Origin of the sequence: Acrocarpospora catenulata (assembly GCF_018476525.1) — a bacterium.
Lineage (GTDB): Bacteria > Actinomycetota > Actinomycetes > Streptosporangiales > Streptosporangiaceae > Acrocarpospora > Acrocarpospora catenulata.
Map to the genome: position 1 here is coordinate 1 of NZ_JAHCST010000053.1, position 55,395 is coordinate 55,395.

General features: G+C 70.1%; 56 protein-coding genes. 18 read left to right on the forward strand and 38 right to left on the reverse strand.

Features of this window, described 5'->3' with window-relative positions; genetic code table 11:
• Nucleotides 1–209: 209 nt before the first annotated feature.
• Genes KIP79_RS35425 through KIP79_RS35435 form a run of 3 tightly spaced genes read left to right on the forward strand, consistent with a single transcriptional unit; the run spans nt 210 to nt 3,447 of the window.
• Nucleotides 210–1,274, forward strand: a complete 1,065-nt coding sequence (locus tag KIP79_RS35425; RefSeq protein WP_214109347.1) for a substrate-binding domain-containing protein — start codon at nt 210–212, stop codon at nt 1,272–1,274.
• Complete coding sequence (locus KIP79_RS35430) at nt 1,271–2,443, forward strand: Gfo/Idh/MocA family protein (protein WP_308170055.1); 1,173 nt, start codon at nt 1,271–1,273, stop codon at nt 2,441–2,443. The genes KIP79_RS35425 and KIP79_RS35430 overlap by 4 nt, the downstream gene beginning before the upstream one ends.
• The gene (locus KIP79_RS35435) at nt 2,440–3,447 is read left to right on the forward strand and encodes a sugar phosphate isomerase/epimerase family protein (RefSeq protein ID WP_214109348.1); all 1,008 of its coding nucleotides are present in this window, start codon (nt 2,440–2,442) and stop codon (nt 3,445–3,447) included. The genes KIP79_RS35430 and KIP79_RS35435 overlap by 4 nt, the downstream gene beginning before the upstream one ends.
• A gap of 46 nt (nt 3,448–3,493) precedes the next feature.
• On the opposite strand, the gene KIP79_RS35440 is transcribed toward KIP79_RS35435, so the two are convergent.
• A complete protein-coding gene (locus KIP79_RS35440) occupies nt 3,494–4,090 on the reverse strand; it encodes a TetR/AcrR family transcriptional regulator (protein WP_214109349.1) in 597 nt (198 codons plus the stop codon).
• A gap of 135 nt (nt 4,091–4,225) precedes the next feature.
• Here KIP79_RS35440 and KIP79_RS35445 point away from each other — a divergent pair, with 135 nt between their 5' ends.
• From KIP79_RS35445 to KIP79_RS35455, 3 genes are read left to right on the forward strand one after another with little or no spacing between them, the layout of a single operon-like run.
• Nucleotides 4,226–5,419: an acyl-CoA dehydrogenase family protein gene (locus KIP79_RS35445; protein WP_214109350.1), complete on the forward strand. Its 1,194-nt coding sequence runs from the start codon at nt 4,226–4,228 to the stop codon at nt 5,417–5,419.
• Nucleotides 5,416–6,441 carry a phosphotransferase family protein gene (locus tag KIP79_RS35450; protein WP_214109351.1) on the forward strand — a complete coding sequence of 342 codons (1,026 nt, stop codon included), beginning with the start codon at nt 5,416–5,418 and terminating at the stop codon, nt 6,439–6,441. Before KIP79_RS35445 ends, KIP79_RS35450 begins: the two co-directional genes overlap by 4 nt.
• A 13-nt stretch (nt 6,442–6,454) precedes the next feature.
• Nucleotides 6,455–7,222: an SDR family NAD(P)-dependent oxidoreductase gene (locus KIP79_RS35455; protein WP_308170056.1), complete on the forward strand. Its 768-nt coding sequence runs from the start codon at nt 6,455–6,457 to the stop codon at nt 7,220–7,222.
• Nucleotides 7,223–7,249: 27 nt separating this feature from the next.
• Here the strand turns inward: KIP79_RS35455 and secD are convergent, their stop codons facing one another.
• Entirely contained in the window at nt 7,250–9,496 is a 2,247-nt protein-coding gene (gene secD, locus KIP79_RS35460) for a protein translocase subunit SecD (RefSeq protein ID WP_214109352.1), read from the reverse strand.
• Between the two features lie 37 nt (nt 9,497–9,533).
• On the reverse strand, nt 9,534–9,872 hold the full coding sequence (locus KIP79_RS35465; RefSeq protein ID WP_214109353.1) for a hypothetical protein: 339 nt from the start codon (nt 9,870–9,872) through the stop codon (nt 9,534–9,536).
• Between the two features lie 113 nt (nt 9,873–9,985).
• Between KIP79_RS35465 and KIP79_RS35470 the strand changes: the two genes are divergently transcribed.
• Together KIP79_RS35470 and KIP79_RS35475 are read left to right on the forward strand one after the other, a co-directional pair.
• On the forward strand, nt 9,986–10,354 hold the full coding sequence (locus tag KIP79_RS35470) for a hypothetical protein (RefSeq protein WP_214109354.1): 369 nt from the start codon (nt 9,986–9,988) through the stop codon (nt 10,352–10,354).
• A 193-nt stretch (nt 10,355–10,547) separates the two neighbouring features.
• Nucleotides 10,548–10,889 (forward strand): TraR/DksA family transcriptional regulator, encoded by a 342-nt coding sequence (locus KIP79_RS35475; protein WP_214109355.1) that lies wholly within the window; start codon nt 10,548–10,550, stop codon nt 10,887–10,889.
• Between the two features lie 56 nt (nt 10,890–10,945).
• On the opposite strand, the gene KIP79_RS35480 is transcribed toward KIP79_RS35475, so the two are convergent.
• From KIP79_RS35480 to KIP79_RS35500, 5 genes are all read right to left on the reverse strand, one after another.
• On the reverse strand, nt 10,946–11,164 hold the full coding sequence (locus KIP79_RS35480) for a hypothetical protein (RefSeq protein ID WP_214109356.1): 219 nt from the start codon (nt 11,162–11,164) through the stop codon (nt 10,946–10,948).
• 74 nt (nt 11,165–11,238) lie between these two features.
• Complete coding sequence (locus KIP79_RS35485) at nt 11,239–12,687, reverse strand: tyrosine-type recombinase/integrase (protein ID WP_214109357.1); 1,449 nt, start codon at nt 12,685–12,687, stop codon at nt 11,239–11,241.
• Complete coding sequence (locus tag KIP79_RS35490; protein ID WP_214109358.1) at nt 12,687–13,553, reverse strand: tyrosine-type recombinase/integrase; 867 nt, start codon at nt 13,551–13,553, stop codon at nt 12,687–12,689. The genes KIP79_RS35485 and KIP79_RS35490 overlap by 1 nt, the downstream gene beginning before the upstream one ends.
• A gap of 91 nt (nt 13,554–13,644) precedes the next feature.
• Complete coding sequence (locus KIP79_RS49800) at nt 13,645–15,450, reverse strand: Tn3 family transposase (protein ID WP_214109359.1); 1,806 nt, start codon at nt 15,448–15,450, stop codon at nt 13,645–13,647.
• Nucleotides 15,336–16,271: a DUF4158 domain-containing protein gene (locus tag KIP79_RS35500; RefSeq protein WP_250214369.1), complete on the reverse strand. Its 936-nt coding sequence runs from the start codon at nt 16,269–16,271 to the stop codon at nt 15,336–15,338. Before KIP79_RS35500 ends, KIP79_RS49800 begins: the two co-directional genes overlap by 115 nt.
• Before the next feature lie 161 nt (nt 16,272–16,432).
• Between KIP79_RS35500 and KIP79_RS47740 the strand changes: the two genes are divergently transcribed.
• Nucleotides 16,433–16,651 carry a hypothetical protein gene (locus KIP79_RS47740; protein WP_250214375.1) on the forward strand — a complete coding sequence of 73 codons (219 nt, stop codon included), beginning with the start codon at nt 16,433–16,435 and terminating at the stop codon, nt 16,649–16,651.
• A gap of 449 nt (nt 16,652–17,100) precedes the next feature.
• Here the strand turns inward: KIP79_RS47740 and KIP79_RS50260 are convergent, their stop codons facing one another.
• The 8 genes from KIP79_RS50260 to KIP79_RS35550 form a co-directional block, all read right to left on the reverse strand.
• Nucleotides 17,101–17,322 carry a TetR-type transcription factor C-terminal domain-containing protein gene (locus KIP79_RS50260; protein WP_372453738.1) on the reverse strand — a complete coding sequence of 74 codons (222 nt, stop codon included), beginning with the start codon at nt 17,320–17,322 and terminating at the stop codon, nt 17,101–17,103.
• A complete protein-coding gene (locus KIP79_RS35520) occupies nt 17,235–17,693 on the reverse strand; it encodes a TetR family transcriptional regulator (RefSeq protein WP_214109363.1) in 459 nt (152 codons plus the stop codon). The genes KIP79_RS50260 and KIP79_RS35520 overlap by 88 nt, the downstream gene beginning before the upstream one ends.
• A gap of 166 nt (nt 17,694–17,859) precedes the next feature.
• Nucleotides 17,860–18,315 (reverse strand): MaoC family dehydratase, encoded by a 456-nt coding sequence (locus tag KIP79_RS35525; RefSeq protein WP_214109364.1) that lies wholly within the window; start codon nt 18,313–18,315, stop codon nt 17,860–17,862.
• An 18-nt stretch (nt 18,316–18,333) separates the two neighbouring features.
• Nucleotides 18,334–19,902 carry a class I adenylate-forming enzyme family protein gene (locus KIP79_RS35530; protein ID WP_214109365.1) on the reverse strand — a complete coding sequence of 523 codons (1,569 nt, stop codon included), beginning with the start codon at nt 19,900–19,902 and terminating at the stop codon, nt 18,334–18,336.
• Between the two features lie 17 nt (nt 19,903–19,919).
• A complete protein-coding gene (locus KIP79_RS35535) occupies nt 19,920–21,032 on the reverse strand; it encodes an acyl-CoA dehydrogenase family protein (protein WP_214109366.1) in 1,113 nt (370 codons plus the stop codon).
• A gap of 43 nt (nt 21,033–21,075) precedes the next feature.
• Nucleotides 21,076–21,825 carry an SDR family NAD(P)-dependent oxidoreductase gene (locus KIP79_RS35540; RefSeq protein ID WP_214109367.1) on the reverse strand — a complete coding sequence of 250 codons (750 nt, stop codon included), beginning with the start codon at nt 21,823–21,825 and terminating at the stop codon, nt 21,076–21,078.
• The gene (locus tag KIP79_RS35545; protein WP_214109368.1) at nt 21,813–23,459 is read right to left on the reverse strand and encodes an AMP-binding protein; all 1,647 of its coding nucleotides are present in this window, start codon (nt 23,457–23,459) and stop codon (nt 21,813–21,815) included. Before KIP79_RS35545 ends, KIP79_RS35540 begins: the two co-directional genes overlap by 13 nt.
• Nucleotides 23,460–23,538: 79 nt before the next feature.
• Nucleotides 23,539–24,327 carry an enoyl-CoA hydratase/isomerase family protein gene (locus KIP79_RS35550; RefSeq protein WP_214109369.1) on the reverse strand — a complete coding sequence of 263 codons (789 nt, stop codon included), beginning with the start codon at nt 24,325–24,327 and terminating at the stop codon, nt 23,539–23,541.
• An 80-nt stretch (nt 24,328–24,407) separates the two neighbouring features.
• Here KIP79_RS35550 and KIP79_RS35555 point away from each other — a divergent pair, with 80 nt between their 5' ends.
• Nucleotides 24,408–25,409 carry an LLM class flavin-dependent oxidoreductase gene (locus KIP79_RS35555; RefSeq protein ID WP_214109370.1) on the forward strand — a complete coding sequence of 334 codons (1,002 nt, stop codon included), beginning with the start codon at nt 24,408–24,410 and terminating at the stop codon, nt 25,407–25,409.
• On the opposite strand, the gene KIP79_RS35560 is transcribed toward KIP79_RS35555, so the two are convergent.
• The 10 genes from KIP79_RS35560 to KIP79_RS35605 all read right to left on the reverse strand — a co-directional run bounded on the left by KIP79_RS35560 (nt 25,381) and on the right by KIP79_RS35605 (nt 34,902).
• Nucleotides 25,381–26,580, reverse strand: coding sequence for a CaiB/BaiF CoA transferase family protein (locus KIP79_RS35560; RefSeq protein WP_214109371.1), 1,200 nt, complete (start codon nt 26,578–26,580; stop codon nt 25,381–25,383). The genes KIP79_RS35555 and KIP79_RS35560 overlap by 29 nt on opposite strands.
• A 23-nt stretch (nt 26,581–26,603) precedes the next feature.
• Entirely contained in the window at nt 26,604–27,710 is a 1,107-nt protein-coding gene (locus tag KIP79_RS35565; RefSeq protein WP_214109372.1) for an acyl-CoA dehydrogenase family protein, read from the reverse strand.
• A gap of 5 nt (nt 27,711–27,715) precedes the next feature.
• On the reverse strand, nt 27,716–28,156 hold the full coding sequence (locus KIP79_RS35570; RefSeq protein WP_214109373.1) for a FadR/GntR family transcriptional regulator: 441 nt from the start codon (nt 28,154–28,156) through the stop codon (nt 27,716–27,718).
• Nucleotides 28,157–28,202: 46 nt separating this feature from the next.
• Entirely contained in the window at nt 28,203–28,373 is a 171-nt protein-coding gene (locus tag KIP79_RS35575) for a FadR/GntR family transcriptional regulator (RefSeq protein WP_214109374.1), read from the reverse strand.
• Nucleotides 28,374–28,518: 145 nt separating this feature from the next.
• On the reverse strand, nt 28,519–29,376 hold the full coding sequence (locus tag KIP79_RS35580; protein WP_214109375.1) for an amidohydrolase family protein: 858 nt from the start codon (nt 29,374–29,376) through the stop codon (nt 28,519–28,521).
• A gap of 20 nt (nt 29,377–29,396) precedes the next feature.
• Complete coding sequence (locus tag KIP79_RS35585) at nt 29,397–30,536, reverse strand: acyl-CoA dehydrogenase family protein (protein ID WP_214109376.1); 1,140 nt, start codon at nt 30,534–30,536, stop codon at nt 29,397–29,399.
• A 2-nt stretch (nt 30,537–30,538) separates the two neighbouring features.
• The gene (locus tag KIP79_RS35590) at nt 30,539–31,288 is read right to left on the reverse strand and encodes an SDR family NAD(P)-dependent oxidoreductase (RefSeq protein WP_214109377.1); all 750 of its coding nucleotides are present in this window, start codon (nt 31,286–31,288) and stop codon (nt 30,539–30,541) included.
• Nucleotides 31,281–32,441: a thiolase C-terminal domain-containing protein gene (locus KIP79_RS35595; protein WP_214109378.1), complete on the reverse strand. Its 1,161-nt coding sequence runs from the start codon at nt 32,439–32,441 to the stop codon at nt 31,281–31,283. Before KIP79_RS35595 ends, KIP79_RS35590 begins: the two co-directional genes overlap by 8 nt.
• A complete protein-coding gene (locus KIP79_RS35600) occupies nt 32,438–33,634 on the reverse strand; it encodes a Zn-ribbon domain-containing OB-fold protein (RefSeq protein ID WP_214109379.1) in 1,197 nt (398 codons plus the stop codon). The genes KIP79_RS35595 and KIP79_RS35600 overlap by 4 nt, the downstream gene beginning before the upstream one ends.
• Nucleotides 33,631–34,902: an acyl-CoA dehydrogenase family protein gene (locus KIP79_RS35605; RefSeq protein WP_308170057.1), complete on the reverse strand. Its 1,272-nt coding sequence runs from the start codon at nt 34,900–34,902 to the stop codon at nt 33,631–33,633. Before KIP79_RS35605 ends, KIP79_RS35600 begins: the two co-directional genes overlap by 4 nt.
• Here KIP79_RS35605 and KIP79_RS35610 point away from each other — a divergent pair.
• Both KIP79_RS35610 and KIP79_RS35615 read left to right on the forward strand, forming a co-directional pair.
• Nucleotides 34,901–35,980, forward strand: coding sequence for an alcohol dehydrogenase catalytic domain-containing protein (locus tag KIP79_RS35610; protein ID WP_214109381.1), 1,080 nt, complete (start codon nt 34,901–34,903; stop codon nt 35,978–35,980). The genes KIP79_RS35605 and KIP79_RS35610 overlap by 2 nt on opposite strands.
• On the forward strand, nt 35,973–37,142 hold the full coding sequence (locus KIP79_RS35615; RefSeq protein ID WP_214109382.1) for an acetyl-CoA hydrolase/transferase C-terminal domain-containing protein: 1,170 nt from the start codon (nt 35,973–35,975) through the stop codon (nt 37,140–37,142). The genes KIP79_RS35610 and KIP79_RS35615 overlap by 8 nt, the downstream gene beginning before the upstream one ends.
• Before the next feature lie 10 nt (nt 37,143–37,152).
• Here KIP79_RS35615 and KIP79_RS35620 read toward each other — a convergent pair whose 3' ends face one another.
• The 5 genes from KIP79_RS35620 to KIP79_RS49805 are packed head-to-tail and all read right to left on the reverse strand — an operon-like array spanning nt 37,153 to nt 43,817.
• Entirely contained in the window at nt 37,153–38,049 is an 897-nt protein-coding gene (locus tag KIP79_RS35620; protein WP_308170058.1) for an NAD(P)-dependent oxidoreductase, read from the reverse strand.
• Nucleotides 38,046–40,049: an oxidoreductase gene (locus KIP79_RS35625; protein WP_214109384.1), complete on the reverse strand. Its 2,004-nt coding sequence runs from the start codon at nt 40,047–40,049 to the stop codon at nt 38,046–38,048. Before KIP79_RS35625 ends, KIP79_RS35620 begins: the two co-directional genes overlap by 4 nt.
• Complete coding sequence (locus KIP79_RS35630; RefSeq protein ID WP_214109385.1) at nt 40,046–40,936, reverse strand: alpha/beta fold hydrolase; 891 nt, start codon at nt 40,934–40,936, stop codon at nt 40,046–40,048. The genes KIP79_RS35625 and KIP79_RS35630 overlap by 4 nt, the downstream gene beginning before the upstream one ends.
• A complete protein-coding gene (locus KIP79_RS35635; RefSeq protein ID WP_214109386.1) occupies nt 40,933–41,826 on the reverse strand; it encodes a hypothetical protein in 894 nt (297 codons plus the stop codon). The genes KIP79_RS35630 and KIP79_RS35635 overlap by 4 nt, the downstream gene beginning before the upstream one ends.
• A complete protein-coding gene (locus KIP79_RS49805) occupies nt 41,823–43,817 on the reverse strand; it encodes an oxidoreductase (RefSeq protein WP_308170059.1) in 1,995 nt (664 codons plus the stop codon). The genes KIP79_RS35635 and KIP79_RS49805 overlap by 4 nt, the downstream gene beginning before the upstream one ends.
• A 60-nt stretch (nt 43,818–43,877) precedes the next feature.
• On the opposite strand from KIP79_RS49805, the gene KIP79_RS35645 reads away from it, so the two are divergent.
• The gene (locus KIP79_RS35645) at nt 43,878–44,216 is read left to right on the forward strand and encodes a cupin domain-containing protein (RefSeq protein WP_214109388.1); all 339 of its coding nucleotides are present in this window, start codon (nt 43,878–43,880) and stop codon (nt 44,214–44,216) included.
• Nucleotides 44,217–44,228: 12 nt separating this feature from the next.
• On the opposite strand, the gene KIP79_RS35650 is transcribed toward KIP79_RS35645, so the two are convergent.
• The 6 genes from KIP79_RS35650 to KIP79_RS35675 form a co-directional block, all read right to left on the reverse strand.
• Nucleotides 44,229–45,812, reverse strand: a complete 1,584-nt coding sequence (locus tag KIP79_RS35650; protein ID WP_214109389.1) for an AMP-binding protein — start codon at nt 45,810–45,812, stop codon at nt 44,229–44,231.
• Nucleotides 45,813–45,831: 19 nt separating this feature from the next.
• Nucleotides 45,832–46,566, reverse strand: coding sequence for an ABC transporter ATP-binding protein (locus tag KIP79_RS35655; RefSeq protein ID WP_214109390.1), 735 nt, complete (start codon nt 46,564–46,566; stop codon nt 45,832–45,834).
• On the reverse strand, nt 46,553–47,332 hold the full coding sequence (locus tag KIP79_RS35660) for an ABC transporter ATP-binding protein (RefSeq protein ID WP_214109391.1): 780 nt from the start codon (nt 47,330–47,332) through the stop codon (nt 46,553–46,555). The genes KIP79_RS35655 and KIP79_RS35660 overlap by 14 nt, the downstream gene beginning before the upstream one ends.
• Nucleotides 47,329–48,210: a branched-chain amino acid ABC transporter permease gene (locus KIP79_RS35665; RefSeq protein ID WP_214109392.1), complete on the reverse strand. Its 882-nt coding sequence runs from the start codon at nt 48,208–48,210 to the stop codon at nt 47,329–47,331. Before KIP79_RS35665 ends, KIP79_RS35660 begins: the two co-directional genes overlap by 4 nt.
• A 5-nt stretch (nt 48,211–48,215) precedes the next feature.
• A complete protein-coding gene (locus KIP79_RS35670) occupies nt 48,216–49,109 on the reverse strand; it encodes a branched-chain amino acid ABC transporter permease (RefSeq protein ID WP_214109393.1) in 894 nt (297 codons plus the stop codon).
• A gap of 64 nt (nt 49,110–49,173) precedes the next feature.
• Nucleotides 49,174–50,319 carry an ABC transporter substrate-binding protein gene (locus KIP79_RS35675; protein WP_214109394.1) on the reverse strand — a complete coding sequence of 382 codons (1,146 nt, stop codon included), beginning with the start codon at nt 50,317–50,319 and terminating at the stop codon, nt 49,174–49,176.
• 169 nt (nt 50,320–50,488) lie between these two features.
• Between KIP79_RS35675 and KIP79_RS35680 the strand changes: the two genes are divergently transcribed.
• From KIP79_RS35680 to KIP79_RS35700, 5 genes are all read left to right on the forward strand, one after another.
• Nucleotides 50,489–52,030 carry an AMP-binding protein gene (locus KIP79_RS35680; RefSeq protein WP_214109395.1) on the forward strand — a complete coding sequence of 514 codons (1,542 nt, stop codon included), beginning with the start codon at nt 50,489–50,491 and terminating at the stop codon, nt 52,028–52,030.
• A 31-nt stretch (nt 52,031–52,061) separates the two neighbouring features.
• A complete protein-coding gene (locus tag KIP79_RS35685) occupies nt 52,062–52,640 on the forward strand; it encodes a carboxymuconolactone decarboxylase family protein (protein WP_214109396.1) in 579 nt (192 codons plus the stop codon).
• Between the two features lie 181 nt (nt 52,641–52,821).
• Nucleotides 52,822–53,814, forward strand: coding sequence for an FAD-dependent oxidoreductase (locus KIP79_RS35690; RefSeq protein WP_214109397.1), 993 nt, complete (start codon nt 52,822–52,824; stop codon nt 53,812–53,814).
• A 25-nt stretch (nt 53,815–53,839) separates the two neighbouring features.
• Nucleotides 53,840–54,004 (forward strand): YciI family protein, encoded by a 165-nt coding sequence (locus tag KIP79_RS35695; protein WP_214109398.1) that lies wholly within the window; start codon nt 53,840–53,842, stop codon nt 54,002–54,004.
• A gap of 130 nt (nt 54,005–54,134) precedes the next feature.
• Nucleotides 54,135–55,178, forward strand: coding sequence for an alcohol dehydrogenase catalytic domain-containing protein (locus KIP79_RS35700; RefSeq protein ID WP_214109399.1), 1,044 nt, complete (start codon nt 54,135–54,137; stop codon nt 55,176–55,178).
• An 85-nt stretch (nt 55,179–55,263) separates the two neighbouring features.
• On the opposite strand, the gene KIP79_RS48755 is transcribed toward KIP79_RS35700, so the two are convergent.
• A complete protein-coding gene (locus tag KIP79_RS48755; protein WP_256447603.1) occupies nt 55,264–55,386 on the reverse strand; it encodes a hypothetical protein in 123 nt (40 codons plus the stop codon).
• Between the last annotated feature and the right edge of the window lie 9 nt (nt 55,387–55,395).

Consider the following 55,395-nt stretch of genomic DNA (forward strand, 5'->3'; position numbering starts at 1 on the left):
GCGGCACGATCATCGGCTCCATCCTGGGCCTGCTGATCTTCACGGTGATCACCAACCTGTTCATCCTGAACGGCCTGAACACCAGCGACCAGCTGATCGCCAAGGGCCTGATCATCGTCGCCGCCGTGCTCCTGCAGCGGCGCAGCCTGCAAACCGCCACCTAGGGCCGCGGAGACGAACTCCGCGATTTGTATCCAAGGGAGAACCATATGAACAAGAACATCGGTCGGCGCGGCTTCCTGGTCAGCGGCGCCGTCGTCGGTGCGGGCGCCCTGGTGACCGCCTGCACGAGCAACGAGCCGGCTCCCGCCGCGAGCACGGCCCCCAGTGCGGCTCCGGCCGCGGCCGCCACCGGTGGTAACGACGCGCCGGGCGAGAAGGTCGTGATCGGCTTCTCCGCTCCCGCCGCCGACCACGGCTGGATCGCGGCCATCGCCAAGAACGCCGAGGCCGCCGCCAAGCAGTACAGCGATGTGGAGTTCAAGCCGGTCGAGCCGACCAACGACATCAACCAGCAGATCTCCGCGGTCGAGTCGCTGATCCAGCAGAAGGTCAACGTCATCGTGATGCTGCCCAACGACGGCCAGCAGCTCAACCAGGTGGCCCGCCAGGCCAGCGACGCCGGCATCCCGGTGGTCAACCTGGACCGCATCTTCCCCGACAAGCTGTCCTACCGGACCTGGATCGGCGGCGACAACTACGGCATGGGCGTGGCCGCCGGCCACTACATCGGCAAGAAGCTGAAGGACAAGGGTGTCAGCAACCCGGTCATCCTGGAGATCCAGGGCATCGCCACGCTGCCGCTGACCCAGGACCGCAGCAAGGGCTTCGAGGACGCGCTGAAGTCCTACGGGTTCAGTGTGACCGCCAAGCAGGACGCCCAGTTCACCGTGGAGTCCGGCACCGAGGTGGCCAGCAACCTGCTGCAGGCGCACAAGAAGATCGACGCGATCTGGAACCACGACGACGACCAGGGCATCGGTGTGCTGGCCGCCATCAAGGAGGCCGGCCGCAACGAGTTCTTCATGGTCGGCGGCGCGGGCTCGGCCAACGCGATGCGTGACATCCAGGCCGGTTCCAATGTGCTGGAGGCGACGGTCACCTACAGCCCGACGATGGCCTCCTCGGCGATCAAGCTGGCCCGGCTGATCGCGCAGGGCAAGGGGATGAGCGATCTGCTGGAGAAGCAGGTGCCGCAGTCGATCACGCTGGCCTCGGAGACCATCACCAAGGAGAACGTGGACCAGTACCTGCCGCTGGGCTTCGAGTCGTGAGGCCTGTCGTCGGCGTCGGCATGGTCGGCTACGCGTTCATGGGCCGGGCCCACTCCCAGGCCTGGCGGAGCGTGGACGCGTTCTTCGACCTGCCGCTCAGACCCGCGATGGTCGCGGTGGCCGGCCGCTCCCCCGAGGCGACCGCGCAGGCCGCGGAGAAGCTCGGCTGGGCCCACGCGGAAACCGACTGGCGGCGTCTCCTGGACCGCTCCGACGTGCAGATCATCGACCTCTGCACGCCGGGTGACAGTCACGCGGAGATCGCCATCGCGGCGCTGGCGGCGGGCAAGCACGTCATCTGTGAGAAGCCCCTGGCCAACACGGTGGAAGAGGCCGAAGCCATGGCCACTGCCGCCCGTGCCGCCGCCGAGCGGGGCGTGCGGGCGATGGTGGCCTTCAACTACCGTCGCGTGCCGGCCGTCGCACTGGCCCGCCAGTGGGTCGCCGAGGGCAGGATCGGCGAGGTCCGGCACGTACGGGCGCAGTACCTGCAGGACTGGATCGTCGATCCGGAGTTCCCGCTGGTCTGGCGCCTGCAGAAGGACAAGGCCGGGTCCGGCGCGCTGGGCGACATCGGCGCGCACATCATCGACACCGCCCAGTTCATCACCGGTGAGCGGTTGGTCGGGGTGTCGGCGCTGACCGAGACCTTCATCAAGGAGCGGCCCCTGGCGGAGAGCTCGGCCGGGCTCTCCGCCGGTGGCGGTGCCGGCAGGGGCACCGTCACCGTGGACGACGCCGCGCTGTTCATCGGCAGGATGAGCGGCGGCGGCCTGGCCTCCTTCGAGGCCACCCGCTTCGCGAGCGGACGGAAGAACGCGCTGCGCATCGAGGTCAACGGCTCGCTGGGCAGCCTGGCCTTCGACTTCGAGTCGCTGAACGAGCTGTGGTTCCACGACCACACCCTCGACAGCGCGGAGGCCGGGTTCCGGCGGGTGCTGGTCACCGAGGGCGCGCACCCCTACGCCGGCGCCTGGTGGCCGCCCGGCCACGGGCTCGGCTACGAGCACAGCTTCACGCACGAGGTGAAGGACTTCATCGAGGCGATCGCCGCCGGCACCGCCCCCGAGCCGTCTTTCGACGACGGCCTGCGGGTGCAGCGGGTGCTGGCCGCGGTCGAGCAGAGCGCGGCTGACAACAGCCGCTTCACGACTGTGGAGGGTTCATGACGCGACCGATCACTCTGTTCACCGGCCAGTGGGCCGATCTGCCCTTCGAGGAGGTGTGCCGGCTCGCTTCCGAATGGGGCTACGACGGCCTGGAAATCGCCTGCTGGGGTGACCATTTCGAGGTCGACAAAGCCCTCGCCGACGACTCCTACGTCCCCCGCAAACTGGAGACCCTGGAGAAGCACAACCTGAAGGTGTGGACCATCTCCAACCACCTGGTCGGCCAGGCCGTCTGCGACAACCCCATCGACGAACGCCACAAAGGCATCCTCCCCGCCCGCATCTGGGGCGACGGCGAACCCGAAGGCGTCCGGCAGCGGGCCGCCGAGGAGATCAAGGACACCGCGCGCGCGGCGGCCAAACTCGGCGTCTCCACCGTAGTCGGCTTCACCGGCTCCTCCATCTGGCACACCGTCGCGATGTTCCCGCCCGCCCCCGCTTCCATGATCGAGGCCGGGTACCAGGACTTCGCCGACCGCTGGCACCCCATCCTGGACGTGTTCGAAGAAGCCGGCGTGCGCTTCGCCCACGAGGTACACCCCAGCGAGATCGCCTACGACTACTACACCACCGTGAAAACGCTGGAGGCCATCGGCCACCGCGCCTCCTTCGGCCTGAACTGGGACCCCTCCCACATGGTCTGGCAAGGCCTGGACCCCGCCAACTTCATCCTGGACTTCGCCGACCGCATCTACCACGTCGACTGCAAGGACGCCACCGTCCGCCGCCCCGACGGCCGCCGCGGCCGCCTGTCCTCCCACCTGCCCTGGGCCGACCTGCGCCGCGGCTGGGACTTCGTCTCCACCGGCCACGGCGACGTCCCCTGGGAAGACTGCTTCCGCGCCCTCAACGCCATCGGCTACGACGGCCCCATCTCCATCGAATGGGAAGACGCCGGCATGGACCGCCTCGAAGGCGCCCCCGAAGCACTCGGCTACATCACCCGCCTCAACCGCATCACCCCACCCACGGCCGCCTTCGACGCCGCCTTCTCCTCCGACTGATCCAGCACCTGCCACGCGGCGGTCGCCACCTCGGCGGCCGCCGCTGTCAGTAGCCGGCGATCCCGTCGGCGCCGGCGATTCTGAGCGCGAACTCGCCGTACTGCCAGACCACCCCGTCCTCCGTCGATTCGCCGTCGTCCCGGAACCAGGCGGACACCCCCATGCCGAGGTCGAGGATGGCGTAGGAGGCCAGGCGGGGCGAGGCCACGTGGAAGCGGCCCGCGGTGATGCCGGCCTTTACCAGATCGCGGAAGCCGGCCTCGTACTCGGCGCGCAGGGCCAGCACCCGCTCGCGGTGCGGCTGGACGAGACTGCGGATCTCGCGATTGCCGACGAACGCCTCCAGGCGATGCCGCGCGTGGTAGCGCACGTGCGCCTCGGCGGCCCGGCGCAGGCGCTCGGCGGGGTCGGTCGTCGTCGCGACGGCCCCCCGGTGCAGCGCGACCAGATCGGTCATGGTGCCGGTCATGATCTCCGCTAGTAGTTCCTGCTTGGACGCGAAGTGCTTGTACAGGCTGGGACCGCGCATGCCGACCGCGGCCCCGATGTCGGCCATCGTGGTCGCCTCGTACCCACTCCGGGCGAACAGCTCAAGCGCCGCGGCGCGAATGTCCTCCCGCCTCGACGAGGGGGAACGGCTCATGCCCCTCCTCTGATCCGGACAGCTAATGGGCGGTAGCCATTTACCTGTTGGCGTCATGGTAGTGCACGACATTGCTTGTGGGGACGCCTTCCATCTATCGTCTTTGGCTAATGGTCATTAGCCAAGGAGCGCGCAATGCCGATTGATCTCGCCCCGGACAGCGCGACCGCGGAGCTCGCGCGGCGCACAGCGGCGTTCGTCAGGGAGGTGGTGATTCCGGTCGAGGAAGAGCACCGGGGGGTCGTTCCCGCCGAGGAGGTCAGGACGCGGCTGCAGCAGGCGGCGAAGGACGCCGGCGTCTTCGCCCCCCACGTGGCGACCGAGTACGGCGGCCTCGGACTGGACATGCGCGGTCGCGCCACCGTGTTCGAGGAGGCGGGCTACTCGCTCCTTGGCCCGCTGGCGCTGAACATCGCGGCGCCCGACGAGGGCAACATGCACATGCTGGAGGCGATCGCCACCGCCGAGCAGAAGGAACGCTACCTCCGGCCGCTGGCGAGCGGCGCGACCCGGTCGTGCTTCGCGATGACCGAGCCCGCCCCCGGCGCCGGCTCCGATCCGGCCATGCTGACCACCCGGGCGGAACGGGTTCCGGGGGGCTGGCGCATCGACGGCCGCAAATGGTTCATCACCGGCGCGGACGGCGCGGGATTCGCGATCTGCATGGCCAGGACCTCGGGCGAACCCGGCGACGGCGGCGGCGCGACGATGTTCCTGGTGGACGCCGGCAACCCGGGCATGCAGCTGATCCGGCACATCGACACGCTGGACGAGAGCCTCTACGGCGGCCATGTCGAGCTGCTCTTCGACAACTGCGTGGTCGGCGAGGACGCGATCCTCGGCGAGGTGGACCAGGGTTTCCGCTACGCCCAGGTCCGGCTCGGGCCCGCCCGGATGACGCACTGCATGCGCTGGCTGGGCATCGCCCGCCGCGCCCAGGACATCGCGGTCGAACGTGCCGCGGAGCGGCGGCTGTTCGGCTCGCGGCTCGGCGAACTCGGCATGGTCCAGCAGATGATCGCCGACAACGAGATCGACATCGCCGCCTCCCGCGGGCTCATCCTCCAGGCGTGCTGGGAACTCGACCAGGGCCGCGGCGCCGCCCAGGCCACCGCGATCGCCAAGACCTTCTGCGCCGAGGCCATCTGGCGGGTGGTCGACCGCTCGCTGCAGATCTGCGGATCGCTCGGCATCTCCGGGGACATCCTGCTCAGCCGGTTCCTGCGCGAGGTCCGGCCTTTCCGCATCTACGACGGCCCGTCCGAAACGCACCGCTGGGCCATCGCCCGCCGCGTCCTGCGCCGCCACGATTCGGGTGCGGCCCGATGAGCGCCGACGCGGTAAGTGGGCTCGACCTGCCTGCGCTCGAACGGTTCTGCCACGAGCACGTGCCGGGATTCCGGGGCGGGCTCACCGCCGAACTCGTCCAGGGCGGGCGGTCCAATCTGACCTACCTGCTCTCCGACGGGAACACCCGGTGGATCCTGCGCCGTCCCCCGCTGGGGCTGCTGACCCCGTCCGCCCACGACATGTACCGGGAGTACCGGGTCGTGTCCGCGCTCGGCGACAGCGGTGTGCCGGTGGCCCGCGCGGTCGCCTTCGGCCAGGACGACGTGCTCGGCGTGCCGTTCTCCGTGGTCGAGTACGTCGACGGCACGGTGATCCGTACCCTCGAACAGCTCCATGCCCTGCCCGACGCGGAGATCACCGGTTGCGGGTTCGCCCTCGTCGACGTGCTGGCCCGCCTGCACTCGATCGATCCCGGCGCCGTGGGGCTCGACGGTTTCGGGCGGCCGGAGGGGTACCTGGCCCGGCAGGTACGACTCTGGAAAGACCAGTGGGAACGCGTGCGGACGCGTCAGCTCGACGACATCGACCGGTTGCACGCGCACCTCGCCGAGGTGTGCCCGCCCGAGAGCGGCGCCTCGATCGTGCACGGGGACTACCGCATCGACAACGCCATCCTCGACCCCGCGGACCCGGCGACCGTACGGGCCATCGTGGACTGGGAGATGTCCACCCTGGGTGATCCGCTGGCCGATCTCGGCCTGCACCTGGTCTACGCCAACCCGGCCTTCGCCCCCGTCCTGGCCGGCTACGCGGCCTCCACCAGCCCGCGGCTCCCGGCCACGGCGGACCTCGCCCAGCGCTACGCCGAGCGCACCGGCGGCGACCTCGGCAACCTGCCCTTCTACCTCGCCCTCGGCTACTTCAAGATCACCGTCATCGCCGAGGGTATCCACGCCCGCTTCCGGCAAGGTCTGACTCGCGGGACCGGATTCGACACCGTCGGCGCGGCCGTCGCGCCGCTCGCCGCCGAGGGCCTGCGCGCGCTGCGCACGTCCGGATGAACTGGAGGACATTGTGACCAACGTGCTGGATCTCTTCCGATTGGACGGCAAGGTCGCCGTCGTCACCGGGGCGAGTTCGGGGCTGGGCGCCGGGTTCGCCGCGGCGCTGGCCCAGGCCGGTGCCGATGTGGTGCTCGCCGCCCGCCGCACCGACCAGCTGGGCGAGGTCGCGGAATCGGTGCGCGGCCTCGGCCGTGGCGTGCTCACGGTCGCCACCGACGTACAGGACCCCGAGCAGTGCGACGAGCTGGCCCGGGCCGCGGTGGCGGAGTTCGGCCGGATCGACGTCCTGGTCAACAACGCCGGGATCGGCACCGCGGTCCCGGCCGTCAGGGAACGCCCCGAGGAGTTCCGCCGCGTCATCGACGTCAACCTCAACGGCGCCTACTGGGCGGCCCAGGCGTGCGGCCGACTGATGGAGCCAGGCTCCAGCATCGTCAACATCGCCAGCGTGCTGGGCCTCATCATGTCCTACGCGCCCCAGGCCGCCTACGCCGCCAGCAAGGCGGGCCTCATCGGGCTGACCCGCGACCTCGCGCAGCAGTGGTCGGGGCGCCGGGGAATCCGGGTGAACGCCATCGCGCCGGGCTACTTCGCCAGCGAGATGACCGCCACCATCCCCGAAGACCAGCTCATGACGTTCGTCCAGCAGACCAGTCCGATGGGCAGGCTCGGCCTGCAACACGAACTGGACGCCGCGGTGGTTTTCCTCGCCAGCCCCGCCTCTTCCTACATCACCGGCGCCACCCTCGCCGTCGACGGCGGCATGTCGGGCCACTGACATGCCGCCGTCGGCCGGGAACCGCGGCTACACCACCGCTCCCGTCCCCTCTCTGCGCCGGGCCCGTGGCGCGGGCGGGTGGGGCGGTGGTTGTTTGTTGTGCTGTTCCAGTTCGATCGCCAGCGGGCCCGCCACCAGTGCGGAGGACGCCGTGCCCGCGACGATGCCGATGATGAGCGCGACGGCGAAGTCGCGGAGCGTGTCGCCGCCGAAGGCGGCCAGGGCGATCAGGATGAACAGCGCGCCGAGGCCGGTGTTGACCGTGCGCGGGATGGTCTGCAGGATCGCGCTGTTGACGATGTCAGGGAAGGCGGCGTCGCGCCGTGCCTGCCAGAGTTCGCGTACCCGGTCGAACACCACCACCTTGTCGTTGATCGAATAGCCGATGACGGTGAGCATCGCGGCCAGGAAGACCCCGTCCACGGGCTTGCCCAGCCAGGCGAAGGCGCCCAGGACGGCGGCCGTGTCCACGACGAGGGCGAGCACCGCGGCCGTGCCGAACGTCCACCGGAACCTGAACGCCAGATAGCCGAGCTGGGCGGCCAGCGCCACGCCGAGCGCGATCAGCGCGTTGCGGCGCAGCTCGTCGCTCAGGCTGGGCCCGATCAGCTCGTCGCGCTGCTTACTCACCTCGCCGAGGCCGGCGTCGAGCGCCTTCTCGATCGCCACCACCTCGTCGGAGCTGATCTGACCGGCCCGTACGGAGATCAGGTCGCCGGTGACGTGCACCTGCGCCCCCGGATGTCCCGCCTGGCCGACCGCCTGCCGGGCCGCTTCGGCGGTCACCGGTTGCGCGGCGGTGAACTCGACGACCCGGCCGCCGGTGAACTCGACGCCGAAGTTCAGGCCGTGGACGGCCAGCCCCGCGACCGCGGCGGCCACCACGGTGGCGGCGACGGCCAGCCAGAGCCTGCCCCGGGCCATCAGGCGCGGGTTCCGCCGGGTCACCCAGGCGCGGACCCGGCTTCCCGTGCCGATCCCGGAGAGCCGGGGGCCCGCCCGTTCGATCAGCAGGTGGGTGAGGACGCGGGTGATGACCATCGCCGAGATCAGCGACGCCAGCACGCCGATGGCCAGGGTCACGCCGAACCCGCGTACCGGTCCCGAGGCCAGCCAGAACAGCAGCGCGGCGGCCAGGAGTGTGGTGATGTTGGAGTCGGCGATGGCGCTCCAGGCGTTCTTGAACCCCCGGTCCAGCGCGGCGCGCAGCCCGTGCCGCGAGGATCTGGCGTACTCCTCCCTGGCCCGCTCGAACACCAGCACGTTGGCGTCCACCGCCATGCCGATGGCCAGCACGAACCCGGCCAGCCCCGGCAGCGTGAGCGTCGCGCCCAGCGCCACCAGCGCCGCGTACGAGATGAGCCCGTAGGCGGCGAGCGCGACGACCGCGAGCACCCCCGACAGCCGGTAGACCACGCCGATGAACAGCGCGGTGAGCAGCACGCCGACGATGCCGGCCTTGGCGCTGGCCTCGATGGCCTCCGCGCCCAGCGTGGGGCCGACCGTGCGCTGCTCGATCAGGCTGAGCGGCACGGGCAGCGCGCCCCCCTTGATGAGCATGGCCAGGTCCTGCGCCTCCTTGGCGGTGAAGGAGCCGGTGATCTGGGTTGATCCTCCGGGTATGCCCACGCCGCACCCCACGCTGGTGTGCACCTGGGGCGAGGAGATGATCTCGTTGTCGAGCACGATCGCGGTACGCCGCCGGGGATCCCCGGGACTCTCGCAGGCGGCCGCGCCGGTCAGTTCCTGCCAGGTCCTGGCGTCGCGGAAGTCGACGGTGACGAACCAGCCCGGTCCCTGCTGGGGATCGGTACGCGCGCCGGCGTCGGTCACCCCGTCGCCGGTGATCGCGGCAGGGGCGAGCCGGAGCGGCACGCCCGACTCGTCCGCCAGGACCTGCCCGTCCTGGCCCGCGGTGTCGGCCTGGCCGAGCACGGGGTGAATGCTGAGTTGCGCGGTCTTGCCGATGACCTCGGCGGCCTGGCGCGGGTCGAGGACGCCGGGCAGTTCGACGATGATCCGGCGCTCGCCGGAGCGGACCAGGACCGGGTCGACCACGCCGAGCGCGTCGGCCCGCCGCCGCAGCACGTCCAGCGCCCGGTCGGCCGACTCGGCGTCGGCCTTGACCGTCGGCGAGTCGCGGGTCTCGAAGACCAGTTGGGTGCCGCCGCGCAGGTCCAGGCCCAGGCGTGGCGACATGGTGAGAGTGACAAGCGATGCGGTGGCGACGACAGCGCACGCCACCACCGCGCGCCACATGGGCGCACGTGACATGGAAGCCTCCACAGGCTGTCAGAAGAAAAAGGGGATGTCAGCGCGTTGTGGAGGGTGGCGCACGGGCGCCGGCCGCCCCGTGGTCCGGCCGTGGCGCGGCCGGGGCGGGCGTGGTCGCGATGGTGATCGGCCGTGGCGTGCCGTCGGGCGCCCAGGCGGGCGGCAGGACGGCCTGCCCTCCGGCCAGGGTGGGCGCGCCCGAGCTGGGGTGCAGCCGGGGCAGGACCTCGTCCACCTGGTGGACGGCGGAGTCTCCCGAGCCGACTGAGCCGACCGCGTGCATCTGGACGGCCGGCCGGTGGGCGTCGTGCTGGATGTCGGTGAGCGTGAAAACCGCCAGCAGGAGGAGCACAACGGCGGGCAGTCTGCCGCGCATCTCCCCTCCTCCCCCTTGGCGGGTATTGGCGGCCACCGTACCCCAGCCCGGTGACATACGCACCGAGCGGCGGAAACATGTCTTTTCCGGATGCCTGGGTTATGGTCGGCCTTATGACGAGGGGACTACGCCGATCCGCGGGAGGGCCTGTCGCGCTCTCCGGCGTGATGGGTCTGGTCCTGCTGTCGTTGCTGCTGACGGTCGCCGCCTACAGCGGTGGCGTCACCCGGTGGCCTGGCCCGGGTGCCGCCACGACGTGGAGCATCGGCCCGGGGGACGCGCAGCTGTCCAGCCTGCCGCCGCAGACCGCGAGCGGCCGTGAGCACCATGTGCTGTCGCTCTGGCCGCCCCTGCGCGGGGAGCGGCACAGCCAGGCCCACCTCCCGCTGCTGCCCTCGCCCGGCACGAACGCCGAGCGGATCCGCGATCCCCAGCAGCCCGCGCATCGCGACGTAGGGTCACGCAGCCCGCCGCTGCTCTAGCCGGCACCTCTTCGATTCGCTGTCTCCACCGGGTACCCGTCGCAAGTCGCGCGGACCCGGTCCTTTGACGTCCACCAGCTGGTTCCGCGACCAGCGCTGCCGTGCTGCCCACGCGCACGCCTCACCGAGACAGCTACCCGGCCATCGAGCCGTCTTTTGGGCTTCCCATCGTCAGTAGAGAGGGATCTTCAGCATGACCACCACCGACGGAACGTCTCACCTCAGCACCGTGCAGCTCCAGTCGCTGCGTGAGGACCTCCAGGAGCAGCTGGACCGGCGCACCCGCCACCTGATCGGCCTCCAGGCCGAGGCGGAGGAGAGCAACGGAGGCGAGGACACCTACCAGGAACTGCTCGTCTCCCTCAGCGCCGCCGATCGCGCCATCGCCGAACTCACCCAGGCGCTGACCCGGATCAACGTAGGCACCTACGGCCGCTGCGGCCACTGCGCGACCGGCATTCCGTTCGAACGCCTCAAGATCCGGCCGCTGGCCCGCTTCTGCATCAACTGCCAGCGCCGGTACGAAGCCGCCTGACAAGCCGACAGGTGGTGGCAGCGCGATGCCGCTGCCACCACCTGTCCCGGGAATCGTTACGGGACGCTCCAGAGGAACCAGAGGTTGTACTGGTACTCGCAGTGATACCAGACCCAGAGCCCGTTCTGGACGCCGTAGTCGCCGTACCGGTAGCAGTCGTACGAGGAGTAGTAGACGTTTCGAAGAGTGTCAGCCTGCGCGGGCGCCACGCCCACGCCCATCACCAGTCCGCCGGCCAAAGCTCCCGCGGCGACCAGCTTTCCAACCTTGCGCATCCATCCTCCTGCGAGCGGACGACGTGCCGGGGTTTCCTCTGCGAGCATCGCCGCGCGGGCAATCCGAATCCAGCTCACGTCCACCGGCCGTGCGCCCACAGGGGACGTGACCTGGAGCGGTCCGGACTACAGGCAGCCCGCCGCCTGAAACTTCCAAAGCCCCCCATGACGGTCTGGAGTGCGTCGGCGGCGTCCTGGTGGAGCGGGACGACGCGTTCGGTGTAGGTTTTACGGCCGGGCAGTCGCAGCCGTGGGGTCCCGTCGGGATAGTGGTCCAGGCAGCCGAGCGGTAGGTGCCGGATCTCGTCGCGGCGGGCTCCGGACCAGCGGGCGATCAGCAGGGCAGCGCGCTGGAACGGGCAGGTGATCTGGTTGATGACCGGCATCACCAGGTCAAGTTCGCGGTCGGGGATGAAGCGGGGAATCCGCTGCGGCAGACGGGGTGTGTCGCGAGGGGTGATCGGCGCGTAGCCGGGAATGTCGTCGTACTCCCAGGCGGCGGCGTCGCGGAACATCAGCGATAGGGCAGAGATCCGCTGGTGACGGGTGACCGACCCCAGCGGCTGTCCCGTCTTCTCGGCCGGGGTCTCGGCGAGCGACTCCGACCAGGCCAGGCAGTGGTCGCGGGTGACATCGGCATAGGAGACGACGTTGGGGTGGTGTTGGGCGAGCCACTCGCCGAACTTGCGAAGCGCGAGTTCCAGCTTCTCCACGGTGATGGGCGCGTCGGTCAGCCGACGGGCGGCCAGCCATTTATCGGCCACTGCCTGCATCCGGGGAGGCAGCACCAGCGGCGGCTTCCAGGACGGCATGAGCTTGCGTGGCTGGGTGGCGATCTGGCCGCGGTGGAACAGCACCACCTGCAACTGATGCAGGTGAGTGATCCACTGCTTGGCGGCGTTGTCGCGGTAGTTCTCCGCCGAGGGATAGAACACGTGCAGGTCGTCGCGTTCGCTAAACAGCCGTACGGCCTCCAATGCTTCGGTGATGTGGTCTTCGGTGATCTCGCTGGCGTGCTGGATGCCGGTGTGCAGCGCGATCCGTCCAACCGTCCACCGCATCGCCTGCCGCGCTGAACTGCGGCTGTAGCCGAGCCCGGTGGCCTCCTCGATCAGTTCGCCGGCACCCAGGTCGCTGCCCATCTCGACGGCGGCGTCGTCGACCCGGATCTGCCCGGCACCGAACATCCACGCGTAGTCGAAGGTCACGTAGCCGCGCAGTCCCAGGAACAGCAGGTAGGGGCGGGCCTGGAACGAGATCGGGTGGGACAGGGTCTTCTTCGTCTCACCCGGGAGGCGGCCCACCCGTTCCGGGAGCGGGGCGGCGAACCAGCCGCTCATCTTCGGCCAGGCAGCCTTGAACGTCCGGTAGTAGCGGATCTTGTCGTTGCGGTAGCTGGGGTGGATGTCCTGTCCGCGAACGAAGCCGAGGTACTCGGCTTCGGGACAGTGCCGTCGCCGGGGCCTGCCCGCCGAGGCGAGCGAGGTGGCGGCGAGAGCAGCGGCGGAGACACGCCCGGCCATCAGGCCTGCCCGCTCTCATGGCCGAGCGCCCTGTGGTAGTCGGTGACCACGGCCGGATCGGACACTCGGGTGTAGATGCGGGTGGACTCGGGAGAGGCGTGTCCGAGTCTCTTCTGCAAGGTCAGCTCCCGCATACCGCCCTCCCACATGGCGGTGGCGTGCGTGTGCCGGCAGGCGTGCGGGGTCACCCACGGTTCCCGGATCCCGGCCCGCGTCGTGGCGCGGGTGAACATCTTCACCAGCCCGTCGTAGCTCAGCGCCTCCAGCCGCCGCCCGCCGCGTCCACCGATCAGGAACACCAGGGGGCTGTCGGTGTCGGCGGGGCGCTCCTGCATCACGTAGGCGCTGAGCGTGGCCAGCGTCTCGGGTTCGTGCAGGTCGACGACCCGCTCATAGCGGGACTTGGAGCGTGCGCCCTTGGGATGGTCGTCACGGTGACGTACGACCACGCGTCGGCGGCCGTAGGCGAGGTCCTCCAAGTGCAGGCCGAGGACCTCACCGGGTCGCAGCCCGCCCTGCAGCATCAACAGCACGATCGCTCGGTCTCGCAGGCTGCGAAGCTGCTCCAGCAGCGCCGCCACCTGGGCCTTGCTCAGCGGCCGCGGCACCCGCTGCACCGTCTTGACCCGCACCGCGCGACGGACCGGCCGTTGCAGGCTTGCCCGGCCCATGAACGGTCGGTGACGCTCGGGCACCCGCTGCAGGGCCGGGTCCGGCCGCTTCTCGATCGGGTTCAGCCGGTCGAACAACCCGGCCAGGATCACGTATTCGTAGAAGGAGGTGACCGCGGCGAGAATCCGGTTTACGGTGCTGGGCGCCAGCCTCGTCGCCGGGCCGTCGGCATCGACCACAACCGTCAGCATCATCCGCTGGCGAGGCCTGCGCGACGGCACCGATCGCAGGTATTCCAGCAGCGCGATCGAGTGCCGAGGCGCGAACTCCCGCCAGGTCAGGCCGTCACGAGCGAAGAACCGCCACAGATGGCGTAGGCGTAAGAGACCAGCGTGTTGGGCGAGCAGTCCCGGGCCGCCAGGAACCGCAGGAACCCCGAGACGACCTCGATCGGCTCGCCGACATCGTCGAGCAGGTCGACCTGCCGTGAGCCGTCCTCGCCGTGCTGCCGTACCAGCACAGACACCTCCCCAACAGGCCCACTCGATCCCCGCTCAACCGGACGTATCCTGGTGCCAGCGGGGCGAGTGGGACAATAGGTGTCCATGTAACAACAAGGCCGTGGGAGTCGACGTAGTTGCCCTCCACGGTCATCGTGGCGCCATGCCGGATGGCGCCCTCGACCATGGCGTGCACCTCCGAAGCCGAGGCGCGCAGCGTCTGGGAGTGCACCACCATCGAGCCGCGCTCCACGTGCCAGTAGATGAGGATGCCGCGGCCGCCGTAGCGCGAATGCCATTCGGTGAAGATGTTCTCATCGAAGGCGCGCACGTGCGTGGAGTCGGAGGCCAGCGTGGTCATGGCCTGCCCCCACAGTCCCGCATCCCGGGCGGCGAAGGTCGTGTCGGCGATGGCCACCGCGATCTGCCGGGCGATCTGCGGGGTCAGATACCGGCGCCGCACGTAGCGGATCTCGTCCTCGCTGTGGGTGTGGCCGCCGCCGGAGGCCACCGCCCGGATCCCGGCGTTGGTGCCGTAGGCATAGATGGCCAGCATCAGCCGCTCGGCCAGCACCCGCGGCGCCAGGCTGGAGCTGCCGGCCACCGAGGTGACCGCGTCCAGGCAGCCGGTGCGCAGCACCGCCTCCTTGAGCATGTCGATCAGCGGAACCGCGCCCCACCGCCGGCTCACCTCCGCCTTGATCGCACGCAGATTACGCGGCTCCGGCGCCGCCTCCAGTTTGGTCAGCTTGATCGCCCCTGAGGCGCGCTCGGCGATCTGCACCCAGGCCAGCCGGGGCAGCACCCGCTCCAGCGCCTCCAGCTCCCGCCGCATCTCCGCCTTCAGCTCGCCGATGAAGGCGGCCGGGTCCAGCGGCTTGCGCAGCTCCGCATAGTGCTCCAGGCGGCGCGCGGAGAAATCGGCGGGCAGATCCTCCTCCGGGTCGCGGAAGGAGTGCGCGCCCACCACCCAGATCTCCTTGCACCGCAGCGCGTCCCGCAGCGCCTGGAAGGTGACGATCTCATACACCATCCGCACCGCCCGCCGCTGGCCGCGCTTGTCGTTGCGGAAGACCAGGCCCTCCCACCCCCCGGCCGTGCCGCGATGCTCCGGCACGCTCTCCGCCAGCGGATAGTAGGAGGTGTTTCCCGCTTTGGCGTGGCGGCGGATCAGCTCCAGCGCACGGATAACCGGCTGGAAGGCGGTGTTGCCGCAGCGGAACTCCAGCGTCTCCAGCAACGCGATCAGGCCCCGGCGGTAGTGGTTGGTGTAGGAGGCGCGCAGCGTGGTCTGCACCATCGTGCGGTAGATGGGCCCCTTGGTCTTGAACTCGTGCACCAGCTCCCGCAGCGTCCGCTCACCGCCCCGGACCGCCGGGAAGATCACCTCCCGCACCGGGCCCTCCGGCCGCTCCAGCGCCGCGTCGGCGAGATGGAACAGGATGTCCTCCTTGCCGCTCACCCGCTTGAACGCGTTGACCAGCTCCTTGGTCACCTTGCTGTCGGTCCGGGCCTTGATCCGGTGCACCGTGGCGATCAGCAGCTCCACCAGCGCGTCGGTGATCTCCCACTGCCGCTCGTGCAGCAGCGCCGCCAGCAGCAGGACCGCGAGTTCGGGTGGGTGGGTGCGCAGATGCGAGGGCGCCTCCACCGCCGCCCGCGCCCGCAGCCCGCCAGCACCTTGGGCGCCACGTCGGCGAACAGGCCCGCCGGCAGCCCGACCGCCCGCACCGCCTCCAGCTTGCGGATCTCGGTCATCATCGACTCCAGGCTCACATTGCCCGGCGCCGCCTTGATGAACGCCAGCAGGCCGGCCTCCTCCTCATCCTCCCCAGCCACGACAGAGTGACCGCCGCCAGCCGAGGGCTGCGGGGCCGCGCCGGCCGCCCGCGCCTGAATCCGCTGGTCCACCTCGGTGATGCCCGCCAGGGCGCAGATCCGCCGGGTGGTCTCCACCGGAAGCCGGGAGATGATCCGCACCGACCAGGTCGACTCCGTCTGGCGCAGCGCCGAGGCCACGATCCGGGAGATCCGGCCCGGAGTGGGCGGCTCCAGCCGCTCCCGCCGCAGATGCTTCATCAGCTCCTCCCGGACCCGGTCGGGCCGCCGCTCGGCGTGCGCCACGTTCTCGGCCAGCCACATCCCGAGCTTGTCGGCATCGGCGGCCGTGCATGTGCGGAAACCGAGGTGGGCGCGGATCTGGCTGCGGTGGTATTCGATCGTCGATCCGGACCACTCGTAGGAGGCCAGTTCCGAGGCCGCCACGTTGACCTGCTTGGCGACGTGCTCGACGGCTTCGTCTGACAGCTCGCCGCGGCCGCGCGGGAACCGGCCGTACCGGGTGTAGAACTTGAGCAAGATCACGAAGGTGAGGCGGGTGGCACCGCGTTTCCCGGCGATCAGATCACGTTCCTCGTCCAGGATCGTCCAGTGCTCGACCAGTTCATCGATGTCCATCGGGGCACGCGCCATGACGGCTCAGCATCAACGAGCCAGGTCACAAAAACAAGATCATCCCGGTTTGGGGCGTGTGACAGCGTTCTTACCGGCACCCCTAGAAGGCGTCCTCGCGAAAGCCGGCCTGCGGCCAGTCCGACATCGACGTCTTCGAGTTCGCCGAAGCCTTCGCGGCCCTGTGCCTCCGCTTCCGCCGCGACCTCGGCGCGGGCACGGACCGCCTGAACCCCTGGGGCGGCACCATCGCCATGGGACACGCTTTCGGCGCCACCGGCGCGATCCTGCTCGGCCAGGTCGTCGACATCCTCGAACACACCGGCGGCCGCTACGGCATCGCCTCCGTCTCCGGCGCGGCAGGACTCGGCGTCGCCGTCCTGGTCGAGCGAATCTCCTGACAAACCCCACAGGCCATTCCACCAGCCTAGGAGTTCCTGATCTCTCCCCTCCCGGCCTTGCTGCTGTTGACGCAGACGGCGAAGTACCGGCCGTAGAGACCATTGATCGTGATTTCCGTATAGGCCCAAGACGGCAGTGCCGAGCTACGACTGGCGCTGCCGACGGTGGTTACGGATGCCCTTCCCGCCCTTCATCCCGCGGCGAAGGAACTTTGGCCCGTTATCTGGATCGGGTGGGCTCCAGCCCGTGAGATCAAGAACCTGGCCGGTGCCGTTCTCGTCTTCACCGAAGAGGAGTGGCTTTCCTTCGTCCGCGGCGTCCGCGCTGGTGAGTTCGACTAGAAATGCGGCGAGACGGCGGCGGTGGCGTGCTTGGTGACGAGCCGTTCGACGGCGGCGGTGCTGAGCGGAGTGCCCCGGCGGGGGTGTGTCTCGGAAAGGGCCTGCTGTCAGTTCGTCATCATCTGGTCGGTCTGAGACGCTGTGAGTCCGAGGATCGCCAGCTGTCGGCGTACGAAGAAATCGGAGATGGTTGTGAGGGAAGTCGGGCCTCCGGGCCGGTACCAGTGCCAAACGCTGGTGTTCAGGCCCAGGATCGCATGGGTGAGCAGGCGTGAGTCAGCCTGAGGTAGGTGGCCCTGCTCCAACCCCGGACCAGGAACGTGGCCCACGCGAACTCGAGGTCCCGGGCTCGTTCACGCGCGAGCTGCCGAGCTTCCTCTTCGCGTGGGGACTGGCGAGGCACTCCGGCCAATCCTTGCTTCGAGACCAGAACGCGGAGGCGGAGAACAGCGAAGTCGTCATGGTCGAACCCGGATCGAAGACCCGATAGGAGGGCGCTTGGATAATCCGCGGCTCCCGCGATTGCTGATTCGAACTCATGAAGAGAAGCCTCGATTGCGTCGGCCATGATCACGTAGAGGCAGTGCAACTTCGATTCGAAATAGTGGTACAAGGCGGTGGCCCCGACGCCAACGGTGCTCGCGATGTCTACCCACTTCGAGTCGTCGTACCCGTCCCTGCCGAAGTTCTGCGTGGCCACGCGCAAGATCTCGGACCGCTTGCTTCGCCGGGACACCTGCTTCGTGTCGACTGAGACTGCGTAGCCAAATCGTCCCACACCCTATCGATCTATCGATGTTCGTGAGGTTTGCCGCGTGGGTCCACGGCACAGGCGTGATGCTCGCCAAAGCAACGGGTTTCGCGGCTCAGGTAAGCAGCAGAACAACCGTCTCCGCTACGCAGGCCGGCTTGCTCTTCCCCTCGATCTCCAGCGTGTACCTGACCGTCAGCTGGTGTCCCGTGTGGATCTGGGGCAGCCCGATGATCGTCGCTCGTCCCCGTAGCTTGGACCCGACCTTCACCGGGTTCGGGAAGCGAACCTTGTTTACCCCATAGTTCAGTCGCGGGCCGGAGGTGCGCAGGGACATCAACTGGTTCGAGAAGTAGGGGATGAGAGACAAGGTGAGGTATCCGTGCGCGATCGTGCCTCCATACGGACTGTTCTTGGCCCGGTGCGTGTCAACGTGGATCCACTGGTGGTCTCCCGTCACGTCGGCGAAGGCGTCGACCCGGGCCTGGTCGATCTCCAGCCACTCGGTGACGCCGAGTTCCACGCCGACCGCGTCCTGGATTTCCTCGATGGTGTTGAAGATGTGCAACATGACTCCTTCGGTCGCGGATCAGGTCAACGATGCGGGGGGCGACGACCGTGGCTGCGTGAACAGGGATCGGACCTGCGCTCGTTTGGGCTTCCCGAGCACCGTCCGTGGCAGCTCGGGAATCGGGCGAACCTCGTCTGGGAGCAAGTGCGGTCCCAGACCCTTGCGGGCGAGGTGGGCACGCAGGGCCACACGGTCCGGCACGGTTCCGGTGACCCCGAGACAGACACGCTCCCCGAGACGGTCGTCCGGAAGACCCAGGGCGACCACTTCACCGATACCTTCACAGTCGGCGAACGCGAGTTCGATCGCATCGGGTGAAAGGGTGTGTCCCCCTCTGAGGATGACCTCCTTGACCCGGCCGACGATCCGCATCGATCCTTTCGTCCACTGCCCGAGGTCACCGCTGAGGAACCAACCGTCGTCGGTGAAGGCCGCGGTCGTCGCCGCCTGATCGTCGTAGTAGCCGAGGAAGGTGGTCGGCCCTCGTGTGACGAGTTCCCCCGTACGGCCGTCCTGCTTGATGATCTCGCCGGTTTCCGGGTCACGGAGGGCGACCTCCGATCCGGGACAAGGTCTGCCGACCGTCGAGGTGATCACCTCCGTCGGGTCCTCGGACCTCGTGAACAGGTTCCCCTGGCACTCGGTCATCCCGTACATGCTGATCGGGGTGATGCCCCAGTCCTCGATGGCGGCCCGCATGACCTCCGCCCGGTTCGGCGCCGCTCCCGTGATCACGTTCCGCAGGGAGAGCTTCCACCTGCCCGGGTGGCGCCGGTAGGTCAGGACGAGGTCCGACAGGTGGGTGGGAACGAGAAAGGTGATGGTGACACGGTGCCGCTCGAGAAGGTCGAGCATCCGCTCCGGGTCGCCGCGCCCGACCCTGACCAGTGCCGCGCCGGTGGCGATCGCGGGGAGGGCGGTGTAGAGCCAGCCCGCGTTGTGGCACATGGGCGCGATGACTCCCCACACGTCATGACGGGTCAGCTCATACGACGAGAGGAAGCCGCGAAGTGCGGTGAACTTGGTGTTGGCCGAGTTCATCACGCCCTTCGGGCGGCCCGTGGTGCCCGAGGTGAACATCAGGTCCGCCACGGCATCCGCGTCCGGCACGTGACCGGCGGGGGGCAGCGGGAGGTTGTCGCCGCCGAGCCAGTGTCGTAGGGGACCGGGTTGGAGGATAGGGATCGGCAGCGGGAGGGACCTGTCGGCGACCACCACCCGGGCGGAGGTTCGCCCTGCGATCGCCGCGATCTCGGCGGCCCCCGTACTGTGTGGCAACGGTGCCGCGACGGCGCCGATGGCCTGTGCCGCCGTCATGACGGCGATCAGCTCCGGTCCGTCGGGAAGCACCACCACCACGACGTCGGAGCGCGCACAACCCGCCGTGAGCAGGTCGTGTGCCATCGATGCCGCCGCGCTCCGCAGGTTGCCCCAGGTCGTGACGGCGTCCCCCTCGATGTACGCCGTCCCGCCGGGCCGTTCTCGCGCCGCCCCGTTCAGGAGGCCGGGTAACGTGACCTGCCGCCACAGGCCTGACCGGTGCCAGCGGGCGGCGTCGCGCCACGGCTGGTGAACAAGTAGGGACACAGTCTCTCCCGGGCGGGTCAGGCGTCCAGGACGTGGCGGGCGACCACCAGGCTCTGGATCTCCGCGGTCCCCTCCTCGAACCAGAAGCCGCGGGCGTCTCGGTAGATCCGCTCGATGGCGGCCTGCTTGGTGTAGCCGAAGCCGCCGTGCACGCGCAGGGACAGGTCCGTCACGCGGCCGACCATGTTGAGGCAGAAGAGCTTGGCCGTCGCCGCGGCCGCTGTGAAGTTCTCCCCCGCGTCGCACTGCCGGGCGGCCTTGAGCACCAGCCCGCGCCCCGCCTCGACGTCGGCGTACATGTCCGCGAGGTGGGTCTGGATCGCCTGGCGTTCGGCGATCGGCTTACCGAAGGTCACCCGCTTCCTCGCGAAGGAGGTGGCCTCGTCCAGCGCGCGCTGGGCGAGCCCCACCATGCAGTTCGACAACGACACCCGGCTGTAGTCGAGGAAGCTCAGTGCCACCTCAAGCCCTTGGCCGATCTCGCCGAGCCGGAACCGGTCCTCGACGTACATGCCGGAGTACCGCAGCCAGGCGTGCCCGGTTCCGTGCAGGCCCATGGTGTGCTGGGTGGCGTCGATTTCGAAGCCGTCCGTCTCGCGGGGGACGAGGAAGGCGGTCAGCGAGTCCTTGGCCTGCCGGTCGTCCGTCGCGACGACGAGAATGAAGTGGTCCGCTCGGTCGGCGAACGTGATCAGGTGTTTCTCACCGGAGATGCGCCAGCCGGCGCCGGCGCGCAGCGCCCGGGACTGGAGGTTCCTGCCTGTTCCGCCGGACTGTTCCGTGAGGCAGAACGCGACGACGGCGGCCCCCGAGGCCATCTTCGGGATGAGGGCGCGCTGGTCCTGGTTGCCGAACCGCGCCAAAGGCCGCCAGACCCCGTTGGTGAGGTGGACCAGCATGCGCCCGGAGCCATGGCCACGTGCGGCGCCTTCCAGGTAGGGGAGGTAGTCGGTCACGGACAGCCCGTAGCCGCCGTGCTCCTCGGGGATGGTCAACCGGTAGGCGCCCGCGTGGGCGGCCCGTTTGAGCAGATCGGCCGGGATCGCGTCCTCGTCCTCGATCGGCTGGGAGGCTGGTTCGTATTCGTCGAGGAAGAACTTCGTGAATTCCTCGACCGTCGGCTTGCTCATCCGGATCCTCAATCTTGCTCTACTATATGTAACATTGACCTGATCAGACCATTGTTAGCCCGCCGCTGACGGACAGGGTCTGGCCGGTGATGTACTCGGCCCGTTCCGAGGCGAGGAATGCCACCGCTCCCGCCACGTCACGAGGGGCTCCGAGCCGGCCGACCGGGATACTGCGCTTGAGCGCCTCCACCAGCTTCGGGGAGCCGGCCGCCACCTCCGCGAGCAGCGGGGTGTCGGACGGGCCGGGACACACCACGTTGCTGGTCACGCCGCTGCGGGCGGACTCCCTGGCGATGGTCTTGGCGAAGCCGATGAGCCCGGCCTTGCAGGAGGCGTACACCGCCTCGCCGGTGGATCCGACGCGGGCCGCGTCCGACGACACGAAGACCGCCCGGCCCCAGCCGCTCTCCTGCATCCCGGGCAGGAACGCGTACGTGAGCTGGATCGGGGCCCGCAGGTTGATCGCGATGATCCGGTCCCAGAGGCCGGGGTCGCTCTGGAGGAACGGCCCCACCTTGTCCCAACCGGCGTTGTTGACCAGGACGTCCACCCGGCCCAGGTCGGCCAGGATCCGGGCGGTCAGCGCGTCGATGCTCCCTGGGTCGGCCAGGTCGACGGTGTAGGGGCGGCCTCCCGCGACCGATGACGCGACCTCCTTGGCGCCGGTCTCGTTGATGTCGCAGACCACCACGGTGGCGCCCATCGCGGCCAGATCCTTCACGATGCCGCGGCCCAGGCCACCGGCTCCGCCCGTGACCACCGCGACGCGGCCCTCAAGGGTCATTCCGTCCATGTGCGTTCCTTTCCTCGGATGGCGGCGTCGCGCTGCGCGACCGCGGCCCGGAGCTCGACTTTGCTGGTCTTTCCGCCGGCGCTCCTTGGCAGCTCGGTGAAGAACTCGAGCCGTTCGGGCAGCTTGAACTTGGCGACGTCGCGCTCGGCGAGGAAGGCGACGATCTCGGCGAGGGTCGGCTCGCGCCCGGGTGAGGGGACCACGCAGGCGCACGTGCGCTCGCCGTAGATGGCGTCAGGAACTCCGATGACCGACACCTCGCCCACGGACGGATGCTGGGCGAGCAGGTTCTCCAGCTCCTGCGGACTGATGTTCTGGCCGCCCCGGATGATCAGGTCCTTGGCGCGGCCGACGATGCCGAGGTACCCGTCGGCGTCGACGCGCGCGAGGTCACCCGACCGGTACCAGCCGTCGCCGGTGAAGGCCGCGGCGTCCCTGTCGGGCTCGTTGAGGTAGCCGAAGCTCTTGGTGGGGCTCGACCACCACAGCTCGCCCGGCTGGCCCTTGGGCACCTCGTTCCCCAGGGTGTCGACGAGCTTCACGCGGCCGATGTCGCTGACCCGCCCGACCGTCGTGTACCGCTTCTCCGGGCTGTCGCGGATGTGCGTCATCGCCGGCACGCCGCCGTCGGTCGCGCCGTAGCAGACCTGGCTGACGCACCCGAACGCCTCCTCCAACGCGCGGGCCGCGTGCGGAGGCAGGGCCGCGCCGGCGTTGGTGAAGACGCGCAGCGCGGAGAAGTCACGCTTGCCGAGCGAATCCTCCTGCAGCATCTTGAGGACCTGCGTCGGCACGGCCGTCACGGTGGTCGCCCGTTCGCGCTCGATCAGGTCGAGGGCGTTCACCGGCGACCATTCCTCCAGCAGCACCGACGACGCGCCGACGAGCAGCGGCGCGAGCACGGCGTACACGTAGCCCGTGGCACCCGTGTTCGCGGGGCAGAGCCCCACCGCGACATCATTGTCGGTCAGCTCGGTCGAGCCGATGAACATCCGCATGAAGCACCACAGGTTGTTGTCCGACCATAACGACGCGCGCGGCAGGTCGGTGGTGCCCGACGTGACCATCACGTAGCGGGGGGCGTTCGGGTCGCGGGGCACGTCGACGCGGGCCGACCCCCGGCTTGACACGGTGTCGAAGTCGAAGTCCGCGCCCGGAGCCGGCCCGTCGAGCGTGCCGACGTGCTTCAGCGCGGGGAGCCGCGGTCGCAGTTCGTGCGCCATGGCCAGGAAGTCGGCCCTCCGGTCGGCCTGGGGCACGATGAGGACCCGCGTCCTGGAGACCGACAGGAGGTGGGCCAACTCGGTTGTCCGCCAGGAGTTCGACAGCGGCACGTACAGCAGGTCCGCCCGGTCGCAGGCGAGGTGGGTGAGGGCCAGGGCGATGCGGTTCGGCGCTTGTACCGCGACCGCGTCCCCTGGTTCGAGCCCGAGGCCGAGCAGCCAGGCGGCCAGCATGTGGCTTCGCCGTACGAGGTCGCGGTAGCTGAGGCGCTCGTGCTGGTCGGCGACGGCGGGCGCGTCCGGCCGGCGCTCGGCCACCTCGTCAATCACCGCGTGCAGCGGCCGAGGTTGCCAGACACCCGACGCGTAGTTCGCTTCGATCATCGCCGGGGTGAGTGGGGGAACCGGCACGACCGCACCTCATCTCAATCCAAATTTATGACTACAATAATCATGGCAAATGTTCATTCGCCCTGGCAAGGCCCTCGGGTCAGCGCAGGTCGGGCCGGGCGGTGAAGCGCGGGACGCGCTTCTCGCGGAACGCGGCCAGGCCCTCGCGGCCGTCCACCCCTGTCACCACGTGCACCGCGCCCTCGAGTTCGAGGTCGAGTCCCGGGCCGTTCACCCGGGCCGGCGCCGTCATCCGTTTCATGAACCCCAGACCGGTGGCGCTCCGCCGCGCCATCGCGGCTCCCATCGCCCAGGTGTCCTCGACGAACGTCTCGTCGGAGAAGACCTGTTGCACCAGGCCCACCCGGTGCGCCTCCTCGGCCGTCAGGATCGCGCCGGTGTACATCAGCCACCTCGCGTAGCGCGTCCCCACCGCGTCAGGAAGGCGCTGGGTGCCGCCCCCGCCGGGCACCAGGCCGTAGTTGGCGTGCACGTCCCCGACCCGGGCCGAGCTCGACGCCAGGATGAAGTCGCAGGCGAGCGCCAGTTCGAGCCCGCCGGCCAGGGTGAGCCCGTTCAGCAACGCCACGACCGGTTTCCGCGTCTCCCCGATCGCCTGGAAGACCTGCTTCCAGAGCAGCAGCCAGCGCCGGAAGGAGGCGGGATCCGTGGTCAGCTCCGCCGCCTCGGTCAGGTCCGCCCCGGCACAGAAGGCGCGCCCTGAGCCGGTCAGGTGAAGGATCCGCACCGCGGGATCCGCCACCGCGTCCGTCAGCGCCGAGCCGAGCGCGGCGAGCAGTTCGCTGCTCAGGGCGTTCATCTGGGCGGGTCGTCGCATGGTCAGCAGCAGGACGCCATCGCGAAGCTCACGATCCAACACACCGGGCATGGGCAACCTCCAATATTTCTGATTACTATTACCACTAGTCGGTTGTTTAGCGCGACCCTTGCCCGACCATGAGGAGAACCGTGAGCGACCTGGACCATGCCTCTGTACTGCTGTCCAACATCCCGGACGCCGACGAGTTGCTCGGGCTGGCCGGGATCGCCGCCGGGAGTGGGTACCGGCGGGCCTGGCTGGCCGAGACCGGCGGCCTTGAGGCCAGTGCGCTGGCGGCGGTCATCGCCCGGACCACGCCGCTGGAGGTGGGCACGGCGATCGTGCCGGTGTACAGCAGGTCACCCGCGTTGCTGTCCATGATGGCGTCGACCTGGAGCCACCTCGGCGGCGGTCGGCCGGTGCACCTGGGCATCGGCGCGGGCGGTCAGGTCATCGTCGAGCGGTGGCACGGCGTGCCGTTCGAGAAGCCGGCCACGACCACCCGGGAGACGCTGCGGATCCTCCGTCAGGCGTTTGCCGGCACCCGCACGGACGTGACCGGGCGCACCCGGCGGTCCTCCGGATTCCGGCTCACCACCGGCGCGGCGCCGGCGGTGCGTCTGTACGTGGGTGGCATGGGTCCCGCGATGCTGGACCTCGCCGCCGAGGTCGCCGACGGCCTGATCGTGACCTGGTTGTCGCCCCGGGTGCTGACGAGCTTCCGCGAGTCGTTCTCCGCGGCCGTGGAGGGGCATGGCCGCGGTCCTGACGAGGTGAGGCTGGTGGCCCGCGCGTACGTCGCCGTCACCGACACCGTGGCCGAGGCCCGGGAGGAGGTGCGCAAGGAACTCGTCGAGTACGTCGTCTCCCCGCCGTACGCCCGATACTTCGCCTCCGTGGGTTTCGCGGACGAGGTGGCCCGGGTGAATGAGGCGTTCGCCGCGCGCGAGCGCGCGGCCGCGGTCGCCGCGGTGAGCGACCGGCTCTTGGACGAGGTGCTCGTGGCCGGGAAGGACGCCGCCGACATCGCGCCGCGGGTGCGGGCCTACGTGCGGGCGGGCGCCGACGACGTGATGATCCAGCCGGTGCCCGCCTCCCGCGGCGGCGACCCGGCGCGGACCATCACCGCGGTGGCGGAGGCGCTGGGCTGACCGCGTCCCGCCCCACCACTCCGGTCCTGAACAGCTCCGCCACCAGCGTGTCGCCGAGCCCCGCCTCGGCCAGCACTTCCCTGGTGTGCTCCCCCTGCCGGGGCGCGCCGGTCGTCTCCGGTGGGCGTCGTCCGTCGATCACGAAGGGCGGCGCCAGCACGCGCATCGGGACGTCGACGGCGGGCCGGGTGAGATCCCGCTCGCGCGCGTGCTCGTCGGCGAGCATGTCGGCGTAGGTGTTCACCACGGTGACGCAGGTGTCCCGGCCGTGCACGAGAGCCCGGAGCTCCGCCTTGGTCAGCTCCGCGAACCTCCCGCGCAGCCGCTCGACCGCCTCGTCCCTGCGCGCGTCGTCCCACTGGGCCTCCGCGAGATCCTCCAGTCCGAGCGCCTCGCACAGGTTCCGCCAGAAAGGCGGCTCGACGGCGCCGACCACCACCATCCCGTCGCGCAGGTGGTAGGCGCGGTAGAAGGCCCGGCCGTCGAACTCGTCGACGCCGCGCGGGGTGAGCGGAGCCCCGGCCAGCAGGTCCGCCAGCTGCACGCTCGGCATCAGCGAGAAGCCCTCGGCGAGCGAGGCGTCCAGCCATCCGCCCCGGCCCGTGACCTGGGCGCGGCGGAGCAGTGCCACGATGCCCAAGGCCGGTATGAGGCCCCCGCCGATGACGTCGGCGAGCGGTGCGGTCAGCGCCTGCGGCAGCCCGTCGTCCGGCCCGACCAGCCGCTCCAGGAAGCCCGAGTAGGCCGTGGCGTTGAGATCGTGGGCCACCGTCCGGCTGAGCGGGCCATCCGCGCCGAACGCGCTGATGGACACGACCACCAGCGACGGTTTCCTCGCCCGCAGGACGTCTTCGCCCAGCCCGAGCCGGGCCATCACGCCGGGGCGGAAGGAGTCGACCACCACGTCGGCCGTCTCGGCCAGGGACAGGAAGACCTCCCTGCCGCGCTCGGCCTTGAGATCCACGACGATGGACCGCTTGCCGCGGTTGACGAGGTGGTGCGGCGCGCCCTGGCCGTCCACCTGAACGCCGAGGGTCCGCATGTAGTCGCCCGCGCCGGAGTCCTCCACCTTGATCACGTCGGCGCCGAGCGCGGCCAGCAGCCACGTGCAGTAGTTGCCGGGGATCAGCCGGGTCAGGTCGAGCACGCGCACACCGCTCAACGGGAGCATCTGGGCACCTTCTTCGGGCATGACTACTGGGCGAGCAGGTGGGCTCGGTCGTAGACGGTTTCGAGGTGGTTCCCCGGGGCGCCGAGCAGGCGCCTGCTGACCTGCGCCCAGGTGACGAACCAGTGGCAGTCGCTCTCCCAGGTGAAACCCATTCCCCCGTGCATCTGCACGCTCTCGGAGGCGACACGGGCCAGCGTGCCGGTAGCCGCGTCGAGCGCCAGGATCGCGGACACCGACGCGGATTCCAGGTCGCCGGCGGCCAGATGGCAGGCGGCGAGATAGACGGCCGAGGTCGCGAGCTCCACCTCGACGAACTGGTCGGCGAGACGGTGCTTCACCCCCTGGAAGGAGCCGATGGGACGGCCGAACTGCACCCGCTCCGCGGCGTACCCGGCCGTCCGTTCGAGGCAGGCGCGGGCCGCGCCGACGGACTCGGCGGCCAGCGCCAGCGCCGCGCGGTACCCCGCCGCGACGATCACCTCTCCCGCGTCGGGGATGAGCATCCGGGCGGGAGCCCCCACCAGCTCGACCCGGAAAAGCGCACGCGCGGGGTCGAGTCCGCTCTGCCGCACCAGCAGAGCGTCGGCGGCGGACACGGCCAGCAGGGCGACGGTCCCGCCCGGGCACCGCGCGGCGACCAGCAGCTCGTCGGCGAGGTCCGCCTGGAGCACCGCCTGCTTGGTCCCGGTGACCGCCCACCCGGCGGCCGTCTCCCAGGTGCTGGTCAGCACTCCCTCGGGTGACCAGGGTCCAGGGATGTCGGGGACCGCCGCGACGACCACCGAACCCTGCGCGACCCGCCGGGCCAGCTCGGCGACGGGAGCGCCGCCACCGGCCAGCAGACCGGCCGCCATCCCAGTGCCGGCCAGGAGCGGGCCGGGGTAGAGCACCGTGCCGGCCTGCTCAAGCACCACGGCCAGTTCGACGGCGGTGAGGCCGGTCCCGCCTGACTCCTCCCCGAGGTCGACGGAGACGGCGCCCATTTCGGCCAGCTCGGCCCACAGCTCCGGGCTCGGCGGCTCGCCGGCCTCCACCGCCGCCCGCGTCACGTTCAGCGGCCCTCTGTCCGCCAGGAGGGCGGCCACGGCCGCCCGCAGGTCGAGCTGTTCGCCTGTCAGGGAGAACCGCATCGGCCTCAGTGCACCCATCTCACGTTGCGCGCGCTGAGCTCGGGGTACTTGCGACGCCAGTAGGCCCCGGCCTCGCCGACGTGGGCGCGCATCGCCTGTTCTGCGGCGAGCGGGTCGCGGGACTTCAACGCCTCCACCACCTTCTGGTGGGCGGCGGCGACGGCGAGCCGGCGCCGGGGCGTGTACTCGACACCGACCACCGCGCCGTCGGAGATCGACTTCAGGGTCTCGTTGAAGACCCAGAGCACGCTGCTGCCGGTGGCCTCCGCGATCGTGGTGTGGAAGACCCGGTTCTCCTCCAGGAAGACATCGTGGTCCTGATTGTGCGCGCGCATCCGCTGGACGCTCTTGGTCAGCTTCTCCAGCTGCTCGTCGGTGAGCCGCTCGGCGGCGAGCCGCGCCATCATCGGCTCCAGCGTCGTCCGGGCCTCGAAGACGTCCTGCAACGACGCCCCGGTGAACTGAAGGATCAGGGTCAGTCCCTCGCGCAGGTCATCGGGCCGGGCGGATGCTGATCACGCCTCTGGTCTCCAGGAGCCGCAGCGCCTCACGGAGTGTCGTCCTGCCGACTTCGAACACCTCGACGAGCTGCTTCTCGTTGGGCAGCTTCGTGCCTTCGACCAGGTCGTTCTCGACGATGTGGTTGACGAGCTCACGTGCCACGCGCTCCGAGGTTTTCGGCGCTCGTGCCGATCTCATGGACCCCGGGGTCAAACCGGATGCGGTCATGGTAGAGCCCTCTGCTCTAGGTGTCACGGCGGTCGGGTTTCCTCAGTGATTTAACGACATATGATGAACATCTATAGTATCAGTTGTGAGAGCCGGGCTCAGCCAGTTTGAAGATCGACCGGGCGGCCCCGCCGACGACCAGTTCACGCGCCTCGTCCTTGAACGGGAGCTCTATTACGGCCTTGAGCGCGCCCTTGTGGTCCATCACCGGGTAATCGGTGCCGAAGAGCACCTTCCCCTTGCCCCGCGAGTTGGCGAACCTGACCAAGCTCGGGTCCCAGTACTTCGGGTGGTGTGCGGAGGTGCCGATGTAGACATTGCGGTGCTTCCAGGCGAGCGCGATCAGCTCCTCGACCCACGGCCACCCGGTGTGGGCGCCGACGATGCTCAGCTCGGGGAAGTCCAGGGCGATGTCGTCGATCAGCAGCGGCCGGCCCATCTCGGACGGCATGCGTTCGGCGGAGTGGCCGACCTGCATCACCACGGGCACCCCGAGCTCGGCGCACTTGGCGTAGAAGGGGTAGAACCTGCGGTGGTTGACCGGCAGGTTGAAACCGTAGGGGTGCAGGTGCGCGCCGACGAAGTGGCCGCTGCCGATCCACTCCTCCAGCCGCCGTACGCCCGCCATCCCCTCCCGGGGATCGATGCCGAACAGGCCCTTCACCCGGCCGGGGGCGCTGTCGGCGATCTCGACGACCTGCTCCTCCCGCACGTTCCAGATCAGCTGTGACGTCTCGTACGACGCCATCTTGGCGGAGGGGATCAGCACCACGTCCACGTCGGCGTCGTCCATGGAGGCGACGAACTCCTCGACGCTCTTGCCTGTGAACTTCAGCCCCCACCATTTGACGACGTCCGAGATCTCCTTCGGCTCCTCGAACGTCTGGCGGATCCCCTCGGGCGTGAAGATGTTGCACCAGTAGTCAACGGCTCCCATGACAGCTCCTTCTCTTGGGGTTAGCGAGGTAACCGGAGGACCCGCTCGCCGAGGATGTTGCGCTGAATCTCCGACGTCCCCCCGGCGATGGTGGCGCCGTGGCCGGCCAGAAAGACGCGACGCCAACGGGCTCCCGCGTCGCCGTACACGAAGTCGAGCCCGAGGATGTCGGCCGCGAGCCGCGCGACCTCCTGCTGCAGCTCCGAAGAGGTCAGCTTGAGCACCGACATCCGGGGGTCGGCCGCCGAGTCGCCCCGATCCGACAGGAACCTGAACCACGTCCAGCGCAACAGCTGCACGCGGCCCCAGAGTGAGGCCCACCGGGCGCGGAACACGGCGTCATCGAGGCGGCGGCGCTCGGCCTCCCGGCGCACCTCGGTGAGAGCGGCTCCGAGACCGATCGCGAGCGACCCCAGCATCCGGCGTTCGCGGCCGAGCACCGACAGCGCGACCTCCCATCCCCGGCCGAGCTCGCCGAGGACATCGCCGGGGCCGACGGCCACATCGTCGAGGAAGACCTCGTTGAACTTGGACTCGCCGTCCATCTGCTTGACCGGCCGCACGGTGACACCGGCCGTGCCCATCGGGACCGCGAAGCAGGTGATCCCCCGGTGCCGGTCCGCCAACGGCTCGGTCCGGGCGAGCAGCAGGCCGTAGTCCGCGTAGTGGGCGCCGCTCGTCCAGACCTTCTGGCCGGACACCAGCCAGCCGTCCCCGGCGGCGCGCGCCCGCGTCGAGAGGGAGGCCAGATCGGATCCGGCTCCCGGCTCGGAGAACAGCTGGCACCAGATCTGCTCGCCCCGGCGGATCGGTTCGAGGAAGGCCTCCCGCTGGGAGGCGGACCCGTACGCGATGATGATGGGCCCCGCGAGCTCCATACTGACGAAACTCAGCTGCCTGGGCAGGCCGCGCCGCGCGAGAGCCTCCGCGAACAGGGCCTGCTCCGACGGGGTGGCCCCGGCGCCGAACGGCGAGGGCCAGGACAGCGCCGCCCAGCCGCCCTCCACCAGCCGCCGTTGCCAGGCCCGGCCGGCGTCCAGGTCCTCGCGCGTCGGCGTCGAGCCGTAGTCTCGCAGGCCGGCCGGCACCTCGACCTGGGTGAGCCAGTCCTCCAGGCGTGACCGGAAATCCTGCTCGGCCGGGGTGAGACGCAGGTCCATGCTCAGCTCACCATGTAGAGGCCGCCGTCGATGCTGAGCACCTGGCCGGTGATGTAGGCCGACTGCTCCGCGGCGAGATACACGAAAGCCGAGGCGGCCTCCTCGGGGGTCCCGAAGCGCCGCAGCGGAATCTGGTCGAGGAAGCGGCGGCTGAGCTTCTCATCGGTGCGGAGCTTCTCCGTCATCGGCGTCGCGGCCAGGGGCGCGACCGCGTTGACCCTGATGTCGTAGCGGGCCAGCTCCCGTGCCGCCGACTTCGTCATGGCGATGATCGCGCCCTTGGCGCCCGCGTAGTTGATCTGCCCGATCGTGCCCTGGAGCCCCGCGGACGAGGTCACGTTCACGATCACCCCGCCCGCGCCGCCCGCCATCATCGCCTGGGCCGCCTCGCGGATGCCGAGGAACGTGCCGCGCGCGTGCACGCGCAGCACGAAGTCGAAATCGTCGGCGGCCATCTTGTGCAGCATCGCGGGCCTCGAGACGCCGGCGTTGTTGACCCAGACCCGGGGCGTGCCGAACTCCTCGGCCGCCTTGGCGGCGAGCGCCGACATGTCGGCCTCGGAGGACACGTCGGCCGGTTGGGCCGTGGCGGTCCCGCCGGACCGGGTGATGGACCGCACTGTCTCGATGGCGAGCCCGGCCGCGATGTCGGAGACGACCACCGCGTCTCCCTGGGCGGCGAACGCCTCGGCGACCGCTCTGCCGAGCCCCTGGCCCGCCCCGGTGACGACCACGCAGCGACGCTCAGCCATGTGAGCCCTCCAGGATCGTGACCGCCGACACGGCGGTCGGCCCCCCGATGTTGTGGGCGAGGGCCCAGCGCGGCGTGCCCGCCTGGTTGACCGCCTCCCCGCGCAACTGCTCGAACAGCTCGACGCACTGGGCGACGCCGGTCGCGCCCGGAGGATGGCCCTTGGCCTTGAGGCCACCGCTGGGGTTCACCGGCAGTGACCCGCCGACCTCCGTCTGGCCGGACTCGATCATCTTCTTCGCGCCGCCTCGCTCGCAGAACCCGAGATCCTCGTAGTTCATCAGTTCGACGCCGGTGAAGCAGTCGTGCACCTCGGCGACGCCGATGTCGGAGGGCCCGATGCCGGCCATCCGGTAGGCCGCCTTCGCGGCCCGGACCGTGGCCGGGAAACTCGACAGGTCGGCCTTGTGCGCGTGCATGACCCGGTCCAGGCCGAGACCCACACCCCGCACCCAGACCGGGCGGCGGGTGAACCGCCGGTGTACGCCCTCGGCGGCGAGCAGGAGCGCGGCCGCGCCGTCGCTCTGTGGCGTGCAGTCCAGCACGCCGAACGGCCCGACGACCCGCGGCGCGGCCAGCACCTGCTCCACGGTGACCTCCATCCGCAGGTGCGCGACCGGGTTGCTCACCGCGTTGTGGTGGTTCTTCACCGCCACCATGGCCAGATGCTCGGGACGCACGTCGTGCTCGTGCATGAAGCGGGCGACGTGCAGCGCGAAGCTCGCGGGCGCGATCAGGCCGAGGGGGTAGTCCCAGCCCCGGTCCCTGGCCAGCCCCATCCAGTCCCAGAACGTCGAGGCGACGGGCGTCTCACGGGTCTTGTCCGCGCCGATCACGAGCGCGACGTCGACCGCGCCGCTCGCGATCGCCAGCGTGGCGTTGCGCACGGCGTCGTTGCCGGTGGCGCACTGGTTCTCAACGCGGGTGACCGGGATGTCGAGCAGGCCGCAGGAGTCGGCGAGCACGCCCGCGGGGTGACCATCTGAGGTCTGCAGCTGGCCGAACCAGGCGGCTTGGATGTCGGACTTCGCCATGCCCTCGTCGACCGAACCCAGTGCCAGCCGCAGGGCCGCCGGGAGGAGCTCCTTCATGCCCTGGGTGAAGAGCTCACCGAACGGCACCATCCCGGCGCCGACGACCGCGACGCTCCTCATGCCCTCACCGCCTCTGCCGTGGTGTCCCCTTGGAACGCGTATCCGTAGTCGGGCACGCCCTCGCGGAGCGCCACCCGGCGCAGCACGAGCCGGCCGCGGTCCCCGATCCTGGTGGCGGTGGCCGGGGTGTCGGCGACCTGCGCCAGCACCCGCACCGGTGACCCGTCGAGAGAGACGATCGCCAGAGCGTAGGGTCCGGGGATGCCGGGGATCGGCACGTGCACCGTGACGCACGTGTAGACCTCGCCCGTCCGCGGCAGCGCGACCGGCGTCGTCTCCCGGTAGCGGTCACAGCGCAGGCACATGTCGCGCGGCGGGTAGCTGATCTCGCCGCACGCGCAGGCTGCCGCGACCAGGCCGACCTTGGCCTCGAAGGCACGCGCGTAGGCGGGCATCGAGAACGGCACCTCGACGTGATCGCCACCCGGCCGCGGCCGCTGCTCGCCGCCGATCGCGGGGCGCTCCTCCCGCAGGACCCGGGCGCGGGCGGCACCACGGACGTCGGCGGCGCTCCCGGACCCCCCGTCCACCGCCACCAGCCGCGCGTCCTCGCCGGCCGACGCCAGCTCGGCCAGCGCGTAACAGACGGAGGCGGCGCCCGGCGTCGGGACCGCCGATGGCCGGGCACCCAGCCGCCGGGCTCCACCGGCGGCGATCCCGGCCAGGAGGGGGGCGGCTCCGTCGCGCAGCGCGGCCACGAGCGGCGCGGCCGCCAGCTCCCGCTCCACGCGAGCGTCGCGGTACACCGCCGTGGTCGCGTGCCCGGCCTGTCCCACGCGCATGGGCAGCGAGCCGGAGATCCGTCCGGCTGCCACGAGGTCGAGGCCGGACCCGTCGCCGAGGAGAGCGGCCCCGGCGGACGCGGCGGTGGAGGACAGGTCGACCCCGGCCACCACCGTGCCTGGCTCGTTCTCCAGCAACGCGTCCAAGACGGCGGGGGCGCCGCCGATCCGGAGCTGGACGACGGCGTCCGGCCCCAGGTCGAGGGCGCGTGCCAGGACACCGCCGCCGAAGCCCTCGACGATGTCGGGGCGCGGGGTGACCAGCACAACCTTGCGCACCGCAGGGCCCACGGCGATCAGGGGACGGGCGGCGGCCACCGCCATGGTCAGCACGTCCTCGTCCGGGCCGGTGACGCGCGCGCCGCCCAGCTCCCAGACCGGACGGTAGAGCGAGAGGGCCAGGACGGTCATGACGCTCCGCCCGCACGCCTGACGAGCTCCCGCGAGATCACGACGCGGTGGATCTCGTTGGTCCCCTCGACGATCTGGAACACCTTGGCGTCCCGGTAGGCGCGGGCGAGGGGGAATTCGTCGGACACGCCGTAGGCGCCGTGGATCTGGACCGCCTCGGTCGCCGCTCGCTGGAACACGTCCGACGCGTACATCTTGGCCATGCTGGTCTCCACTCGCCCGCGGGCTCCGGTGTCCAGCGTGCGCGCGCAGTGTTGGACCAGGAGCCGGGCCGCCTGGATCTCGGTGGCCATGTCCGCGAGTTTCTTCTGGATGAGCTGGTAATCGCCGATCTTGTTACCGAAGACGACGCGCTCCTCCGCGTAACGGAGGCTGTTGTCGAGGCAGAGCTGGGCCCCGCCGACGGCCCTCGCCGCCACGGCGAGGCGTCCCTTCTCCACGGCCGTCATGGCGACCTGGAAACCCCCGCCCTCCTCCCCGAGCAGCGCCTCGGCGCCCACCCGGACATCGTCCAGCACGAGCTCCCCGGTGCTGATCGGCCGGAACCCCAGCTTGTTCTTGAACGGGTGGACCGAGAGCCCGGGCGTGTCCCGGGGGATGATGAACGCCGTCACGCCGGCGTGCCGCTCGGCCCGGTCTCGCGTCGCGAACGTCACGAAGAACGAGGCGATGTCCAGGTTGGAGATCCAGGTCTTGGCGCCCCGGATCACGAACTCGTCGCCCTCGCGGGTGTAGGTCGTCTCCATCCCCGCCACGTCGCTGCCCGACTGGGGCTCGGTCACCCCGGCTCCGCCGAAGATGTCACCACGGGCGAGCGGCGCGAGCCACTGCTTGCGCTGCTGCTCGGTCCCGAACTTGAGAATGCCGGCCCCGACCAGCGCGGACGGCATGCTCATCAGGACACCGAGACAGTGATCGACTCTGGAGATCTCCTCGATGAGCATCGCGAAGGTGACGTGATCCATGCCCGCGCCACCCCAGGTCTGGGGGACCAGCCCTCCGAAGAGGTCCAGGCGCGCCATACCGTCGAGAATGTCGCGCGGCAATCGTTCCTCGTGGTCGTACTCACGTACACGTGGCGCCACCTCACGCTCGGCGAAGTCGCGCACCACCATTCGCATGGCTTCACGTTCGGAATCGTTCACGAACCGTCTCACCTCCCACAGCGCTAGTTTCGTGTGAACTATAGTTATAGTTATCCGGGAGGTGCAAGCAGCGGGAAGGGCTTGACACCCGCCGGTAACTCTGGCCATGATCTGCATCATCATGGGCGATCAGGCTGAACCGACGACGCGTGCCGCAGGGCGCTTCGTCCAGGTCCGCCCCGGTGTGGTGTCCCTCCTTGAGGAACCGCCGGGCGCGCCGATCCCGGGGCTCCGGCCCGGTGAGGCCCGCGTCGAGGTGATCGCCTGCGGGATCTGCGGCACCGACCTCCACCTGTGGCACGGTATGGCGCTGCCCCCCGGAGTCAGCTACCCGGTCCGCCCCGGACACGAGGTGTGCGGGCGGGTCACGGAGCTGGCCGGGCCCGCCCCAGGAGTGGCGGTCGGCGACCTGGTCGTGCTCCACCCGGTCGCGCCCTGCCGCACCTGCGAGACCTGCCTGCGAGGGCTGGAGCACCTCTGCCCGTCAGGCGAACTGCTGGGCATCCACCGGCCCGGCGGGCTGGCCGACCACGTGGTCTGGCCGGCCGACCGGATGGTGGTGACGAACGGGCTGGACCCGGTGGCGGCCTCCGTCCTCGCCGACGCGGTGGCCACCGCCTACCGCGCGGTGCGCACCACGGACGTGCCCGCGGACGGCCGGCTCTGCGTCATCGGCGCGGGCGGCGTCGGCACCCATGTGCTGGAGTTGATGCGGGCGCTGCGCCCCGACGTGCGGCTCGCGGCGGTGGTGGGATCCGCGAACAGCGCCGACCGGCTGGGCGCGGCGGGATTCGAGGCCGAGACCGCCGGTGCGGACCTCGTCCGGAGGTTGCGGCGCCGCTGGGGCTCCTTCGACGCCGTGGTGGACTTCAGCGGCACCCGCGCCGCGCCGTCGCAGGGGATCCGGCTGCTCCGCCCCGGCGGCACGTTCCTGTTCGGCTCGGTCCTGGACGGCGACCTGAACGTGGGCCCCGCGGTGGCGGTGCAGGCCCGCGAGCTCACCGTCAAGGGTGTTTTCGCGTCGAGCCTGGAGGACCTGCGCGCGGTGGTGGACCTGGCTCTCTCGGGCCGCCTGGACCTGGCCCGCAGCGTGAGCCACGTGGCCTCGCTGGACCGGGCGGAGCACGCGTTCGCCCAGCTGGACAGCCGTCCGCCGGGACTGGTGCGGATGGTTTTGACGACCGGGGCGCTCGGTGGGTGAGAGCGCGGCGTCCCTGCTCGCCGGTGCCCTGGAGCCGGGCATGCGCGTCGTGGTGGCCGACGGCGCCGGCGCGCCGACGTGGCTGCTGGGCGACCTCTCCGAGGCGGCGCGGTCGGTGGGCGAGATATCCCTCGTGCTCGGCTGGTGCCTGGAACTGCCCGAGTCGTTCGACCCCTCCGCGTTCGCCGACGTCCGTACGGTGATGGGCGGCTTCGCGCTCCGGGTGATGGTGGCGGAGGGACGCGTCCACTACGTGCCGGGCCGGTTGCGAGGCGTGCCGTCGCTGCTGCGCGGGCGCCTGCGCCCCGATCTGATGCTCATCGCCCTCCGCCGGGAGGGCGATGGATGGCTGTGGGGCAGCGAGGTCTCGTGGATGAGAAGCGTCCTGGACGACGGCCGCACCCGGTTGCTGGTGGCGGAGAACGCGGCACTGCCCCGCTCCTCCAGGGAGCTGTCCATTCCCCTCGGGCGCGGCACCGTCGTAGCCCGGCGGGAGCGGCCTCCCCTGCCGCACCCGGCACCCGCTCCTGCGGAGGAACACCGAAGGCTGGCGCGCCACTTGGCGCCGTTCGTGCCCGAGGGGGCGTGCCTGCAGTACGGACCCGGGCCGGTCGCGGACGCGCTGGCCGACGTGCTCGACGTGCCCGTGCGGGTCAGGTCGGGAATCGTCACGGACGCCGTCGCGCGCCTGCACCGCCGCGGACTGCTGCTGGACGTCCCGGTCGCGGCCTACCTGCTCGGCTCAGACGACCTGTACGCCTGGGGAGATGGCCGGGCGGTGACGGCCCGCGTGGAGCAAACCCATGACCCCGCCGTGGCCGGCGGCCGCCCGCTCGTCAGCATCAACACCGCGCTCGAGGTCGACCGTACGGGGGCGGTGAACGTCGAATCCCTCGGCGGGAGGCACGTGTCCGGGGCCGGCGGACATCCGGACTTCGCGCTGGCCGGGCACGTCTCGGCGGGAGGCGTCAGCATCGTGGCGACCCTCTCCTCGCGCCGGGGCTCCAGCACCCTGGTGGAGCGGCTGTCCGGGCCGGTCTCCACCCCGCGGGCCGATGTCGACGTGGTGGTGACCGAACGCGGCTCAGCCGACCTGCGGGGACTGGACGACACCGAGCGGGCGGCCGCGCTGGAGGAGCTCTGGTCGCGGCCGCCCAGTTGAGTGACGGGACTCAGCCGTCGACCGCCAGCACGATCGCGGCCACGTCGTGGTCGCCGAATCCACTGTCCACGAGACGCTGCTCCAGCTCGGCCACCAGGCTTCCCAGGCGGAGCTCCACCCCTGCCCCGCGGGCCACCTCCTCAGCGATTCGAAGGTCCTTCAAGTGCAGGGCGAGCCTGCCGCGCGGGGCGAAGTCACCCTCCACCATCATCGCGGCCCGCTCGCTGAGCACCCAGGACGCCGCGGCGCCCTCGCGCAGTTCGGCCATGAGCGCGCCCGCGTCGAGACCGGCGCGCCGGGCCAGCGCCACCCCCTCCGCGACGCCCAGGAAGGCGCCGGCGAGGATCACCTGGTTGACCGCCTTGGCCAGCTGGCCGCTGCCGACCTCACCGACGTGGACGATCCGGCCGGAGACGTGCACCAGCACGGGGCGCACCGCGGCGAGGTCGGCGTCCCGCGCGCCGCACAGCAGGGTCAGGGTTCCCCGCCGGGCCGCCTCCTCCCCTCCGGTGACGGGGGCGTCGACGAAGCCGACTCCCCTGACGGCGAGCCGGGCGGCCACATCCTTCGAGGTGCCGGGACTGACGGTGCTGGTGTCGACGACGACGGCCCCCTCCGCGAGCGCCGGCAGCACGATCTCAACGAGGGACGACACCGCCGCGTCGTCGCTGAGCGACATGATCACGACCGAGGCGTCCGCGACCGCCGCCACGGCCGACTCGGCGACCGGCACACCGGCCGCCGCGGCCGCCGCGCGCCGCTCCGGCGACCTGTTCCACGCCACCAGGGCGACGTCCTCGGCCCGGGCGAGCCGGTCGGCCATCCCGGCTCCGATGCTGCCGAGCCCAAGCAGCGCCACGCGACGGCGTTCGGCCGGGCACCCTGCCAGAGGCCGGTCGCCGCTCACGGGGAGACCCCGGCCAGGCCGGACCGGGTCGCGGGCGTGCCCGCCCCCGCGAACCAGTCGACGACCCGGTTGGCTTCCAGGACCGCGCTGGTGATTCGGCGCGGCGCCACGCAGTCGCCGATCGCCCGTGCGGTCAGTCCGCGTGCCTGGAGCTCTTGGAGCAACCCGGTGACGGGTCGTGCCTGGGTCAGGACGACCACGAGATCGGCGCTCGTGCGGGAGACCTCACCGGTGACCGAGTCGACGAGCGTCACCTGGCCCGGCGTCAGGCCGCCGATCCGCGTGAACGGCCGGTACGCCGTCCCCGCTCCGCGCAGGCGAGCGTGGAGCGGGGCGATGCTCTCCAGCGGGATCGCGCCCCCGATCGCCCCCGCCGGGGTGAGCAGGGTGACGTGCAGCCCTTGGGCGATGAGCAGCTCGGCGGCGCTGATCGTCGGCCAGAACCCGGTGCCGTCGTCGGCGACCAGCGCGTTCCCCGCGAGATCTCGCGACGATCCGTCGAGCAGCTCCCAGACCGACAGAACACGCGGCGACCCACCTGGCGGCAGCGAGTCGCCGAACGACGGCGGGTCGTGCACGGCTCCCGTCGCGACGACCGTGAGGTCCGGTTGCCGCGCGGCGACGTCCTGGGCCGACGCGCGGTGCCCGGTGACGACCTCGACGGCGAGGCGGCGCAGCTCCGACCCGAGGTAGGCGGTGAACCCGGTCAGCTCCCCCCGCAGCGGGCCGCGCGCGGCACGGCGTACCTGTCCGCCCAGCTCGTCGTCGGCCTCGAAGAGGGTGACCGCGCAGCCGCGCTCCGCGAGCAGCCGGGCGGCCTCCAGGCCCCCCGGCCCGCCGCCGACCACGACGGCCCGGCGGTCCGAGGGTGGCCGGATCACCCGTATCCCGAAGACGCTCTCGCGACCGGCGGCCGCGTTGACCGCGCACGCGGCGCCGCCATGGGCGATCCGGCAGTCCTGCACGAAGCCGACGCACGGCCGGATCGCCCCGGGGACGGTTCCCGCGGCCTTGGCGGGGAACTCGGCGTCGGCGATCAGCGCGCGCCCGAGCCCGACCAGGTCGGCCACGCCGTCGTCCAGGAGCCGCTGGGCGAGCTCCGGGGTCGTGATCCGCCCCGCGACGACAACGGGCAGCGACGTCACGGCCTTCACCGCCGCCGCCTGCTCAGCGGCGACGGCGTACCCGCTGGTGTTGTCCTTGACGTACGCGTTGCGCACGCCCCGGGTGATCGAGAGGTAGTCCACGAGGGCACGTTCCGCCAGCTCCCGCACGATCTCCAGGGTATCCTCGATGCCGATGCCGTCGGCGGTCTCCTCGATCGCGCTCAGGCGCACGCCGAGCGCGACGCCGGGGCCGCAGCGCTGCCGGACCCGCTCCAGGATCGTGGTCAGGAAGGCTGTCCGCTCGCGGGCGGTCGCCCCGCCGAACTCGTCGGCGCGCAGGTTCGTGGCCGCCCCGAGGAACTGCGCGACGAGGTAGCCGTGCGCGCCGTGGATCTCGATGCCGTCGTACCCGGCCCGTACGGACAGCTCGGCGCTGCGGACGAAACCCTCGATCACCTCGTGCACGTCGGCACGCGTCATCTCGTGCGGCAGATGGGGATCGCGTACGGAACGCACGGAGCTGGGGGCCAGCTGGGGCAGCTCCGGCTGCCCTTCGGTCGTCTCCCGCCCGAGATGGAGGATCTGCGCGAAGATCTTGGCTCCCTCGGCGTGCACCGCGTCCACGCGGCGCCTGAGCATCCGCACGCCCTCCTCGCGCCAGGCCTCGATGCCCGGGTGGCCGCGCATGCTCGAGGTCGGGTGCACGAACGTGCCACCGGTGATGATGAGCCCGGCCCCGCCTCTGGCCCGGTCCGCGTGCCAGGCGATGTCGGCCTCGGTGACCAGCCCGGCGTGCGCGTGCCGGGTTCCCATCGGGCACATGACCAGACGGTTGGGCACGGTCACCGGGCCGATCGCGCAGGGGTCGAACAGCGTCCGGCCCGCGGTGGTCACGTCATCTCCGGGGCGGACTCGGCGGGCCTGAGCAGGAACTCCCGGGTCACCCCGACGAAGGCCCGCGGCCGGTCCATCATCACGAAGTGCTCGCACTCAGGCAGGATCACCAGGTCGATGTTCTTCATCAGATCGACCAGCGGGACTGCCTTCTGGTACGGGGAGCAGGTGTCCTCCCGGCCCCAGAGCACGAGCGTCGGCGTGGACAGCCGCGCGAGCTTGTCGTGGAACTCCTGCGCGTTCTTCTGGTGGTAGAACGCCAGCGGGTCGTTGACGTTCATGGCCCTGACGAAATGCTCCAGCCGCCCGGACTCGGCCGCCTCCTCGTACGCCGCCCGCAGCCACCGCTCGGGCAGGTTCTCCTTGCGGAGCACCTGGGTCATGTAGGCGTCCGACAGGCTTTCGAAGCTGATGTCACCGTCGGAGCCCCACCGGGTGAGCGCCAGGGCCGGAGCCGTCCAGCCGCCGTCCTCCCCGACATGTCCGCCGGGGGCGACCGAGCCGCTGCCGATCACGATCAGCCTGGTCACCCGCTCCGGCGCCAGCACGGCCAGCTCACACGCGATGCGGCCGCCACGCGAGTGACCGGCGACATGCACCGCGCCGTAACCGAGGACGTCCAGGACCCGCACCAGGTGCCGGGCGACGTTCGGCGGAGTGTCCGGGCCCGGGATGGGCGCCGAGCCTCCGTACCCGGGCATGTCGACCAGGATCAGCCGGAAGTCCTTGGCCAGCTCACCGGTCACCGCCTGGAATGAGAAGTAGCTGGAGATGGCGGGGCCCGATCCGTGCACGAGCAGCAGCGGGTGTCCGGAGCCGAGCTCGATGACCGAGGTGGCGACGCCGTCGACCTCGACCACCCGGCGCGCGGGCGTCGCGTCGCTCATGCGGGCCACCCTTCGAGCAGGTCGGAGATCTCCTCCAGCGCGCCCATGCCGAGGTCGCCCTGGTACACCTGGCAGCTGCCGAGGATCTGGCCGAGCTGCGGGCGGGTCGCGCCGAAGGCCCGGGCCATGTGGACCGCGCGGCGCAGGGCCTTCGGCTCGCGGATCATGACGGCCTGGTGCACCTGGAGCAACGCGATGAACTGCTTGGGCAGGGGGCCGTACGCGGCGTTCTCGTAGCGGGCCCGCCACAACTTCAGGGCGGACGGGTTGACCTCGGCCAGCACCCGGACGTAGCCGGGAACCGCTCCCTGGACCGTCCGGTGCCAGCTCTCCAGCCTGGCCAGGTCGTCCCCGGTGAAGGGGGTGTCGGGGTCGAGGTCGATGCCGCTCCGGAAGGCGTCGGGGTCGGGCGCCCAGCCGGTCGGCCACTTGAGCCCGGATACCGTGCCCGGTTCCTCCTTCCAGTCCGCCATGTACGCCGACGACAGGTCCGAGCCCGCGTTGAGCCCGCGCGGCCCGCCGTGCAGCCAGCCCAGCACGATGGTCTGCGCGACCTCGGCTTTGGTGGCCCCGAACCCACGGGCCATGATCACCTCGTAGAAGTGACCCTCGCGGTAGGCGTTGGTCGTGTAGTAGTGCAGCCAGACGAGTGGAGCCGGGTCCGTGATCCCGTCCGGGATGGTACGGCCGGCCGGCACGTACTCGACCCAGTGGCGGTAGCGCTTCAACGCGTCCGGCCGCAGGTCGAGCATGTACGGCAGGAAGGCGCACAGGTCGAGGTTGCCCTCTCCGTGCGTGGTGGCGTACCACTCGGCCATCGCCTCGTACTCGTCCTGGGTGAAGCCTTCGCTCGTCCAGTCCTGGCCCGTGTCCATCTTCGTCTGGGTCATGGAACGGTGATCCTCTCTCCGGTGGTGGAAGCCGTGACAAGCTCACGGACCACTCGATGGGCGTCCAAGGTCGCGTAGCTGAGACGTCTCGGGGAGAGGGCGTCCCCGACGAGATGGACGGGCAGCCCCTCGCCGAGCTCCGCGGCAAGGGCGGTGCTCGGCTCATTGGGCACCTGGAGCACGACGGCTCCCGCCTTGACCTTGCGCTCGGCGCCGTCGACGATGCCGGTCACCACGACCGCGTCCGCGCCGATCTCGGCGACCTCGGTGAGCGTGTGGTATCTCGCCCCGGCGGCGCTGAGCCTGCGGTGCAGCGGGAGCACACTCTCGTGCGGGATCGAGCGCCCGATCACCGCGTTCGGGGTGACGAACTCGACGCGTACCCCTCGGGCGGCCAGGAAGTCCGCCGCGCCGCACACCTCCCAGAAGCCGGTGCCGTCGTCGACGAGCACGACCGAGCCTGGCAGGTCCGGAGAGTTGGGGCCGAGCAGGTCCCAGGTGGTCAGAACCGGCGTCGCCGCGCCGTGGGCGAGGGCCGGGAGCGCGCCGGGGGCCGCGCCGGTGGCCAGGATCACCGCGCCGGGTCCGATCGCGGTGATGGCGGCGGCGTCGGCGGCCTGCCCCAGCCGTACCTCGACGCCGCTGCGGCGGACGCGGGTTTCCAGGTATTCGGCGTAGTCGAGCCAGTTCTCCCGGAGCGGGGTGCGGGCGGCTCGCAGCAGCTGGCCGCCGAGCCTCTCGTCCTGCTCGATGAGGACGACCTCCAGTCCGGCCTCCGCGGCCAGCCAGGCGGCTTCGAGCCCGCCGGGACCGCCGCCCACCACGACCAGTGACATCGGCTTCGGGGCGCTGAGGACGTCGTAAACGCTCCAGGTCGTCTCCCGGCCCGCGGCGGCGTTGACCGCGCAGGTGACGCCGGCCTGGGATAGCCGGCAGTCCTGCCCGATGGCCAGGCAGGGCCGGATCGGCGCGTCGCCGTGCTCGGCCTTCTCCGGCCACTGAGGGTCGGCGATCAGGGCTCGGCCGAGACCGACGAGGTCGGCCACGCCGTCGGCGATGAGGGATTCCGCGACCTCCGGGCTGGTGATCCGCCCGGCCTGGATGAGCGGCAGGCCGGTGGCGGCGCGGACGGCCCTGACCTCGGGACGCGCGAACCCCTGGTCGTAGGAGTTGTCCTTCACGTAGGTGCCGCGCACGCCCATCGTCAGGTGCAGGTAGTCCACCGACCCCAGCGCCTCCAGCCGCTCGGCGAAGCGCTGGGTGTCCGCCAGGGAGATGCCGCCGCGCACGCCCTCGACCATGCTCAGCCGTACCCCAAGGGCGATCTCGTCGCCGACCCGCTCGCGTACCTCGCCGATGACCTCGGTGAGGAAGCGCATCCGGGACTCGATGCTGCCTGCGCCGTAGGCGTCGTCGCGGTGGTTGCTGTACGGCGACAGGAACTGCCCGACGAGGTAGTTGTGCGCGCCGTGGATCTCCAGTCCATCCATGCCGGCCTCGCGGAACAGGAGGGCGGTCGTCCCGAAGGCCGCGACGATCATCTTGATGTCGGCGAGGTCCATGGCCTTCGGCCCCCACTCGGTCGTACCGGACCGGAGGGCGGACGGCGCCAGCGTGGGACTCTCGATCAGCCCTCCGACGGCACCGGTCCCCACGTCCCTGCCGAGGTGCAGGAACTGCCCGAAGATCTTGCAGCCGTGCCGGTGCACAGCCTCGACCCGCCGGCGCTGGCCTTCCAGACCCTCCTCGCGCCAGCCCTCGACCAGGCCGACCGGGTTGCCGCGCGAGTTCGAGGTCGGGTGCACAAGCGCACCGCCCGAGATCATCAGACCCAGGCCGCCCCGCGCCCGTTCCTCGCTCCAGGCCAGCTCGGCCTCGTTAACGGTGCCGTCGGGGCACAGCCGGGTGCCCATCGGGTTCATCGCGACCCGATTCTTGATCACGGTACGTCCGACCGTGAACGGGCTGAATAGGTTGGGGTAGTTCGACACCTGTCATCATCCCCTTCTACTATAGACACAATTACCAGGTTTATCCGAGTGGGGTCAACGATGGACAACGCTGCCGGCGGCACGGTCTGGGCGGCTCTGGACGCACCTTTCGGCACGACGGTGCTGAGTCAGACCGGCGAGGTCACCCTGCTCCTCACGCGCGGGGCCGACCTGGTGACGACACGGCACCTGCACGCGTGGCACGACGAGTTCGGCCACCTGGTCCGCGGCTCGGGCGAGATCGAGATCGACGGCGTCCCGCATCCGGTCACCGCCGGGTCGACCTGGGAGATCAGGCGCGGCACCCCGCACGGCGGCCGGTTCGACGGGGAGTTCACCGTGCTGGTGTGGTTCACTCCGGGGGACGACCTCGCGGCACCCGACCGCGTCAACCTCTGAGCCGGTCGGAGATCAGCGCGTGAGCGCGAGCCGCAGGTCACGCTTGCTGACCTTGCCCCCGGAGTTCTTCGGCAACTCATCGAGGAGCACCAGCCGCTCGGGGAGCTTCTGTTTGGCCATGCCTTGCGCCAGCAGGAACGCGCACAACTCCTCGAGCACGAGAGGGCGTCCCGCGACCGGAACGACACACGCGGCCGCACGCTCGCCGTACACCTCGTCCGGGACCCCCACGACGGCCACCTCGGCCACCGCCGGATGGCGCAGCGCGAGGTCCTCGATCTCACCCGGATTGATGTTGAGCCCGCCCCGGATGATCATGTCGCGGGTACGGCCGACGATGTGCAGATAGCCCTCCTCGTCGAACAGTCCCAGATCGCCGGACTGATACCAGCCCTCGGCGTCGAACATGCGCTCGTCCTGCCCGGGGTTGTTGAGGTAGCCGTAGCTCTTGCTCGGGGTCCGCCACACGACCTGTCCCGGGGTGCCCGCCGGGGGCTCTGCCCCGTTCTCGCCCACCAGGCGGCAGTCCGTCATCGGCAGCAACCGGCCGACCGAGCGGTGGCGGTGCGCGTCGTCGTCGTCGATCGAGGTGAGCACCGGCACTCCGCCGTCGCTCGCGCCGTACGACGTCTGGACGCGGCACCCGAGCACGCTCTCGACCCGGCGCGCGTGCGCCTCCTCAAGCTTGGCCCCGGCGTTGTTGAAGGCCCGCAGCGAGGTCACGTCCCGGGCACGCGCCTCCTGCGCGGCCACCATCTTGATCATCTGCGTCGGCACCGCCGTCGCCACGGTCACCCTCTCCCGCTCGATCAGGTCGAGCGCGGCGTCGGCGCTCCAGTCGCTCAGCATGATCGACCTGGCGCCGAACAGGACCGGCGCCAGCACCGGGAACACATAGCCGGTCGAGCCGGTGTTGGGCGGGGCGACCTGGAGCACGACGTCGTCGGGCCGCAGGGCCACCCGCGACGCGAACTGCGACAGCAGGAACCACAGGTTGTTGTCCGACCACAGCGACACCTTCGGCAGTTGTGTGGTGCCCGAGCTGATCATCGCCAGGTGCGGACGGTCCGGGTCCGGTTCCGGCAGCTCCGCGGGAGCGAGGCCGGGGGTGGCGAAGATCTCCGCCAGCGACGGGCCGGCGTCCCCGCCGATGAGCGTCTCGATGTGCGGGTGGGTCCCGCGCAGCGCGGCCGCGTCGCGGGGCGTGCGGCCGGTGCCGTCGGCCATGACGAAGTAGCGCGCCCGGGAGACGGCGAGCAGGTGCGCCACCTCCGGCTCGGTGAACATGTGCGACATCGGCATGACGATCATGTCCAGGCTGTCGCAGGCCAGATGCGCGAGGAGGATGTCGGCCCGGCCCCGGCTCTCCAGGGCCAGCACGTCTCCGGGCCGCGCCCCGCGCGCGAGCAGCCATGCCGCCATCGACCCGACTCGTGCGAGCAGCGCGTCGTAGGTGAGGTCGGCCAGACCGTCGCTCACCGCCCGGCGCGACCCCGCGGCGAGATCGGCCACCGTACGCACGAGGGAGCGGCTCTGCCACAGACCCGCGTCGCGGTAGGACGCGGCCAGGCTGGGGGTCAGGCGCCGGACGGGCATGCTCCAGCCTCCGTTCCGGTCATGCCGCACCTCCGTAGCCGCCCAGGTAGGCCGTGGCGATCGCGGGGTCGTCCGCCAGTTCCGCCGTCGGCCCCTCGTGGTGCACCCGGCCATTGGACAGGACGTAGGCGTAGGAGGTGATGCCGAAGGCCTTCGGGACGTTCTGCTCCGCGATGAGGATCGACAGCTGCTTGCTCTCCGCGATGTCGCGTAGCACGTCGAAGATCCCGCTCACCACGATGGGGGCCAGGCCGGCGCTCGGCTCGTCGAGCAACAGCACCTCGGGCCTGGCCATCAGCGCCCTGCCGATGGCCACCATCTGCTGCTCGCCACCGCTGAGACTGTATCCCGGCCGGTCCATCAGCACGCCGAGCTTGGGAAAGATCTCCACGATGTCGGCGATGCCGGTCCCGCCGGAACCCGGCGGGCGGCGGCGGTGGATGTAACCGCCGAGCTCCAGGTTCTCCCGTACCGACAGGGCGCCGAACACCTCACGCTCCTGCGGGCAGAGGACCACGCCGACCCTGGCGATCTCGTGCTTGCGCGTCCTCACCAGGTCGTGCCCGCCGTACTGGATACTGCCTTCCCGTGGCCGCTGACGACCGGCGATGGCGCCCAGGACGGTCGACTTGCCGGCACCGTTGGGCCCGAGGAGCACCCGCGCCTCCCCGCTCGGCAGGTCGAGGTTCACCCCTTGGACGGCGACGTGGTCGTCGTAGGTGACGGTCAGGTCCCGCACCTCAAGATCGCCCATGTGATCCGCTCGCCTCCTTGCCGATGTACGCCTCGACCACCTGGGGCATCCGCACCACATCCTCACAGGGACCGGCGGCGATCACTCTGCCCAGGTTGAGGACGACCAGCCGGTCGCAGAACCTGCGGACCAGCGGGACGTTGTGCTCGATCACGATGACCCCGATATCCCGTGCCCGGGCCGTCTCCGCGATCAACCGGCCGACGTTCATGGCATCCTCACCCTGGAGCCCCGCCACCGGTTCGTCCAGGACGAGGATGCGCCGGGCCGCCGCCAGCCCCCGTGCGATCTCGACCCGCCGCGACTCCCCCAGGGAGAGCGAGGCGGCACCGCGGTCGGCGACGTGCGCCATGCCCACCATGTCCAGCAGCTCAATGGCCTCGCGGCGCAGGCTCGCCCGGCCGGTCCGCGGCGTCAGCACCCGCCAGATCTGCGGCTGCCTCCGGACGAACAGCAGGGCTGCCTCGATGTTCTCGACGATCGACAATGAGGAGAACAGGCGCGGCACCTGGTAGGTGCGGCCGACACCGGCCTGGGCCAGCCGGTGCGGTGACCGGGCGGTCACGTCCGTGCCCCCCAGGGTCACGGTGCCCGAGGTCGGCTCCACGTAGCCGGTGATCAGGTTGACGAACGTGGTCTTGCCGGAACCGTTCGGGCCGATCAGGCCCACCACCTCGCCCAGCTCGAGGGTGAGCGAAACGTCGTCGACGGCCCGCAGGCCGCCGTACTGCTTGGCGATCTTCTCGACCTGGAGTATGGGGTTCATGCGTTCACCTTGCCGTCCAGGGCGATGACGCGCCTGCGGCCGATCCGCCGCAGCATGCCCGCCCGGAGGCTGGTCAGCCCGTCGGGTAGGAAGATCACGATCGCGAGTAGCAGGATGCCGTTCACCGCCAGATTCCAGTCGCCGACGTCCTCGATCTGCACCTGGATGAGCATGACCACGATGACGCCGACCAGGGGTCCCCACATCGACCGCAGCCCTCCGACGATGACGAAGGTCAGGATCCCCAGGATCTGGTGCAGGCTGAAATCCTGGGCGTTGATCTGGTGGAAGAGGTGCACCCGCTCGAAGCCCGCGACGCTGGCTATCACGGCGGACAGGACGAACACGTACACGTGCATCCGGAAGACGCTCAGGCCGGTGCCGGCCGCCGCGATCGGATCGTCGTTCACGATCGACATCGCCATGCCGAAGCGAGACCGTTTGAGCAGGTAGGCGAGCGCGACGACGATCGCCACCGTGATCCAGACGGCACGCAGGTCGACCAGCCGCGGAATGGCATACAGGCCCGTGGCCCCGCCGAGCGACTGCAGGTTCGACGCGACCACGCTGACCAGGCCCACGAGCGCGAACGAGGTGAGCCCAAGGTAGATCCCCGACAGCCGCACCATGAGCGGCGCGAGCAGGATCGCGAAGGCCACCGACGCGCCGACCGCCATCAGGAACTTCACCGGGAGGGCCAGCTCGGTGTTGAGCGTGAGGATCGCGCCCGTGTAGCCCGCCACCGCGACGAACACCGGCTGGGCCACCTGGAACTGGCCCATGGACAGGGGCAGGAACATCGCGTACGCCAGCAGGATGTTGATGCCCATCTGGCGGAGCAGGACTTGGTTCTCCTGGATGAGGTGAAGAAGGTCCATCGAGCTCACACCGTCCGCGCGCGTCGCCCGAGCAGGCCGTGCGGGCGGATCAGCAGGATCAGCACGATCGCCAGGAGCGGAATCATGTCCCGGAACTGACCTCCCAGGTAGTAGACACCGGTGGTCTCCAGCACGGCCAGCATCAGGGCCGCCACGATGGCGCCGCCCACGCTCCCCATGCCGCCGAGCACTACCACGATGAATCCCTTGAGCTCGTACGTCGATCCCATCGACGTGGAGACTCCGCTGGTGACCAGCGCGATGAACACACCGGCCAGCGCGGCCAGCATCGACGACAGGACCCAGACACCCGTGACGACCGCCCCCGAGTTGATCCCGAGTGAGGTCGCCATCTGCCGGTTCTCCGCGACGGCACGAAGGGCTCGCCCGTAGATCGTGCCGCGCAGGAACCGGTGCAGGGCGATGAGGAGCCCGATCCCGAACACGATAACGACGATCTGCAACAGGGTGATCGTCGCGCCGAAGAGGTGGAAGGACTGCTGCGGGAAGGCGTCCTCGGGGACGATCTGGTTGCGGGTCCCGAACCACACGACCGCGACCGCCTCCAAGACGCCGGCGATGCCGAGCGTGCTGAGCAGTGGCCCATAGCTCACCGCCCCGCCCGTGGCCCCCCGGCCGCGTACGGGCCGGTAGGCCACGAAGTCCAGCACCAGCCCGAGCACGGCCCCGGACACCAGCCCCACGGCGACGGCCAGGACCAGCGAGCCGCTGTTGATGATCGTCCAGACCGCGATGTTCGCCGTGATCATGAAGACGAACGCGTAGCCGAGGTTGAGCACGTCGAGCACGCCGAAGATCAGGACGAACCCGACCGCGAACAGGCCGTACACCGACGCCATTGTGAGAGTGTTGATGGTCTGCTGGAGAAGGGTGTCCATCGGTTCCTTCCAGAATCCGGCGCGAGGAACATCGAGCCCGCGAACGGGTGCACCCGGCGTGGGGTCACTTACCGTTCTGCTCGAACTGGCCGTTGTTCGACTTGAGGACGACGGGCTTCTCGCAGATAGGGACGCGGTTCTCCATCGTGAACTTGCAGCCGGCGTATTGCCAGGTCGTCATCTTCGTCAGGGCCTCGGTCACCGAGGCGTGATCACGCGGGTTGTCCGCGGCCCTCAGCGCGTCGGCCATCAGCCGCATGGAGTTGTAGCCGGTGGCCGCGAACCGGGTGGGCGCCTGACCGTGCTTCTTCGTGTAGGCATCGCTGAACTCCTTGTTCTCCGGCGAGTCGTCACCGATGGACCAGAAGTCCGGAACGTAGACGTTCTCGCCACCGGCGCCGGCCTGCTTGAGCGCGTCCACGGAGTTGAGCTGCGCGCCGCCGATGATCGGCACGTTGATGCCGAGCTGGCGGGCCTGCTTCAGAATGGCTCCGCCCTCCTGCGCGGCGGGGATCACGATCAGGGCGTCGGGGTTGGCGGCCTTGATCTTGGTGAGATGAGAGGACCAGTCGGCATCTGTCGAGAGGTACTGTTCGTCGCCGACGGTCCGCACACCGGCCTTCTCGAAGTTGCCCTTGAACGCCTCGTAGGAGGTCTCGGAGGACGCCTCGCCGGTGATCCGGATGTACGCCGCGGTCGTGAGGCCGAGGCTGCCCACGACCTGGGAGACGAAGTTGGGGACCAGGGTGCCGTCGGGCGGCGCGACCTGGAAGATGTGCGGCCCGATCTTGGGAACCTCGGCCGCCACACTGTTGCTGAGCAGCGGGATGCCGGCGTCCTCGACGTCGGGAACCCAGGCCAGCTGGTCGCTGGTGACGGTGAAGGTCAGGATGCCGACGGAGCTGTCATCGTTGATGGCGTCGCCCGCCGCCTTGACGGCCTTGTCCTTGTTGGAGGCGGTGTCGTACTTCTTGATCTTGATCTTCGCTCCGTTGACGCCGCCCTCGGCGTTGACCTTTTCGAGGGCGATCGTCGCGCCGCGGTCGAGTTCCGTACCGAAGTATCCGACCGGGCCGGTCAGCATCACGATCTCACTGAGCCCGATGTCGCCACTCGAGTTGTCGGCAGCCGTCCCCCCGCATGCGGAGGCCAGGAGGGCAAGGCTGCTCGCCGCAACCAAAGCCCCGAGCTTGTTCGTCCGTTTGATCATCGTGGGACCTCTAGCGAGTGCCTCGCACAGGCGAGTTATCGTGCGACCGAAGCCGCCTATCGATGCATATCTATACTAACGTTACGGTGGTGTGTCAACGGTCACACATCCTCTTTTTTGTGACTATTGTTTGCTCTAATCTGGCTGTCGATGAGCGATCGGAGACACCGTGCACGTGCCCTTGACCACCCAGGACTTCCTCGCCCGCGCCTCACTGTCATACGCCGCCTCGGCCGCCCTCGTGGACGAGCCCGGCCCCTTCCAGGACGGTGGCTTGGGGCGCCTCACGTACGGGCAGCTGGCGAAACGCGCACGGGCGATGGCCGCCGGGCTCGACGCACGGGGCATGGCCCGGGGTAGCCGGATCGCCGTACTCAGCCACAACAGTGGCCGGCTGCTCGAGTCGTTCTTCGGGGTCACCTCGTGGGGCCGGGTCCTGGTACCGGTCAACTTCCGGCTGGCGCGTCCCGAGATCCGCTACATCGTGGAGCACAGCGGTGCCGACCTGCTTCTCGTCGATCCGGAGGTGCGCGACAGCGTCGACCAGGACCTCGGGATCCCGGTGCTCATGCTCGGCGAGGAGTCCGACGCCGCCCTGATGGCTCCCGGTGAGGACCCGCGGCCCTGGGCCGACCCGGATGAGACCGCGACCGCGACGATCAACTACACCTCGGGAACCACGGCCCGCCCCAAGGGCGTGCAGCTGACCCACCGCAACCTCTGGGTCAACGCGGTCACCTTCGCTCTGCACACGGCGGTCACCGATCGCGACGTCTACCTGCACACGTTGCCGATGTTCCACGCCAACGGCTGGGGGATGCCCTTCGCGCTGACCGGGCTCGGCGTCCAGCAGGTCGTCCTGCGCAAGGTCGACGGCGACGACATCCTGGCCCGGGTCCGGGACCACGGCGTCACGCTGATGTGCGGCGCCCCCGCGGTCCTCGCCGCGGTGATCGAGGCCGCCCAGAAGTGGGACGGGCCGGTGCCGGGCGCTGGGCGGGTCCGGGTGGTCTGCGCGGGCGCGCCACCGCCGACGCGGATCATCGAGGAGGTCGAGAACCGCCTCGGGTGGGAGCTCATCCAGATCTATGGGCTGACCGAGACATCCCCCCTGCTCACCATCAACCGCCGACGCGCCCGCGATGACGAGCGCTCCTCGAACGAGCGGGCGCGACGACTCTCCCGGGCCGGGACTCCGGCACTCGGGGTCACGCTCCAAGTGGCGGAGGACGGCGAATTGCTGGTGCGGGGGAACGTGGTGTTCGAGAGCTACTGGCAGCAACCGGAGGAGACCTCACAGGCGCAACGTGACGGCTGGTTCCACACCGGGGACGGAGGTCACCTCGACGAGGAGGGTTTCGTCACCATCGTCGACCGCAAGAAGGACGTCATCATCAGCGGCGGCGAGAACGTCTCCTCGATCGAGGTCGAGGACTGCCTGTTCAGCCACCCTGCGGTGGCAGAGGCCGCCGTCATCAGCGTGCCGCACGAGAAGTGGGGCGAGACGGTAAAAGCGGTCGTCGTCCTGAAGTCCGGCGCCACCGCGTCGCCGGCGGATCTGATCGCCCACTGCAAGGCCGCGCTGGCGGGATACAAGGCGCCGACGTCGGTGGACTTCGTCGAGGCGTTGCCGCGCAACGCCACGGGCAAGGTGCAGAAGTTCAAGCTCCGCGAACCGTACTGGGCCGGTCGCGAACGCCTCGTCAACTGACCATATCCATAGTTTGACCTCAGGAGGATCCATGGCAAGAATCGCGTTGGTCGATACCGCGGACTTCCCCCCAGAGCTCCGGGGGCGGGTCGCGGATCCCGACGACCAGGTGGCCAACGGCCACCTGCGGGTCATCGCCCACCTGCCGCGGGTGGCGGTAGCCTGGCTCGACCTCCTTGGCGAACTCCGCTCCGCCGGCACGCTCGGGCCGAGGCTGATCGAGATCGTCAGGCTCCGGATCGCCTACCACAACCAGTGCGGCCACTGCATGGCCGTCCGGTTCGGTGACGACGTCGACGAGACCCTGGTCTGCGAGCTCAACCGGCCCGAGACCGCCGAAGATCTCTCGGACGCCGAGCGTGCCGCCCTCCGTTACGCGGACTCGCTGTCCCTCGACCACATGAACATCGACGACACGGACTTCGACGACCTGCGCCGCCACTTCACCGACCAGCAGATCGTGGAGCTCAGTGTCAACTGTGCGATCTTCCTCGGCTTCGGCCGTGTCTCGCGAGGTTGGCAGGTCACCGACGGGCTCGCGGACCACTACGACGGCACGACCAGAATGGAGCTGTCCACCGACGGGATCGTACTCAAGGGCGCGCACTGAGGCGCTTCACCCCCCGATATGCGCACGTGATCCTGTCAGGCGGTAAGGCCATCCACGGATTGATTCACTCCTCCAGGGAGAGGGCCTGGCTAGGGCACACGTGCACCGCATGCGCTGGACAGGGCCGACCCGCTCGACCAGCAGGCCATCACCTGGTCCATGATCCTCGGGTACGTGGCCGATGGGGACTTCACCATCGACAAGCCCGCACAGTACGACTTCTGGCGCGCCTACCGGCCGGCCTTCTGGCCGGGGCCCGTTCCTGGGGTGGGACGTTTCGGACTTCGTCACGCACGAAGCCCGGCACCGGCCGCTGTTCACCGACGAGGTGCACGAGTCGGGCCTCCGGTACGACCTGTGGTCCTCGCGACACATCCTGGCCGGCGAACAGCTCGTCGGGACCTGGGAGTCCGACCTGACCGCCTCCGTCTGGCCGATGATGGACTACTTCGATCGCCCGCTGCTGGGTGTCAGCGCGGCAGAGCGCGAGGCCGCCCTTGAGGGAGCCCGGCAGCTCTCGCTGTCACTGGTGTACTGGATCCAGACCGAGGCGCCGCGCCATGACGGTGGTGTTGGGTACCCCGGTGTCCGCCCTCGGCCCGGCATCTCCGGCACGGCCGATGGCCTCGCCAGGGAACCGTACATCCGGGAAGCGAGACGCATCCGTGCCCAGTTCACCATCACCGAGCCCCATGTGGGCGTCGAAGCGCGGGATGGCCGGATCGGCTCGGAGGTCTTCCATGACACGGTGGGGATCGGTGCCTATCGCATCGATCTCCACCCGTCCACTTCCGGTCGGAACACACTCGACATCGACACCTGGCCGTTCCAGATCCCGCTCGGTGCGTTGATTCCGCAACGGGTGGGCAACCTGCTCGCCGCCGCCAAGAACATCGGCACGACCCACATCACGAATGGTGCCTACCGAGTTCATCCGGTGGAGTGGTCCATCGGCGAGGCCGCGGGGGCATTGGCGGCGTTCTGCGTCGCGCACCGTATCGTGCCGACGCAGGTCCGTGAGGACCACCGGCTGCTCGGGGAGTTCCAGCGGCATCTGAACACCCAACTCGATGTGCCGCTCGAGTGGCCGCGCGTCGGCGCGCTGACCCCGATGAGCCGCTTCGGCTACGTGCGGAGTCGACGCGGCGACTCCGTCACCTCGGCAGCCCGATGACAGCCCAGCAGGACGGAGATCCGCGATGAATCAGTACTTCGCCGTCGTCTACCGCTACGCCGACGGCTCCGACGAGCGGCGGGCTGCCCTGCGTGCCGAGCATGTGGCGTTCCTGCACACCCTGCACCAGATGCGTTCACTCCGCGTCAGCGGGCGGCTCAACCGCGGCGATCGTCCGGGGCACTGCTGATCCTGGCCGCCGGTGAGGCCGAGGCCATCGCTGACCTGCTGGACGATGACCCATTCTGGTCGGCAGGACTCGTCGCACAGCGAGAGGTTCTCGCGTGGGACGTCGTGTTCGGAAGCGAGGTGCTCGACTGATGCTGGTCGCCAGGACGACAGCCCCCAAACGGATTGAGTTCCAGCAGCGACCGGTACCGTCCGTCGGCGCTGACGAAGCGCTGATTCGAGTCGAGCACGTGACCCTGTGCGGGACCGACCTCCACATCTGGGAGGGCGAGTATGTGAACCCGTTTCCACTCGTGCAGGGCCACGAGTTCGTCGGGCGCGTCGTGAAGACCGGCGAGGAGTTCGCCGGCGCCCGCGTGGGAGATCGGGTGGTCCCCTCGCCGATGCGGTTCTGCCGGCGTTGCTCGGCCTGCCGCGCTGGCCGCCACAATGTGTGCGAGCACATCTCGGTTCTCGGGTGTTACGAGGACGGAGCGCTCGCCGATTACGTCGTCGTGCCGAGCGGCAGCGTCTGGCGTGTCCCCGATGGGCTGCCCGCGGACCTGGCACCTCTCAGCGAACCGGTGAGCATCGCGATGCAAGCCGTCCGCCGCGGTCGGCCCGAGGCGGGGGAGCTGGCACTGGTATTGGGCTGCGGGCCGATCGGTCTGATTGCCACGCGGCACCTGTCGGATCTCGGCGTGGACGTCGTCGCGGCCGACACCGTGACAAAACGGGCCGAGACAGCGGGACGGTTCGGCGCCGTCGGCGCTCTGGTGATCGATCCGGCCGGCGCCTTCCCCTCGCGCGAATCCGTGACCGCCGCCGGACAGTGCACACCCGATCGGCCGGTCACCTTGGTGATCGAGGCGACCGGCTCGCCCGATGCACTCGCCGGAGCGCTCGAGATCGCGGCTCACGCCAGCCGGGTCGTGCTCGTGGGCATCTCCGATCGGACCGCTCAGATTCCGATGCGGACCATTCCGCTCAAGGAACTCGACGTCCTCGGCAGCCGCAATAGCCGGGACCTGATCGGCGAGGGGCTCGGGTTCGTCAACCGTCATCGTGCTCTGCTGCGGAGCCTCATCACCCATCGCTTCGCCGTGACCGACCTGGAGGTGGCGCTACGGACCATGCGTGACGACGCGGCCAATGTCGGCAAGATCCTCATCGACCTGCCGGCGGTCAACGAGTGAGGCGTCCGTTCTCGTCTGGCTGTCTACCATCCGGGGCACGGCGAAGCCGCCGGAGCCCGGCCCGGCGGCTTTCCTCCCGCGGTCCTCAGAAGCTGGACTCCAGCTCGATGGCCCGGCCGGCCGCCGCCAGCAGGAACAGGTCGATGGTGCGCCCGCCGTTCTGGTTGATGTTGTTGGGCAGGTTGAGCGCGCCGGGCCGCCTATACACCGCCGCAGG

Excerpts from the sequence above, each read along its gene's own strand:
- KIP79_RS35600 (WP_214109379.1), bottom strand. The coding sequence starts at position 33,634 with ATGACCGTCCTGGCCCTCTCGCTCTACCGTCCGGTCTGGGAGCTGGGC.
- KIP79_RS35580 (WP_214109375.1), bottom strand. The coding sequence starts at position 29,376 with ATGGGAGCCGTTGACTACTGGTGCAACATCTTCACGCCCGAGGGGATC.
- KIP79_RS35450 (WP_214109351.1), top strand. The coding sequence starts at position 5,416 with ATGAGCGCCGACGCGGTAAGTGGGCTCGACCTGCCTGCGCTCGAACGG.
- KIP79_RS35700 (WP_214109399.1), top strand. The coding sequence starts at position 54,135 with ATGCTGGTCGCCAGGACGACAGCCCCCAAACGGATTGAGTTCCAGCAG.
- secD (WP_214109352.1), bottom strand. The coding sequence starts at position 9,496 with ATGTCACGTGCGCCCATGTGGCGCGCGGTGGTGGCGTGCGCTGTCGTC.
- KIP79_RS35675 (WP_214109394.1), bottom strand. The coding sequence starts at position 50,319 with ATGATCAAACGGACGAACAAGCTCGGGGCTTTGGTTGCGGCGAGCAGC.
- KIP79_RS35540 (WP_214109367.1), bottom strand. The coding sequence starts at position 21,825 with ATGGACGGAATGACCCTTGAGGGCCGCGTCGCGGTGGTCACGGGCGGA.
- KIP79_RS35560 (WP_214109371.1), bottom strand. The coding sequence starts at position 26,580 with ATGCTCCCGTTGAGCGGTGTGCGCGTGCTCGACCTGACCCGGCTGATC.
- KIP79_RS35485 (WP_214109357.1), bottom strand. The coding sequence starts at position 12,687 with ATGGCCGGGCGTGTCTCCGCCGCTGCTCTCGCCGCCACCTCGCTCGCC.
- KIP79_RS35480 (WP_214109356.1), bottom strand. The coding sequence starts at position 11,164 with ATGCGCAAGGTTGGAAAGCTGGTCGCCGCGGGAGCTTTGGCCGGCGGA.
- KIP79_RS35475 (WP_214109355.1), top strand. The coding sequence starts at position 10,548 with ATGACCACCACCGACGGAACGTCTCACCTCAGCACCGTGCAGCTCCAG.
- KIP79_RS35585 (WP_214109376.1), bottom strand. The coding sequence starts at position 30,536 with ATGGACCTGCGTCTCACCCCGGCCGAGCAGGATTTCCGGTCACGCCTG.
- KIP79_RS35670 (WP_214109393.1), bottom strand. The coding sequence starts at position 49,109 with ATGGACACCCTTCTCCAGCAGACCATCAACACTCTCACAATGGCGTCG.
- KIP79_RS35595 (WP_214109378.1), bottom strand. The coding sequence starts at position 32,441 with ATGAGGAGCGTCGCGGTCGTCGGCGCCGGGATGGTGCCGTTCGGTGAG.
- KIP79_RS35470 (WP_214109354.1), top strand. The coding sequence starts at position 9,986 with ATGACGAGGGGACTACGCCGATCCGCGGGAGGGCCTGTCGCGCTCTCC.
- KIP79_RS35695 (WP_214109398.1), top strand. The coding sequence starts at position 53,840 with ATGAATCAGTACTTCGCCGTCGTCTACCGCTACGCCGACGGCTCCGAC.
- KIP79_RS35645 (WP_214109388.1), top strand. The coding sequence starts at position 43,878 with ATGGACAACGCTGCCGGCGGCACGGTCTGGGCGGCTCTGGACGCACCT.
- KIP79_RS35665 (WP_214109392.1), bottom strand. The coding sequence starts at position 48,210 with ATGGACCTTCTTCACCTCATCCAGGAGAACCAAGTCCTGCTCCGCCAG.
- KIP79_RS35660 (WP_214109391.1), bottom strand. The coding sequence starts at position 47,332 with ATGAACCCCATACTCCAGGTCGAGAAGATCGCCAAGCAGTACGGCGGC.
- KIP79_RS35440 (WP_214109349.1), bottom strand. The coding sequence starts at position 4,090 with ATGAGCCGTTCCCCCTCGTCGAGGCGGGAGGACATTCGCGCCGCGGCG.
- KIP79_RS35565 (WP_214109372.1), bottom strand. The coding sequence starts at position 27,710 with ATGCGGTTCTCCCTGACAGGCGAACAGCTCGACCTGCGGGCGGCCGTG.
- KIP79_RS35425 (WP_214109347.1), top strand. The coding sequence starts at position 210 with ATGAACAAGAACATCGGTCGGCGCGGCTTCCTGGTCAGCGGCGCCGTC.
- KIP79_RS35590 (WP_214109377.1), bottom strand. The coding sequence starts at position 31,288 with ATGGCTGAGCGTCGCTGCGTGGTCGTCACCGGGGCGGGCCAGGGGCTC.
- KIP79_RS35690 (WP_214109397.1), top strand. The coding sequence starts at position 52,822 with ATGGGGACTTCACCATCGACAAGCCCGCACAGTACGACTTCTGGCGCG.
- KIP79_RS35500 (WP_250214369.1), bottom strand. The coding sequence starts at position 16,271 with ATGGCGCGTGCCCCGATGGACATCGATGAACTGGTCGAGCACTGGACG.
- KIP79_RS35655 (WP_214109390.1), bottom strand. The coding sequence starts at position 46,566 with ATGGGCGATCTTGAGGTGCGGGACCTGACCGTCACCTACGACGACCAC.
- KIP79_RS35635 (WP_214109386.1), bottom strand. The coding sequence starts at position 41,826 with ATGACCCAGACGAAGATGGACACGGGCCAGGACTGGACGAGCGAAGGC.
- KIP79_RS35610 (WP_214109381.1), top strand. The coding sequence starts at position 34,901 with ATGGGCGATCAGGCTGAACCGACGACGCGTGCCGCAGGGCGCTTCGTC.
- KIP79_RS35650 (WP_214109389.1), bottom strand. The coding sequence starts at position 45,812 with ATGCCCGTCCGGCGCCTGACCCCCAGCCTGGCCGCGTCCTACCGCGAC.
- KIP79_RS35630 (WP_214109385.1), bottom strand. The coding sequence starts at position 40,936 with ATGAGCGACGCGACGCCCGCGCGCCGGGTGGTCGAGGTCGACGGCGTC.
- KIP79_RS35535 (WP_214109366.1), bottom strand. The coding sequence starts at position 21,032 with ATGAGCAAGCCGACGGTCGAGGAATTCACGAAGTTCTTCCTCGACGAA.
- KIP79_RS35685 (WP_214109396.1), top strand. The coding sequence starts at position 52,062 with ATGGCAAGAATCGCGTTGGTCGATACCGCGGACTTCCCCCCAGAGCTC.
- KIP79_RS35605 (WP_308170057.1), bottom strand. The coding sequence starts at position 34,902 with ATGATGATGCAGATCATGGCCAGAGTTACCGGCGGGTGTCAAGCCCTT.
- KIP79_RS35445 (WP_214109350.1), top strand. The coding sequence starts at position 4,226 with ATGCCGATTGATCTCGCCCCGGACAGCGCGACCGCGGAGCTCGCGCGG.
- KIP79_RS35550 (WP_214109369.1), bottom strand. The coding sequence starts at position 24,327 with ATGCCCGGTGTGTTGGATCGTGAGCTTCGCGATGGCGTCCTGCTGCTG.
- KIP79_RS35490 (WP_214109358.1), bottom strand. The coding sequence starts at position 13,553 with ATGATGCTGACGGTTGTGGTCGATGCCGACGGCCCGGCGACGAGGCTG.
- KIP79_RS35435 (WP_214109348.1), top strand. The coding sequence starts at position 2,440 with ATGACGCGACCGATCACTCTGTTCACCGGCCAGTGGGCCGATCTGCCC.
- KIP79_RS35465 (WP_214109353.1), bottom strand. The coding sequence starts at position 9,872 with ATGCGCGGCAGACTGCCCGCCGTTGTGCTCCTCCTGCTGGCGGTTTTC.
- KIP79_RS35525 (WP_214109364.1), bottom strand. The coding sequence starts at position 18,315 with ATGTTGCACATCTTCAACACCATCGAGGAAATCCAGGACGCGGTCGGC.